This is a genomic window from Propionispora sp. 2/2-37, assembly GCF_001298735.1.
In the GTDB taxonomy this organism is placed as follows: Bacteria; Bacillota; Negativicutes; order Propionisporales; family Propionisporaceae; genus Propionispora.
Genome location: NZ_CYSP01000014.1, coordinates 1 through 57,671, shown reverse-complemented (window position 1 = coordinate 57,671; position 57,671 = coordinate 1). Strand labels below are relative to the sequence as shown.

The following is a 57,671-nucleotide window of genomic DNA, read 5'->3' as shown; positions in this document are numbered from 1 at the left end:
CGCCACCTCTGCCACTACTGAAAATCATCCACAATAATATACTTAATATAATAATGTTTCCGATTATACTCGGCATCAAATTCACATCTACTAATATAGTGATAAAAGTTAACAACGAAAAAAAATACATACTTCTTTTGACATCAATAAAAGAATATCTGCGTATAAGCATGTATAGCGCAAACAAAATAATTAAATCAATCAGTACCAAGATAACCGGGCTGATAAACAACTCTTTGATAATTGCACCACCGATAATGACTGCAAAAAGATACAACCAAATCTGCTGAATCATACAATCCCTCCTAAGCACTTTTTTGACTCAATGAATTTGATTAGCCATCTATTGAATTATAACGTATATAGAAGAAAAAAATAAGCTTTTACTCTAAATTCTGTTTATAAATTCAACTTTTTGAGCATACTTAATAAATAATCAGTATATAAGGAGTGAATGATATGGAATGTTCTTTTACACTATTTGAACCACATCGGGAGCGTTCAAGCAAAACTATCGAACCAATCATTGAATTAAGACCCAATGGACGTATTGTATTCAATAAGCTGGCTACTGAATTATTAGACAACAGTCCTTTTTGTATGATAGGTTATGACTTGCAAGCCAATGCTGTTGGCTTATTACCTTTAAAAGAAAGAAATATTAATTCGTTTCCCATTCGTTACGCTACAAAAGGTGCTTATGTTGGTGCAAAAAAATTTTTTAAACATTTTAATATTCTCCCCCAACAGGCAGTTGAAAGTAGCCCCTTCCATTCCGGAGAGTTTATCGGCGTTAAGTTATAAACAATAGAAAGCAAAAATAAACAGCTAGATCCCTCTAGCTGTTTATTTTTGCTAGACATAACCTCAGCCTGCATGTTTGCCTCTCTTCTTTTCATACTTCACTTTAGCTTTAGCACCGAGAATTGGCTTATAGGGAAAATGATCAACGGAAATTATGGAAGCCAGACGGGTACAAGTTTTTAAGCGAATGGTAGAGGGTACTCCATAAACCGCGTCAAGTGCAGTGAGTACTTCTTCCATGGGAGCATTGCCAGCCCGCTCACCAATACCGGCTATCGTCGTACTGGCAAACCTTATACCGGCTTTATAAGCAGCTAGGGTATTTGCCGTAGCCAATCCAAAATCATTGTGTGCATGAAACTCAATTGGCAATGAGCACTTAGCCACCAAATCCTCCAGTAAAGTAAAGGTAGTAAATGGGTCCAAACAACCAACCGTATCGGCAAAGCGTATACGAATAGCTCCCAGTTTAGCGGCAATACCAGCCACCTGTAAAAAAAACTCCTTATCTGCTCTGGAGGCATCCTCTGCACCAACGGATACGCTACAGCCAAAGCTTTGAGCCAAACGAATGCTTTGTTTTAACTGCAAAATAACCCACTCACGGCTTTTTTTTATTTTGTGCTTAATGTGAAGATCTGAGACAGGCACAGAAATATGAATACAGGAAAACCCGCACTGTACGGAAGCCAAAATATCCTCTGCTTTTGCTCTGTTCCAGGAAAATACTTTTGCCTTGAGACCTGAAGATACTATCGCACGCATAATTTCCTGTTCAGCTTCTCCCATTGCTGGTGTTCCAGCTTCTATCCAACTAACCCCTGCACGATCTAAAGCAGTTGCTATGGTTAGTTTTTCTTTTTTTGAAAAGGCAATACCAGCCGCCTGTTCTCCATCCCGCAGTGTTGTATCAATGATTTCCAGTGTGTCTTGCACCTTTACTCACCTCGCTTATCTTCATATGAGTTTTTTCTCTCTGAAAAATATAAACTTTGTAGTTGTTCATCATTTAGACAGCCTTTCTGCACTACGGCCAATTTTCTAACTTTAGGCAGCATTGCCGCAATTTCCTGGTCACTTGGATAAAGCTCTATTTGATTTAATTTCACTCTGAGAGACATGCTCCCTGAGTGTTTTCCAATCACCAATCGTCGGACCAATCCCACTTCTTCAGGTGAAAATGCTTCGTATAAACTGGGATTCTGAACTACTCCTTGAACATGCAATCCCGATTCATGAGCAAAAACATCCGTTCCAATAACGGCCTTACGGACAGGAACATTCTGTCCCATACAGGCCAGAATATGCGCACAAAGAGCTGCCAAATCCCCGGTAGCAGGTATTGTTTCTTGTAGTATATATTTACTGCCTATCAGCACTTCTTCCAGTGCAGCATGACAGGGAGTGCCAACGCCTGCCACTGAGGCAGCGACCCGCCTTACACCGGCTTTAATAGCGGACAGCGAATTAGCAGTGGCTAGGCCATAACTGTTATGAGCATGAAATTCCAAAACACAAGGTAAAATTTTATATATTTGACTTAAAGCTTCAAAAACAGCAAATGAATCCAGTAAACTTTCTTTATCGCCATAGATAAATGATTTAATATCAAATTTAATGATTAACTTTAAGTAGTAATCTATATCGACCGCAGAAATCTGCGCAGCGTTTTCAATAAATAATGAAACTGATAAGTGCAGCTTGGAAGCAGCTGCTAATACCGGATACAACCTTTTACTGGTTTGTTTACGTGACACATGAGAATAAACTATGATGATTTTATCAAAACCCAAATGATACGCCCGGTACAGATCATATAAATTGGGTTTTATTTTTCCTCGTAAAAAAGAATGAAAGGTTACATTATACGAATGCAGCCCGTTTTCTTCCCACTCTTTTACCCATACATCCGTAGATCCTATTGGCAATTCTGTTAACGCCTGCATCATAAGTCGTAATTTAACCGGTCCTATTCCTTGCTTTAATCCTTCATTTACAGTTTGATCCATATATAAGACTGGCTTACTCATACTTGTCACTCCTGATTAGTTAAAAGATCCTGCCAAATCGAAACTACATTATTGGTCAGGATCTTTTCAAAGCTGCCAAGTTAAGAACAGCATTTCGGTTGGATATTTATTCTCATTTCGCCGTCATTGATTGTATTTATCTCACAAACCATTTTTTTAGCAAGTAATTCGCCTTCCAGCCAGGGGGGGATATGTTTACAGAGTATAGATATTGACGTAAAATTTTCTTTTTTCAACAAAGGGAGCAAGACTTGTTTTGAAGTCACCCCGGCACTGCTTTGCTGAACTTTTTTTAAATCAATAAAATAACATCCATGGCTCACTTCCTCGACAAATGCTTCGGTACTAGGCTTCACTACCTCAACAGTCCGCCTGGCAAGTGCAGCTTCCTTGTCGAAAATATCATCTAAATACAAATCCGGTCTTCCTTCTATTTCCCATACGCTGATATCCGCTTTTTCAAATTCAAAATAAGGTACGCCAGTAACAGATAACCCGGCAAAAATAGTACATTCACCCATAAAGGAAATGAGTTTAGCCATGTTTTGCCGCAATTGATATAAACCCTGCTTGGGGTCAAGTTTGAATTCCAATTCCCGGTCAATTTCCCATACACCATTTCCTCTACGATAGACAATCACTTTTCCCGGCTCTAATAATGACGCTGCAACAGCTTCATCATTAATATAAACAGCGATTTCTTTTGTCACTCAAACCCCTCCCAAGCACAAATTTCAAATTATAGCTCAAGCCGCTTGACTACAGAGTCACCTTCAATATGCTCATCCATAATTTCTTCAACATCATCCGGTGTAACCGAGCCATACCATACGTTATCTGGATAAATGACAACAATCGGACCTTGTTCGCAAATTCCAAAACAGCCCGTGTTCGAGATAAAAACTTCACCGCTTAAATCACGATCACGAATTTCTTCCATAAATGCTTCTACAACACCAAGCGCATCTTTAGTTTGACAAAACCCTTTAGCCTGCCCCGTCATTCGAGAGCTGGTGCATACAAAAATATGTCGTTTCGGTTTATTCATCTTCATCCATCCTTGTTTTATTTATATCGCTTCTTGTAAAGAAAGTTGTTTTACACATTGTGCCAAGCCATTTTCTATCGTATAGCAAGATTCTATGCTGTCAATCCCATGTTCTTTGAGCATTTTCTGCGCGTTATACCCTATACGCATGGTCAACACAGCGTCACAATCGGCAATGGTAGCAATAATTGCCTTCCGCCGACTGACCTCTTCATCACAATCTTCCATACCCAGGCAGTATTTCGCTGATTTTCTCATCTCCAACAACTGAAAAACATGACCGTCACCCTCATAAATCATAAACTCCGCAGCATGCCCAAAATGCAGATCCACCAGTTTTCCATACTTAGACGTAACAGCAATTTTATATTTTTTGCTAGCAATAGTCTTTTTCATCTCTCCTATGCCCGTTTGTTTATTACTGCTGCAACTACGAAACTCCTGAGACCGGTCTTCCTTTAAAAGTCCAATCGCATCAGCTCGGCATTGTTGGCAGTGTCTCATTTGTTGAATATCCAACTGACACAGATTACGCATCTCGTTGATCTCTTTCATACTCGTCTGCGGATACTTTTCAAAAACACTTCCCGGAGCCGGAATGAGTGGCATAATATTGGTAATAAAGGCACCCAATTCTTTAACCCTCTTAACTACCAGAGGAATATGGCTGTCATTAATCTCTTTAATCATAACAATATTGACTTTAACCAATACACCGCGCTTAGCTAAATACTCAATACCAGCCAGTTGATTTTTGATTAACAGTTCTGCTCCCGTTTCACCACGATAACTTTCACCTTTGAAAGTCACCACTTTATAAATCCGGGCTCCAATCTGAGGATCCAAACAATTTACCGTTACAGTTACATGTCTTATTCCTAATGCAACAAGTTCGGCAGCATATTCGGGCAACATCAACCCATTGGTTGATAAACAGAAAGTCGTTTCCGGCGAAGCTTCTTTGATAAGTTCAATACTCCGGCGGACCTCCGGCCAATTTGCCAAAGCATCCCCAGGACCTGCAATTCCTACAACAGTCAAGTTTTCGATTTTTTCCTTCACAAATAGGAACTTTTCTTTGGCCATGTCAGGAGAGAGAATTTCACTGGTCACACCTGGTCGGCTCTCATTAACGCAATCGAATTTGCGGTTACAGTAATTACAGCTGATATTACATGCGGGTGCCACTGGCAAATGCATCCGAGCATACTTTTGATGTGCCCCTGCCGAATAGCATGGATGCTGTTCCGTTTTTTGCAAGAGATCGGCATTGCTCGTTGTGCTGTCAGTTTGACTCGGACATTTGCAACTCATTTTCTCCACCTCGGTTCACACCACAGGCTGGTCCTTTCTCCAGCCCCCGGTAATATTTCTCATACATCGAACGCCGATAAGAACGGCGCTTTTCCGCCAGCAAAGTATTGGTAATTCGGTCCAAAAACATGGCTGTTCCGGTATATCCCACAGATAATAAGCGCTGTCCCCCCACACGGTCAAGAATGGGAAAACCTAGCCGTACAAGTGGTATATGCTCATGCTCTTCCAAATATCGTCCATCCGAGTGTCCAATGGCGATATTGGCTGATGAATCACTAACCACATTACGAATTTTCATAAAATCGGTTTCGTTTAAAAAGTTTACCGCCGGTGCGTCATTTGCTTCCAACTCTGGTTGCAAGAGTTCAAACACTTTAGAATTAAAGCTGCCGGTGGCAATAACCACTGGAAACACGCCATTTTCCAGACAGGTTTTGCTTATAGCATAAACCAATTCCGGATCACCAAAAATTACACTGCGCCCCTGAAAATTATATTTATGGGAATCAACCATAGCATCCAGTAAACGCCCGCGTTCGGCAGCAATACTGTCCGGCATAGCCATATCATTGATTTCACAAAGTGCTTTGATAAATAAGTCGGTATTTTCTACCCCCATGGGAATTGGAAGATTATAGAGCGGAACCCCGAACTCATCTTCCAGATACTTTCCAGGCGATAGTTCATCGGCAGCAGTTATCCCAAACTGGATGGTAGCCACTGCACCGGACATTTCCTGTATATCTTGAATTTTTGTTCCACCATCCGGTAATTTAGCATACTGACGGAGCAGTGGACGATCCAAAGTATCTGAGATGTCCGGAAATAAGGTATACTGAATGTTCATGATATCCAGAATCCGTTTAAGCTCCCTTATATCGGCTGTACTAATATGAGGAATAATTAAATTCAGCTTATTATGTTTTTCAGCCTTCTTCGTTACTTGAATAAGAGTTCTTCGCAAAGCATACAAATAGCCTTCTGTATGTGTACCACCATAACCGGGAGTTGGCACGGTAACAACGGTTAAATCGGTAAGATTTTTTTCCTTACGATATTCGGCTGCAATGCGTTCGATATCTTCACCAATGGTTTCTGCCAAACAAGTTGTCAGCACACCAATGACTTTAGGATTATATACCTTGATGATATTATCCAATGCCTGCTTTAAATTTTTCTCACCGCCATATACCGTACCTTTTTCATTTAATGATGAAGACCCCACATCTATCGGTTCGTTAAAATGCTCGGCGATGTGCCGGCGCATATAGGTACTGCAGCCTTGTGAACCGTGCAGTACCACCATACATTGTTCTATTCCTTTAAAGGGTAAAATTGCCCCCATAGGCATGCACATATTACAGGGGTTTTCATTTACATTTCGCGCTGCTGTCATATCCACCACTCCCTGCTAAGCCTTAATATATTTCCAAACAGGAGAACATACCGTTGAATATACTTCCGCAGCAAAGTTAACTGCACCCACGAACCCGCTTAAGGGATGTTTCCGGTCATGATTATGGTCTATAAATGCTTTTGCCAGTTTATAGGCAAGAGGCCGTTCTTTTACGCCTCCAACCAATAAATCGGCATTTTGTTCTACCATGAATCGTTCCAGTTCAGCCGGATTGGCATCATCCAGAATAACGGTTCCGTCATTAACCAATTCATCAATGGCTTCATATTCTTCTTTCCGGCCTGTCTGTGTACCGACCATAACCACTTCAATACCAACTTCACGAAACTGTTTGATCAGTGAAATGGCTTTAAATCCCCCGCCAACATACACTGCCGCTTTCTTTCCCTGCAGTTTTTCCCGATAACTTTCAATAACCGGTTGAATTTTAGCCGTTTCTCTTTGTATTAGTATTTCTGCTCTTTCCATCATTTCGTGATCCTGAAAAGCCCGGGCTACCGCTCTAAGTGAATTAGCCGTATCTTCAATTCCCAAAAAAGAGACATTGATAAACGGAATTTGGTAGAGCGTTTCTATCTTTGCAGCCAAATAATGCATAGAACCGGCACATTGTATAATATTTAACGAAGCGGAAGTTGCTTTTTTTAGATCTTCATATTTCGAATCGCCAGTGAATACGACATTTAATTTTACACCAATCTCTTGCAAATAACTTTTTATAATCCAAGCCTCTCCGGCTAAATTAAAATCACCAAGATAATTAATCGTTTTTTCTAGCTTAGGTAATTTCTCCCCATCAGGCTCAATCAGTCGCAGCAATGCATCGCCGGCAGCACGGTACCCGGCAGCTTTATTACCGATAAAGCCGCTGGACTCTACCGGTATTACTTCAATGTTATGTCTTTGGGCCGCAGCTTTACATACTGCCTGCAAATCATCGCCAATAACGCCTACGATACAGGTAGAATACACAATAACCAGTTTTGCCTCCGGATATTTTCCGACCAATTCATCAATGGCTGCCGCTAATTTTTTTTCTCCGCCGAAGATAACATCCTGTTCTTTCAGGTCTGTAGAAAAACTATTTCGGTACAACTCTTCTCCACTACTTAAACTTCCCCGTATATCCCAGGTATAACTTGCACAGCCTATCGGACCATGTACCAGATGGATTGCATCAGTAATCGGGTTTAGCACCACTCTGGCCCCACAGTATACGCAAGCACGCTGGCTGACACAGCCGGCAATGCTTTCAGCATCACACTTAAGCTGTTTTTTCTGTTTCCCCTTAGTAATAATAAATTCGTCTCTATCGCGTATAGCTGCTGCCTCACTCATCCAGCCGTCACATCCTTTCGTTACCTGCGTAGTAAATCTAGTAAGGCTGGCAGTCTGGGCAGCAGGAGATTTTTTCCTGCACCCACGACTCGACACAACCTCAATTACATTACCAACTCAAAATCTTCATCTGCCGCATCTCTGTCGGCACGGTCTAACAGAGCATTGCTGATCATCTCAATAATGCGCATGGCGCCGCGATACCCTACCAGCGGCATATAAGAATGAACACTTCTATCAAGTATCGGAAAACCTATCCGCACAAATGGAATATCTTCAGCACGGGCGATAAATTTGCCATACGTATTCCCAATCAACAAATCGACCGGTTCATTTTTAATCCATTGATGCAGCTCAAACAAGTCTCCTGGCGCCTTAACGTTGGCTGTCACTCCGGCTGCTTTCAACATATCCTGAACTTCCTCTTCAAAGCTGGCTAAGCCGGATCCCAATGCTCCTGCCGGTGTACCTGTTAGTACATGTACCGGAATCATACCCAGACTCAATAAAAATTCAGTCATTGAGGTCACAATATCGGGATCGCCAAAAATAGCTACTTTTTTCCCGTGAAAATGGAAATGAGTATCGGTCATAATATCGACCAACTGGCCACGTTCTTCCTCTAGTTCATAGGGAATTTCTGCTGCAAAGGAACTCCGCAAGGCCATTAAAAAATCATCGGTTGCTTTTACGCCAATCGGAGTTTTTAATGAAACAGCCGGGACCTTGCATTTCTTCTCCAATTTTTCCGCTGCATCCAAGGATGCGAAACGGCCAAGTGACATAGTAACTTTGGAATTACCGGAATCTTTTAATTCGTCCAGTGTAACACCACCCTTAGGATACATTTCAAACTTGCCGGTCATCGGTGAATCCACTACTCCTGAGGTATCAGGAAACATAATGAAATCAAGTTTCAGCGATTTAACAATTCTTTTAATTTCACGCATATCTCCCGGATTGACAAAACCAGGAATGACATTCACCTGTTCTTTTTTGGAATCACTGGTACTTTCCGAAAAATACGTAGCCATAGCCTTAGTCATATTAGAAAAACCGGTAATATGCGACCCCTGGTAACTTGGCGTATTCGCATGAAATACGATTTTTCCTTCCGGTATCTCCGATTGTTTGATAATGGTCGGAATATCATCACCAATTGTCTCCGACAGACAAGTTGTATGAATGGCCATAACATCGGGATTATATAAAGCAAATACGTTTTTAATCGCTGTTTTTAAGTTGGCACCGCCGCCAAAAACTGATGCACCTTCCGTAAAGCTGCTTGTTGATGCCATGATCGGATCACGAAAATGTCTGGTTAAATGCATCCGGTGAAAGGAACAGCACCCTTGCGAACCATGACTGTGCGGCAGGCAGCCTTTTATCCCTAAAGCAGCATACATGGCCCCTATCGGCTGGCAAGTTTTAGCAGGATTGATTACGGCGCCACTTGGACGCTCTTTCAGTTCTTTGGGTGTATAATCAAGCATCTTATTTGTCGCCTCCTTCATTCATTTCACCAGTCAATACCGGAGTGTTTTGCCAAGGGGGAGTGATAAAATTCCAGGTCGGAGAAGCAAAGCCCATACTTACATCACGGGCAAAATTGACTGCACCATTAAACCCGGCATACGGACCACTGTAATCATAGGAATGGAGCTGTTTAGCCGGAATTCCCATTTTCTGTACCACATATTTATCCTTAATGCCTGAAGAAAAAATGTCTGGCTTCAAAAGTTTAATAAACTCATCAGTTTCAAAATGATTCAGGTCATCAACAATAATATGGCCTTCTTTCATATCAATGTTCATACCTGGGTAATCATTAATTGGGATCTTTTTCTTCAACTCTTCCAGCTTTTCCGGTGACATTCGCAAGTGAAAACGCTTCAAATCGGGTTCCACATGAAGATCCGGAATATTCTTACTGTCTGCATCCGGCTTAATGCTTGGAATTACTGCACGGCCTTCATAATCGTCGCGATGAGCGAACTCATAACCAGCCAAAATCGTTTCGATCCCCAGTTCACGGAACAATCCCTGGAAATGATGCCCACGCGAACCTCCAACAAAGCAGAAAGCAGTTTTATTTTGACAAATTTTTGCATATTGATCAATTACCGGTTGTACTCTGGCTACTTCGCGGGCAATTACTTCTTCCGTTTTTCTCGTAAGTTCAGGATCATCAAAATATAGTGCCATATCGCGTAAACTCTTAATAGTTGCTTCAATACCAATAAAATTGACCTTCAACCATGGAATGCCATATTTTGTCTCAATTTTTTCTGCAATATAGTTTATCGATCTATGGCATTGTACCAAATTTAATTCTGCCACATGAGCATTACGCATCTTTTCCCAAGAACCATCGCCGGTCATTACAGATATAACATTATAACCAATCTCTTTCAGTATTCGTTCAACTTCCCAGCCGTCACCACCGATATTGTATTCACCTAATAAATTAATAGAGAATTTTGATGGCGGCTCTTCCATATCACCTTGTCCGATAACCGATTCAACAAAACTATTATTGGCAATATGATGTCCTGCCGACTGACTAACCCCTTTATAGCCTTCGCAACTGAAAGCCAGTACTTGAATGCCGTGGCGTTTTTGTGCTTCTCTGGCTACCGCATTAATATCGTCACCGATCAAACCAACCGGGCAAGTCGCCGATATCGTAATGGCGTTTGGTTTCAATATCTCAACCACCTCATCAATCATGGCCGCCAGTTTTTTTTCACCACCAAATACGATATCTTTTTCCTGCATATCGGTTGAAAAAGAATAGTTGACGAAATTTTTAACATGCTCTCCCGTTTTAGCCTTATTGCGGCGGGTTCCCCAGGTGTAATAAGCGCAACCAATCGGCCCGTGGGTAATATGAACCATATCTTTAATCGGACCTAATACCACGCCCTTACACCCGGCATAAGCACAGCCACGATTGGTAATGATCCCCGGGATTGTCCGGGTATTCGCCTCAATCTCCGGATTCTCCACCTCACCATTTTTGATAAGAATATGTTTACGCCGGTTCTTTTGTACCTTGCTTGGCATTTTTGCAAATAATACTTCTAACTCTTTTTCAGTAACAGCCATACACTTCTCCCTCCTTCACTGTCTTAAATTGCCGCATCGCCAGTTTCACTGGTACGTACACGAACTATGTCGTTTAAAGGCAATACAAATATTTTTCCGTCGCCAACATTATAATCAGTTCTATTTGCTGCCATAATCGCATCAATAATTTTTTGCACATCATCATCATGGGCCATGATGTTAAACATGCGTCTTGGAAAAAGTCTGGCCCCGTTTAAAAAGCTGTCAATCAACATTTCGGCGCTCGCTTTATCTTCTTCACTAGTTATCCCTAACAATTCTTTTTTCCGGTCTTCTATAGCCGAAGTATCTTTAACCATTTTCCCACGGCCGACAACTTTTGTTGCCGTAAACCCTGCCGCACCCGCTTCAATCAGCGCTTTTTTTGTTGCACTGGTCTTATTCATCCGTACAATGGCTATGATCTCTTTCATAATCAATACCCTCCTATAACCCTTTAGCGCCAGTAGATACGGTATAAGCTTCTTCAATCGGAGATATGAAAATCTTCCCGTCGCCGAACGTTCCATTTTCACCGGTTTTAGCCGTACGCAAGATAACACTAACAACATCGTCCTTATCTTCATCACGGACAGCAGTCATAATCATCACTTTGGGAATTTCATCATAAACGATACCGCCGACTTTAATCCCTTTTTGTTTACCACGGCCGACTACATCAAACACAGTAGCGGCATGAAATCCGGCAGTTGAGAGTTCATATAATACTTCGTCCTTTTTTTCCGGTCTTACAATAGCTCTAACTAACAACATAGGTTATCTTCTCCTCTACTCTTAAGCTATTTTTTTATTAACCTAGGATACCGTAGGACATCATCAACTCTTCCAGGCGATCTTGCGTCATCGGTTTAGGAACAACAAACATTTTATTTTGATTAATCGCCATGGCTAGTTTTCTATATTCATCGGCCTGATCTTCTTTAGGATCATAATCAATAACTGTCTTTTTATTAATTTCCGCACGTTGCACAACATTATCGCGCGGTACGAAATGAATCAACTGCGACCCCAGTTCTGTAGCGAAGTTTTCCAGCAAGTCCAGTTCGCGGTCAACCTTACGGCTGTTACAGATAATACCTCCCAATCGCACCCCGCCGGTAGCAGCATATTTTTGAATGCCCTTAGAAATGTTATTTGCCGCATACAACGCCATCAATTCACCGGAAGCAACGATATAAATCTCTTGTGCTTTACCTTCACGGATAGGCATCGCAAAACCGCCGCACACAACGTCACCTAAAACATCATAGAACACATAATCCAGATCGGAAGTATACGCTCCAAGTGATTCCAACAGGTTAATCGAGGTAATGATACCGCGGCCGGCACAACCAACGCCTGGTTCCGGTCCACCTGACTCAACACACATTGTACCTTTAAAACCAGGTTTTAAGATATCTTCCAGTTCAATATCATCGCCTTCATCACGCAATGTATCCAAAACTGTTTTTTGGCACAAACCGTTAAGTAACAACCGGGTTGAATCTGCCTTGGGGTCACAGCCCACAACCATAACTTTCTTACCGGCCTCTGCCAAAGCTGCCACTGTATTTTGTGTAGTCGTAGATTTACCAATACCGCCCTTACCATAAATTGCCACCTGTCTCATATATCTTTACCTCCAATATTCAATCGTTTTTTCAATACTTGAAAACAAAACTACCTTGCGATATAATTAAAATTGGGAATGCTAAATAAACCACACACCTGGTAATCTAGTTGTTCCTGGCCTTCATAAGTACCGCTAATACTTATGAAGGTTTTCCTTTTGTTCTGCTCCCTGCTCTCGTATTTGACCTCACCCCCTTCACTTTATCCAGAAAAGCAAAGAGGCTTGTGAAACTTATAGTCCCACAAGCCTCTTTGCTTGCTGTATGCTGTATAATACATCTGTTGATCTTATAAAAATCTTTTTGCAAAAGCACAAAGTAGCTTATAAACGTTAAGTTTATAAGCTACTTTGCTTAATCTCTGCACCCAATTTTAACTTACTTAGACTATATCACATCTGTTATCCCTTGACAATAGCACAATAAAAATTCGCAATATTAAAATATATTGATTTTTTGCCCGTTCTAACCCTTGACAATGGGATAATCGCCCCTTTGATTTTTTTTTAAAATCTGATAAACTTTTATAGTATATTCATATTATATATTATTTTTTGTTGTCATTTTTAAAAGGAGTTCTTGTTATGAAAAAACAATATATTCCCGCTCTAGAGTATATCCGCGGCCTTGCTATGCTCGGAGTTATCGGGATCCATACCGGTGCCTATTCCCTAAGCAATCAGCATGTAAATATTCACCTATTTGCCTTATTAGAAATTCTTACCCGCTTTAGTGTACCTATCTTTTTTTTCGTTTCCGCCTTTGGGCTTTTTCTGCAGCAAAAAGATCTGTCAGCCCCTTTACATTACATTGCGTTTATGAAGCGGCGCATACAAGCTGTTTTTATTCCCTATGTCATCTGGTCGCTATTATACTTACTCCACTCATCTATCATCAGTCATAATTTCGCAGTTTGGTCATTACCTCTATTGGGGAAATATTTGTTTTTTGGCCTGGCTTCTTATCAGCTATATTTTTTAGTACTTTTGTTGTGGTTTTATGCCCTTATGCCTTTATGGCGTATCATGCTGCGCCACATGTTACAACGACCTGTTGCCAGTATCCTCTCTCTCTTACTCCTCCAAATTATATTTAACTATTATTCCAGTTATTTATTGCATCCGGATTTATCAAACGCCTACCTTAATTCTTTTATTGATTACCGGATGAATTATTGGATTGCCCACTATCTATTTATCTTCTTACTTGGCGCTCTATGCGCATTGCACTTTGATTTGTTTAAGCAGGTACTAAAGCATTACAGCGGGTATATTAGTTTATCTTTTCTCATAACTACCTTTGGAATTCTGTTCTACTATTATTACCTGTTGTTTTATAAAGGTTATTCTCCTCAAGAAGCTGTATTTACCGACCATCAGCTTAGTCCCATTGGTATTTTATACACCTTTTCTTCCGCCCTATTTTGGTTTATGGTTTTCAGTAGCGGAAAACTTCCTGCTTGTATTACCTCCACTCTCAAAATCTTAGGAAAGCATTCCTATTTTATTTATCTGGTGCATCCATTTGTCATGTATGTTCTATCTTATCTTCTTTCGCATCGTGGGTTGCTGATGACTGCAGCTAATACAATTGTTTTTTATTTACTGACCTTAGGAATCAGTCTAACAGTTAGTCTAGTTACAGTGAAAGTCAGCACCAAACTTCCTAAATTCGGGCTTTTTTTAACAGGAAGTACACCAAAAACGACCAAATCGGTATCAGCCTGATTGGCCTGGTACTAATATAAAAAGCATAAAACGAGCTTGGAATATGGCCAAGCTCGTTTTATGCTTTCAAAAAAGTAAAAAGGTTTTTTTCTTCTTCAGAAAGTAACATGGGTTCTAATAAAAACTTGTTAAAAGGTTCTTCTTTTCTAGCTTGTTTACGGTATTTATTCATCCAAAATAGCAAAAAGAATTGACAGAATTTCTTGATTGATTTTTTATGCCCTCCAGCCTGCGGATGTTGAACCCAGCATACTCCTAATTGCTTAATAATGTCTCCGGAAGTGACAGTAAAATCCTGGCGCATAGCGTAGGAAATTAACATAGTGCATTCTTGCAGGATAGTGAACAGTATTCTCTGACGAAATCCGTCAGAGTATTGGCCAAATTTCAATTCCAAGACAAACAATTGCCGTCCTCTCTCTAATAAAGGATAAAATACGGGGAAAACTGCTTCAAATTCCCTGCGGGCTATCGCTAATTTAATAACTGCTCCTACATACCGTATTGCCTGTTCCCAAAGGACCGTTTCTTTTTTGTATTCAGCTATGCTACACATAAAATCCAGGATATGAGCCGCAATTTCGCTCCGTGGATTTAAAGAAGCCGATCCCGCATGCTTATGCCAATCCGCCAGCAGGTATTCTACATCTTCATTTGACAATCTGTCTTCCGTAAGCTGCAGCCAAACAACTTCTATCAATAAATTAAACATGTCCGGTCTATCCATTTTTACTATGCGATGCAGCCATACTGTCCATATCTGTAAAGAGGCTTTCGCAACATCACCATGGTATCCGATAGCTTTTCCATTCTTCCAGCAGATGCATATTTCTCTAAACAGATCGACATCTTTGCGGCGCAAAGCCAGTAAACCTACTAATTTTAATGGTTTTAACACTTCAACCGCAAAGGTTGCAGTGGATTGTAACCGTATTTTGTTCTCAAAAAGAAAAAATACAAGTTCCGTTACTTTGGACAGGAGAAAATTTTGTTTTATACGAAAAGCCATGGCAGCAATCAATGTTAACTGTTCCGTGGCAACAGGAAGGCATTGAGCAGGTAAATGCAAAATTAAGGGACGAAAAGCATCCAATATAACAACAGCAGCTTGATATTGACGGAAATGTATAGCTCTGGCAATAAGCCCCATTAGTCGTACAGGTTCGTTATCACGCACTAGAGCCTCGCCAAACGCGGTTTTAAGTAGTTCAGTTGCCTTGTAGATAATAGCATCGTTTCTCTTAGTAATTCCGGCTAGTACAAAACCGTATATTCGGTTTAGCAACTCTTCATCCGGCTTTTGCCTCCGCCGGTTACCCCGTCCGGTAACTTTGACAGTCAGAAATTCTATCTGCCGCTCCAATCCCCTAAAGCGGCGGAATATAAAGAAAAAAAGAATAATCCCCAGCGCACCGCCAAGACATACTGCTGCCCATAAGGACAATATAACCGCCCCCAAATTTTTATAGGTCATAAACAATCAGCTCCGGACTACTTTTGTCTGGAGCTGATTGTTTTGAACGACACAACTATTGCCAATATGGCTAAATTAGCGGGCATTAATTTCCCCCTGGAAGACTAGACCTCGTGCCGCATCCACTGTAACAATAGAGCCATCGCTTAATCGCTCAGTCGCACCGTCAACGCCGACAATTACCGGCATGCCAAAGCTAACACCTACGATAGCCGCATGCGACGTCAGGCCACCTTCCTCCGCCACAATGGCAGCTGCCTTCGACGCATGTGAAGCTGTCTCCTCATCAATGCTACTAACTACCAAAATATCCCCCGGTTGCAGCTTGCTTTGTACATCCCGTATAGAATGGGCCACACAAATCCGGCCAGTCACGGCTTGTTGACCAATTCCCACTCCGCGCATCAAAATATTACCCACAACATGAACTCTGATCATATTCGTAGTGCCCGTCAAACCAGCCGGGACTCCTGCCGTCAGAACAACCAGATCACCATCCTTAACCGCTCCGGCAGCTAAAGCATATTGCACCGAATTTTGAACCATTTCATCACTATTTTCAGAAGTAATACCTAATACCGGGACAACTCCCCATAACAACATAATCCGGCGCATGGTTTTTTCACTGGGAGTAACGGCAACAATGTTAGCTGGTGGACGGTATTTGGATACCATTCTCGCCGTATTTCCATACTGAGTGGAAGTGATAATGGCCGACGCTCCGAGCTCATGTGCTATTTGCACGGTAGCGTGACTGATGGCATCAGTCGTAGTACGCTGAGGAATAATACCTTTGGCCATTAAAATAGACGAATAATTTAAAGCCGACTCCGTACGCATTGCAATTCGGGCCATGGTTTCTACTGCCTCTACTGGATATTTCCCTGATGCGGTTTCACCGCTTAACATGATGCAATCGCTGCCGTCCATAATAGCATTAGCAATATCACTTGACTCAGCCCTGGTAGGACGTGGGTTGCTAATCATGGATTCCAACATCTGCGTGGCGGTAATAACCGGTTTGCCGGCTTTATTACACTTTTCAATCGTACGCTTTTGTACCAGAGGCACTTCTTCAGCCGGTATTTCAACACCCAGATCACCACGGGCCACCATGATTCCGTCAGCGACCTTTAAAATTTCATCAATATTCTTTACGCCCTCGGCATTTTCGATTTTAGCAATAATGCCCATATCGGCATTAGCTTCTTCCAGGACTCTCCGAATGGCCAATATATCGGCTGCCCGCTGTACAAAGGAAGCAGCAATAAAATCCATATCCTGTTCAATACCAAAATGTATATCCGCAATATCCTTGTCGGAAATAAACGGCAGATTAAGGCTCACTCCCGGAGCTGCCACTCTTTTACGGTCACCGATTTCCCCCGTATTTTGCACGGTGGTAATAATTTCAGTGCCCCGTACTTCTTCCACTTTAAGTGAGACCAATCCGTCTGCCAGCAAAATTTGATTTCCCGGAGCCACTTCTTGCGGTAATAAACTATGACTGACAGTCGCACGCTCTGTCGTTCCGGAAACGTTTTGACTGGTCAGAATAAATTTCTGTCCTTCAACCAGCTTTACTTTTCCCTCAGCAAACATTCCCAAACGCATTTCAGGTCCTTTAGTATCCAGTAGCAGCGCAATCGTTCTTCCCATCCTTGCCGCCGTTTCTCTTACAAAATTAATGCGCTCACCTTGATCTGCGTGAGTACCGTGAGAAAAATTGAACCGGGCTATATTCATACCAGCTTCAATCATCTTTTCCAATACACCGGACTGCTCTGTGCTTGGTCCTATGGTGCAAATGATTTTTGTTTTTTTCAGCATGTAAACACTCTCCTACATTTAATATTCTTTAATGAATATTCTTAATTTGTCAATCATTAACGTACTGCACGCTGGCATAGAATTGCCTGAGCTTCTTCTGCCTCCGATTCTAAAACCAATATTTCATACATTCCATCACCCAGCGTGGAAGCAACACCAGTCGGGCGAGTATTAGCAAGGATTCCCTCGTTGCATAGTAATTTTTTCAACATGTCGGCCTGAGCGCGATTAGCCGCGATATAGATGGCTATCCACATAGTGCTCCTCCTAGAATAGCATGATTTAATTTTAATGAACTGACATATGATGTTCTTCTCCATATTAGATAGTATTCCTGCTAAATTCAAGGTTTTTCGGAAATATTATCTACGGTCGGCTGTATTTGCCTCTATTTCAGCAAGAATTGCCGGAATAATCACTTCAATGTCGCCGACAATGCCGTAATCGGCAATGTTGAAAATTGGTGCGTCCGGATCGGTATTAATAGCAACAATTATTTCTGCGGAAGTAATTCCGGCAAGGTGATGAAACGCGCCGGAAATTCCGCAGGCGAAATACAATCTAGGCTTTACAATCCTCCCTGATAATCCAATCTGTTCTTGCGCTTTTCTCCAGCCAATTTCGACAACGCCACGGGAAGCTCCTACGACGCCGCCTAAAGCGGCTGCCAGCCGTTCAAGCAGGTAAAAGTTCGCACGATTGCCCATCCCTCTTCCGCCTGCAACAATAATCGCCGCATCTTCCAGGCTACAGGAATCGTTATTTTCCTGTGGTATCACCTGGTTGATTTTAGTGCGGAAATGACCAAATTGGGGCTGTCCTTTCAGCTGTATAATGCCGCCCTGACGGGAGAAATCCTGTTTAGGCAATGGAAATATATGCGGACGAACCGTTGCCATTTGCGGACGTCGGACAGGACAGACAATATCTGCAACCACATTTCCCTCAAAAGCAGGCCGGCGCCACACCACAATTTGACGAACCGGATCAAAAGTAAAGTCAGTACAATCGGCTATCAGTCCTGTCTTCAAACGGCAGGCTAACCGCGGTGCCAAGTCCCGCCCTATATAAGTGGACCCAAAAAGAACAACCGATGGCTTTTTATTAATTAACAGAAATGCCAGCGCTGTTGAATAAGCATCTGTGGAATAGCATTGATATTCTCTCCCTTCAATAAGATAAACGATATCGGCTCCACTGGCAATCAACCCGGCTGCCAAATGCTTTACATCCTGTCCTAAAACTACGGCGCAAATTTGCTGCCGCATGATCATAGCAAGTTTACGAGCCTGCCCTAGTAATTCACAGCCAACAGGGTTAGCCTTCCCATTTATTTGTTCAATAAATACCCATAACCCGCTGTCCTGCTTCTTTTCTTTCATAAAAGTACTGGCTCCTATACCAAGTTATCCTATAAACCATTATATCGGATACTGCAATGTTTATATAATTCCAGAGTGTTTTAACTTTTTAAGCAGCAATTTGGCTGTCAACGAAGCTTCCTCGTTGAATATAAATTCACAACCCTTTCTTTGTTGCCTGCAGTAAGAAATTCGCTCTACCTGTGTTGGCGATCCCTGTAGCCCGACTTGGCGGCAATCAATCGCTAAATCCCCCGCCTGCCATACAGTAATAGGTTTATTTCTGGCAAATAACACACTTTTAACAGTAGGACAGCGGGGCGTATATACGGATCGACCCACAGTCACTACAACCGGTAAGCCAGCTTCAACATTCGTATAACCGGCATCAGTTTCACATATCGCCTGAAGAGTCCGTTCCTGAAAATTCACATCGGTCACGGCGGTAATTTGCGCATAACCAAGGTGTTCCGCTAATTCCGGCCCTACTTGTGCCGTGTTGCCATCCGTAGCCTGCTGACCGCAGAAAATAAGCTCAATACCGCCTATCCTGTTAATTCCTGCAGCCAGAACATAACTGGTCGCCAGCGTATCAGACCCTCGAAACGCTGGGTCACTTAATAAGACTGCCGTATCAGCGCCAAGTTCCAAACATTCCTTTAATGCCTCTTTAGCCGTAAGCGGTCCCATCGATAGGACGGTTACACTTCCTCCTGTCTGTTCCTTTACCCGCAAGGCCAGTTCCAGAGCGTGCCTGTCATATGGATTAATGATTCCCGGAACGCTTTGCCGAAGAAGCAAATGCGTTAGCGTATCTATCTTTACCCCATTATCTCCGGGTACCTGCTTGATACATACAACAATGTTCATTCTATTAATTCCTCGTCTGTTTAATATCATAAACTGTTACGTGATGCTTACGCCATTATCGCCTAAAATACTCTCAATTGCCTGGATAGCTGCCGTTGACGGAGTAATCCAATACTGCTGTTCGGTTTTGATAACTCTCGCGCTATCCACCAAATGTAAAAAAACGACGGCCGATCCATGAAACTCATTAAAAACAGCCTTCAGTTGAGAAAATATATGAGCATTCTCCTGATCTTTACGGATTGTGATTCTCACTTCCGGGCCAAACTGGTCAAGAACCATGAGATCATCGGCAATAATCTTGTTGCTGTCCTCATTACGATTAATTTTTCCTGTTACCGCCACCGGCATATCCACAGCCAACATGGCTCCGGACTTTTGGAAAAGCCGGGGAAATACAACGACTTCGATCTGTTCCGTAAAATCTTCAAGAGTAAAAAAGCACATCATCTCGCCGCTTTTTGTATTGATCCTTTTGGCAGTTGTAATTAACCCGGCAATTTTTATTTTCTTACCTTCCGGATAATCACTAATTTTACCGATCGGTACCAGAGTCTTCATTTTATCACGATATTTATCCAGCGGATGTCCGGTAACATAAAAGCCGGTCATTTCCTTTTCATAGGCTAGTAATCGATCAATGGGCAGTTCCGCTATATCAGGCAGTATTAGATCATCGACATCCTGTAAAGTCTCTTCCCCAAACAAGCCCATCTGTCCGCTGGCCAGATCCCGTTGGCGGCCGGCGGCAACTTCCACGGCACGGTCCAGGACCTCCAGCAATTGTGCCCTTTTAGCCTTGATGGAATCAAATGCGCCGCACTTGACAAGACTTTCAATTACACGTTTATTCACAACCCGCATATCCACCCGGGTGCAAAAATCAACAATGGAAGTAAAATGCCCCCCCTGCTGTCTTGCTGTCAGAATGTTATTGATAGCATTTTCACCAACATTTTTCACACCGGCCAAACCGAACCGTATTGAGTCTCCCTCAACATTAAAACTGGCCTGACTGGCATTAATATCCGGAGGACAGATTTTTATCCCTCTACGGCGGCATTCTTCAATATAAAAACCGACCTTTTCATTGGTCCCCATTACGCTGGATAAAAGAGCAGCCATGAATTCACAAGGATAATGGGCTTTCAGATAGGCAGTCTGATAAGCCACCAATGCATACGCCGCACTGTGCGATTTATTAAATCCATAATCAGCAAAATGTGCCATCAAATCAAAAATCTCCATGGCTAGCTTTTGCTCAATGCCACGTCGTTCCGCCCCTCGCAGGAAATTGTCACGTTGCGCGGCCAGAACTTCATGTTTCTTTTTCCCCATCGCTCGCCGCAGCAAATCAGCTTGCCCCAGTGTAAAGCCGGCCAGTTCTGAAGCAATACGCATAACCTGCTCCTGGTATAATATAACACCAAAGGTATCCTGCAGAATCGGCTTTAACAGGGGGTGCAGATAGGTCACTTTCTTCTTTTCATGTCTCCCGTCAATAAAATCGGCTACCATACCACTCCCCAGCGGTCCCGGACGATATAAAGCTACCAATGGTATTAAGTCATCAAAACTTTCCGGTTTTAAATCCTTCACCAGATTGGTCATACCCCCAGATTCCATCTGGAAAACACCGACAGTATCACCGTTAGCCAGCATCTCACAGGTAACCTTATCCGCTAAAGGGATATTGTCAATGTCGATGTCAATCTTCCTGTTGTCCCTCAACAGTTGAAGACAATCCCCGATTACGGTCAATGTCCTAAGTCCCAGTAGATCCATCTTAAGAAGCCCGATTTCCTCCACACAATCTTTATCATATTGTGTGGTAAGAAAACCTTCTGCCGAGTTTTGCAGCGGCACGTAATGTGTTAGCGGCTCCTTCGCAATAACCAGACCTGCCGCATGAGTAGAGGCATGACGGGGTAATCCCTCTACGGCCATGGCTAGATCAACCAGTTTGCGTACGGACGGCTCACTCTGGTAAGCATCACGGAGCTCCATGCTCATGGTTAGAGCTTTCTTCAAAGTAACTCCCAATTCATTCGGCACCAGTTTGGCAATTCGGTCAACTTCGCCATAGGACATGTTCAGCGCCCGGCCAACATCACGAATGGCAGCTTTAGCCGCCATGGTACCAAAGGTGATAATCTGTGCCACACGGTCCGCACCATAGCGTGAAGATACATAATCAATAATCTTGCTTCTCTGTACATAACAAAAATCAATATCAATATCCGGCATGGTTACCCGTTCCGGATTTAGGAATCTTTCAAACAGCAAATCATACTGTAAAGGATCTATGTTCGTGATCCTTAGGAGATACGCCACAATACTGCCAGCCGCAGAGCCACGGCCGGGGCCTACCGGTATATGATTTTGCCGGGCATAGTTAATAAAATCCCAGACAATTAAGAAATAGCTGGAATAACCCATTCGTTTGATAACATCCAGTTCATACGCCAGCCGTTTGGTAATTTCTTGTGAAATGGTTGTATAACGTTTAGGCAGTTCCTGTTTACATAATGAATGCAAATATTCATCGGCACTCAATTGATCAGGTACGGGAAATTCAGGGAGATGAAAGGTATTAAAATCAAAATCGACTTGACACCGCTCCGCAATTTTGCAGGTATTCAACAAGGCTTCCGGCCAGTCAGCAAACAAGCCGTTCATCTCTTCCGGACTTTTTAAATAAAATTCCTGATTAGGAAAACGCATGCGTCCGACATCATCAACCGTTTTTCCCATTTGAATACAGAGCAATACGTCATGGCACTCCGCGTCCTCTTTATTAACATAATGCAGATCATTGGTTGCCACTATACCAATATCCAATTGTTTTGACATTTCCAGAAGATGTTTATTTACCTGCTTTTGTTCCGGCAACCCGTGATCCTGTAGTTCCAAAAAGAAGTTGTCCCTGCCGAAAATATCGCGATATTCTTGAGCCAACTCAGTAGCCTTTGAAAGTTCCCCTCTCAAAATAAGTGAGGGTATTTCACCGGCAATACAGGCACTTAAACAAATTAGCCCTCTGTTATATTGTATTAACAATTCTTTATCAATACGAGGCTTATAGTAGAATCCCTCTGTATAAGCCCTGGACACCAATTCCAATAAATTACGATACCCTTCGTTATTCTCGGCAAGCAAAATAAGATGGTAGTAAGATTCCCCCTCAACGGCCGTTTTTTCCCATCGGGACCGCGGTGCAGTGTATACTTCACAGCCAATTATGGGTTTAATGCCGTGCTTACCTGCTTGCTTATAAAAATCAATGACCCCGTACATACTACCGTGGTCGGTAATGGCAATGGACTGCATGCCAAGTTCCCTGGTGCGTTTCATAAGATCACTAATCCGGCTGGCACCATCCAGCAAACTATATTCCGTATGCGTATGCAAATGGACAAAATCCATATAATATCACCTTTTACCGCTTTATCAAGCCAATTTATGATTATATTTACTATGACACATTCAATAAAGCAATTATAAAATCCTGCTAAATATTATCCTTACCTTGCGCTAAAAACAATCCCTATACACTAACAATTCCCTCGTTGATAAGCTCTCTGCAAAATTTGATCTATTTTGCAGGTATTCTCCTGCTTCATATGGAATTTTTATTTAGTTAAATTGCACAAAAGAGGTGTTATAATTGTTTCAGATTGGCATATTACAGCTGACACAAAATCTTGATGATACCGTACGCGGCTTTAAAGCCGGGTTGGAAAAGCTTAATATATCTGCTAAATTTTATTACCAAAATGCGGATGGAAATACAGCCCACCTTAAACAGTTGGCAGAAAAACTGTGTAAAGTAAAACTTGACCTATTTTTTGCCTGTTCTACCCCGGCCGCTGCTGCAGCTATAGAATTACCCGGAAATATCCCTGTGATCTTTACCCCGGTCTTTGATCCGGTAGGTGCCGGATTGGTAGCAACCTGGGAGAAACCGGGAGGAAAAGCAACGGGAGTAGCTGGCATGGTAAAGGCCGATCAAAAAATAAGTTTCGTAAAAAAGCTGCTGCCACGGGCAAAAAAAATCGGAGTATTATATCATAATTCCGATAATAACGCTTTATTGGAGGTATCTAATTTTAGAAAAGCCGCTACTAGTATTTTTCACTTGGAGCTTTTACCAATTGAACGTCCGGAAGCTTTATCCAAATTGCCAGAAATACTGCCACCGGATCTGGACGCTTTATTTCTGCCCATCGGCCGTATAGTTGAAGAAAACTTTGCCAGTATTGTCTATTATACCGATGCCATAAGCTTACCCATTATTGCCTCGCATCCGCCTAATGTATCTGCCGGTGCGCTGGCAGCTCTGGTCGCCGACCATTATCAATTAGGCCTGGCTTGTTCAACCATTGCAAAAGATATTTTAGCGGGAAAACCTGCCGGAATGATTCCGGTTGAAAGTGTCACTCAGCCGGAAATTCTGCTAAACGCCTTTGCAGCTGAAAATATGGGCATAGAAATTCCGGCTTGTCTACTAAAAAAAGCAAAAGAAATTTACGAATAGTTACCTGGAGGTAATATAAATGATACCAAACTATGTTGAATTACTTGCTCCTGCCGGAACCTGGGATGTGCTGGAAGCAGCCGTTGCAGCCGGAGCCGATGCCGTATATCTTGGCGGTAAACGGTTTAATATGCGGTTGCACCGTACCGATGCCAATTTTGATGACGAAATGTTAAAAAAGGCCGTGCAATATGCCCACGACCACAACGTACGCTTATACATTACTGTCAACAATCTAATTAATGATAACGAATTGATCGGAATGCGTTCCTATCTTCAATTTTTAAATGAGATTCAGCCTGATGCACTCATCGTGCAAGATTTGGCGATACTGGAACTGGCCAGGGAACTACGTTTGACTCTTCCGCTCCATGCTTCCGTTATGATGAATACCCATAACGAGCATGCTGTTCGTTTACTGCAGAAATATGGTATTAGCCGGGTTGTTGCTAATCGTGAAATGGCACTAACGCAATTGACCTTGTTAAAGGAGCGGACCGGAATTGAAATTGAATACTTTGTACATGGTGACATGTGTGTAGCCCATAGTGGTCAATGCACTCACTCAGGTATAGTCTTTGGACAAAGTTCCAATCGCGGACGCTGCCTGAAACCTTGTCGCTGGCCGTATCAATTTATCGGCGCAGGTCAGGATGCTCCCATAGCCCATAACGAACCCGGTCCTTACAAACTGGCGCTAAAGGATATGTGTATGTACAGAAACCTTCCGGACTTAATTCAGTCTGGCGTATGTTCCTTCAAAATTGAGGGACGGATGCGTACTGCAGATTTTATAACTAAAATCGTAAGTATTTATCGGCGTGCCATTGATCGCTATATAAATGACCCTACCGGCTATTTTATTGACGAACAAGACTGGCAGGAACTCTATAATAGCCGCGTCCGAGATTTTTCTACTTGTTATGCCTTCGGCAACCCTGGAAGTTCTGCCGTTGGCTATACCGGTAAACGGGAACCCCGCTTTTTTAGTCAGGCGGTTAAGGAAGCCGGAATACCTGAAAATCTGCAGATAGCTAATAGCTATCAACAGAATACCGCTCTACCAAAGCTGAGTGTGCGTGTCGCCGATTTACCTTCCTTGCATGAAGTTTGTCAGGCAGGTGCCGATGTTATTTATATTGGTGGGGAAGCTTTCTATCCGGCAAAACCCTGGACACTGCAAGAAATAAAAGAAGGCCTTTCCATTGCCCGACGGTATAATGCCAAGATTGTGGTAACTACCCCGCGGGTTACCACCGAGCGAGAATGTCAGGAACTGATACAGTTGTTTACCAGTTTAAACGAATTGCGGCCCGACGGCATAATGACCAGCAATCCGGGCTCACTTTCTCTGGCTGGCAGCCTTACCCAATTACCGCTCTATACAGATGCGTCCTTTAATCCATTTAATCATATTACATTACAGTTTCTGAAGAAACAAGGGGTATGTCAGGCAGCTATTTCTACGGAAGCGACTTATACCGAAGTCAGCAAACTAGCCGCCTCCCACTCTCTTGATTGTGAACTGATTGTTCACGGCAGCCTGGAAGCTATGATCACGGATCATGACCTTTCGTTATCATTGCCCGAAGCACAACGAATTAACTTTTGGAAGCAGGAATATTCTCTCTTAGACAGTGCCGGTGAACGTCACCTGATTTGTAAAGATCAATACAACCGCAGTCATATTCTCTTTGGTAAGGATTTATGCCTGCTTCCTTATTTATCCGGCTTGGCCCATCTGGCCAGTTGGCGACTGGAAGGCCAACATTATTCGCCGGAACAAATCGGTTTTATTACCCGTATATACCGTCAAGAACTTATTCGTTTAAAAGAGCAAAAAGAAAATTACATTTTTAATTCTGCCATTTTGAAAGAACTTATATCCCATAGTCCACGTGAACTTGGGATCGGTGCTTTCCGTTACCGTCAATCACGTTAAACATAAACAAACATCAGGGCCATAAAACCGCCGGATCATACTATATTCGGGAGTGATACTATTGAGTAAATATATTGGCGTAAGTGAAGTCTTGAGAAAAAAACGGGATTATCTTATTCCCTGCGTATACCACTTTTATAAGGAACCTATGCAGATAGTCCGCGGTGAGATGCAATACCTATATGACGATCAGGGCAAACAATATTTAGACTGTTTTGCCGGTGTGTCTGTTGTTAATTGTGGCCATTGCAATCCGGACATTACGAAGGCCATCTGCAAACAGGTAACAACACTCCAACACACTTGCACCATTTATCTGACAGAGAATATTGTAAACCTGGCGGAAAGATTAGCCCAAATTACACCAGGACAGCTACAAAAGTCTTTTTTTTGCGCCAGTGGCAGCGAAGCCAACGAAGGAGCTGCACTTCTAGCATCCATCTATACCGGAAAACATGAATTTATTAGTTTACGCCAGGGTCTTCACGGGCGAACTAAACTCGGCATGAGTCTAACAGGACTTGGTATGTGGCGAACAGATTCGTCACCGGTCGGCGGTATAGCCTTCGCACCTAATGCTTATTGTTATCGCTGTCCCTTTCAAAAACAATACCCGGAATGTGATTTGGCCTGTGCCAATGAACTGGAAACAGTGATAAAAACAACAACCTCCGGCCAAGTCGCAGCCATGTTTGTGGAACCCATCCAAGGCAATGGCGGCATTATTACCCCACCTCCCGGCTATTTTAAAAGACTTAAGGAAATTTTAAACCAATACGGCATTTTACTGATCGTTGATGAAGTACAAACAGGCTTTGGGCGTACCGGCAAAATGTTTGCAATTGAGCATTATGAAACCAATCCTGATATTATGACTGTAGCCAAAGCTCTTGCCAATGGTACACCGGTAGGCGCTTTTATTACCACCAGTCCAATTGCCGATACATATACCCGTCCCGGCGCCTCTACTCTTGGAGGAAATCCGGTGACATCCACCGCAGCTTTAGCCACATTAGACTTTATCCTACGCAATGATTTGCCGGCGAAAGCCGCGTACTTAGGCACTTATTTAAAGGACGGATTATTAACTCTCCAGAAAAAACATCCCGTTATTGGCGATGTTCGCGGTTTAGGCTTAATGCTTGGCGCTGAATTGGTACACGCCGACAAATCACCTGCTGCCCAGGAAATGGATACAATCCAGGAACAACTAAAAAACAGGGGCTTTTTAGTCGGGAAAAATGGCCCTGACCGCAATGTCTTAGCTTTGCAACCGCCACTTGTTATTACACAGACAGATATTGATCATCTACTTAACAACCTGGAAGATGTACTATCTCTTCTAACCACGCATAAGCCGCGATAAACGAATGTTCTTGTTTTGACGACCACCGGCCGGATTAAGCAAGGACGGATACAGGTAATACCGTTTTTGCCGTGAATTCCACAAAGTCCTAACATGGGCAGCAATCATAATGGCAACCAGCGTACCCCACAACCCGGAAAATATCTTGCCGGCATCGGACAGCAATAATCCCGGCAGAGCCAATGAGAACATGGCTGACAATACCACTAACACCGCTAGACAGAATAATGTCCCAAACTTATTTTTTCTTGTATTTCGCACTTACTCTCCTCCCCTTTTCCAGACATTATAGTCAGTTATTACCACTTTATGCAAGACAACTCCAGGGTATACCGAAATAATAAATGAAGGGAACGATGAGGTATTCTAAAAAGAATAGCTCGTCGTTCCCTTCACTATGATACTTTTACCTGTCCATTTTATGAAACGCTCTTTTCGATTACCGAAAAAAGCGTTATTTCATAAAGATACTTTATTATCACTTGACTTTATATACGTAGGGACTGAATAAGCATACAATTCCTTACAAACATCAACCTGCAACGGTACATATAACAAAATGGAATCGGCTATCCTCTCGACGGCACCACCGGTCACATAACAAATCCCATTCAGAAAATCACTAATTGACTGCTGTATTTCCGGCGAAACAGACTGCAAATTCACAACAACGGCATAATCTGCCTTCAACTTATCTGCAGCCAATAATGCATCCTGATAACTGTGCGGTGCTGTTACAAGCATCTTCAGTTCTGATGGACTATGGACGGTCAATTGTGCTCTGCTGACCGCTGCGTTTACTGTTTTGTTCGGTTGTTGAAATTCCTCTTCAGGCATCAAAAAGTTTGTCAGTTTTTCAATCAAACTATATGCCATTCTTTCAACCTCCTCAGCATGCTTGTAACATGGAGTGCTATAAATTAGATCTATTGATATATTTTTCGACATAAGGAAAAAAAATCCTGCAGCATATATAAAAAAATAAATTAATTTTGAGAATTTTTCCGGTCCCGGCCACGAATATGTCGATCCAAAATGCTTTTTCTTAAACGGATGCTTTTCGGAGTAACTTCCACCAATTCATCTTTATTAATATACTCCAATGCCTGTTCCAAGCTTAAAATTCTCGGGGATGTCAACCTCAAGGCTTCATCAGATGCGCTAGAACGCATATTGGTTACATGCTTTTTTTTGCACGGATTTACGTCCATATCCATTTCGCGGGAGTTTTCCCCGATTATCATTCCCTGATAAACCGCTTGCCCTGGCACCACAAACATGACGCCACGATCTTGAATACTGTGAATGCCGTAGGTGGTGGTTTCACCATTTTCAAAAGCTATTAAAGCCCCTCTGGTTCTGCCGGGTATATCTCCTTTATAAGGCGCATAGCCGTTGAATACATGGTGCATAATGCCATTTCCCTTAGTACTGGTTAAAAACTCCGAACGAAAACCAATAAGCCCACGAGCCGGAATAACAAATTCCATACGTAAATACCCTGCTAGTTCAAGCATATTAACTAGTTCAGCTTTCCGTGTCCCCAGAGCTTCCATAACGGCTCCCATATATTCTTGCGGTACATCAATAGTCAAAAACTCCATTGGCTCACAGTATTGCCCATTTATCGTTTTAAAAATAACCTCCGGTTTGCCTACCTGGAATTCAAAGCCTTCCCGCCGCATTGTCTCAATCAATATAGACAAATGGAGTTCCCCACGGCCAGACACTTCAAAAGCATCCGGCGTATCTGTCTCTTTTACTCTAAGGCTTACATTGGTTTCCACTTCCCTGAATAAACGTTCCCTTAGATGACGGGAAGTGACAAACTGTCCCTCCTTGCCGGCAAAAGGACTATTATTAACGCAAAATACCATGGACAACGTTGGTTCATCGATATTAATGGACGGTAGTGCCTCCGGTTTTTCCGCATCGGCAATGGTCTCGCCGATATTTACGTTGTCAAGACCGGTTATTGCCACGATATCACCTAAAGCCGCTTCTTTCACTTCCGTCCGCTTCAATCCTTCATACGTATACAAACGGCCAATCTTGCCTTTTGTCATCGTGTCACCATTGAGGATTGATACTGTTTGTCCATTATATACTCTGCCGCGGATCACCCGGCCAATAGCAATTCGCCCCACATATTCATCCGAGTCCAGAGTAGTCACCATAATTTGCAGCGTACCATCTATATCCCCTGAAGGAGCCGGAATAGATTCAATAAGCAGTTTGAAAAGCGGAACTAAATTATCACTGTCATCTTCCATGGAAGTTTTGGCAATTCCATCCCGCGCCGCAGCATAAATAACCGGAAAATCCAGTTGTTCATCGTTAGCATCTAATTCCATGAACAATTCCAGTACCTCATCAACAACTTCCTTTACACGCTCGTCGGGCCGATCGATTTTATTAATTACGACAATAGGCTTCAACTTTTGCTCCAACGCCTTGCGCAAGACATATTTAGTCTGAGGCATAGGCCCTTCAAAGGCATCAACCAGCAGCAAAACACCGTCTACCATATTTAATACCCGTTCTACTTCACCACCAAAATCAGCATGTCCGGGTGTATCGACAATATTGATTTTTATCCCTTCATACATAACGGCTGTATTTTTGGCTAAGATGGTTATACCGCGCTCACGCTCCAAATCATTAGAATCCATAACTCTTTCTACGACTTGTTCATTGGTACGAAAAATACCACTTTGTCTAAGCATGGCATCCACCAATGTCGTTTTACCATGATCGACGTGTGCAATAATTGCAATATTACGTAAGTCTTCCCGTTTCATTTCATTACCCCCTGAATCTTTCCACCTGCAGTATACAAAATTTGATAAAATACGTCAAAATACTAAATAAAGAAAGGATGCCGGATAAGACATGCATCCTTTCTTGTTACAATATACACTTCAATATATTATAATGTACGCATACTGTCAATAGTAAACCGTTTTTTTTACATATTTTTTAAATTTTTATATCATTGCAGCTATAAACCTGCCATCGTTTTTTTGAAATAAGCAGCAACTTTCGCCAGTCTGTTAATCACATCCTGCGCTTTACCTGCATCAGTGAGTGATAACTGCTCTAAGCGTCTGAGATATTCAGTATAGTCTGCCTCAAATTGCGCCAGGCTTTCTTGTAATTGTTTTATTGCCGGATTGATGCTTACAATGGTTGAAGTCTTAATCCGCCATGAACGGCCATCAATTACTACACTATCGCCATACCCGGGAATAAAAGTAGTCATTGCCAATTGATCTTGAACAAGTTTGGCAAAAGGCTCTGCCATATCAATTTCTCCGTGTACCAAAAAGACATTAGCCGGTTTTTCGGTGAAATGTTGCAACCAATCAAGTAACTGCCTTTGATCGGCATGCGCAGAAAACCCATCCATACTGTGGATTTCCGCCCGGACACTAATTTCTTCGCCTAATATTTTTACTCGCTTCGCTCCGTCAATCAAACGTCGCCCTAAACTTTCCTGCGCCTGATATCCCACAAATAAAATACTGGATTCCGGACGCCATAAGTTATGTTTTAAATGATGCAATATCCGCCCCGCATCTGCCATCCCGCTCGCCGAAATAATAATCGTCGGCTGATCCAGCTCATTCAGCGCTTTTGATTCTTCTGCCGTTTTTGAAAATGAAAGTTGCGGCATATGCAACGGATCATCGTGCTCTTTAAAAAAAAGATCGTATGCTTCACTATCATACTCGTGTACATTTTCTACAAATACATCCGTAGCCGATATCGCGAGCGGACTATCAATAATAACCGGAATATCCGGTATTCTTTTTGCTTTAAATAACTTATGAAGATAATAAAGAATCGTCTGGGTACGTCCTACCGCAAAAGCTGGGATAATAACATTACCACCGCGGTTAAAGGTGCTGGTAACCACTTTGGCCAAAGCTTCCTCTTTATCATAGTTTTCATGGAGACGATTGCCATATGTGGATTCCATGATGATATAATCTGCTTCTTCAATATATACAGGGTCCTTAATAATGGGCTGATCCGGCTGGCCTAAATCGCCGGAAAATGCAAATTTGACTGTCTTCTCTCTCTCCGTTACCCAAACCTCAAGTAGAGATGATCCCAAAATATGGCCGGCTTCGCGAAAACGCACTCTGATCTGCGGTAAAACATTTATATCATAATCATAAAAAACTTCGGTAAACTGTTTCAAACAAGCATACGCATCTTCTGTAGTATATAACGGTATGATCGGGTCTTTGCCGGCACGTTTTCCCTTGCGATTGGCAATTTCGGCATCAAATTCCTGAATATGGGCACTATCCGGAAGCATGATGCTGCACAGTTCAGCGGTAACTTTGGTAGCAAAAATTTTCCCTTTAAATCCTTCCTTACAAAGTTTGGGCAGCAAACCACTGTGATCAATATGTGCATGAGTTAATAAGACACATTCAATCTCTGATGGATTAAAAGGAAAAGGACGGGAATTAAGCGACCGAATAGCCTTAGAGCCTTGAAACATCCCACAATCAATAAGAATCTTTTTTTGTTCTATTTCCAGGAGATAAGAGGATCCGGTAACCATTCGGGTAGCTCCTAAAAAAGTTAATTGCATAACATGCTCCTTTTCATAATTGTGATTCTCTTTCCTCTATTACAGTATATATGCTTCCTCCTGCATTTGCCATACAAAATCCCATTTACTGCAAGAATCAAACTACTAAGGAACGTTGCCTTATATAAAAAACCTGGCTGAAGCCAGGCCTTTTTTATATACTAATTATCTATTCTTCACCTAATATACGTACCTCCGGATGTAGCTTAACTCCTGCATATTCATATACTCGTCGTTGTACTTCCTGTATCAGGGTCAAAACATCCTGTGCCGTTGCTCCACCTGCATTAATAATAAACCCGGCATGCTTTTCTGACACCTGGGCACCACCGATTTTTAATCCTTTCAGTCCTGCTTGTTCAATCAGTGTACCTGCAAAATTACCTGCCGGCCGTTTAAAAGTGCTGCCCGCACTTGGCATTTCCACAGGTTGCTTGCTTTCACGTTTTTTTGTATATTCATTCATTTTATCTTCAATTTCCTGCATTTGTCCCGATTGTAATTTCAGTTCCACTTCACAAATAATGCAGTGATTATCCTGAAAAATACTATGCCGATAGCCAAAGTCAAGTTGATCATGTGAAAAATGATTAAAAGTACCATCAAGGCAAACTGCCGATACTGCTGATACTACATGACTCATCTCACCATCATAAGCACCGGCATTCATAAAGACAGCACCACCAATACTACCAGGGATTCCTACAGCAAATTCCATCCCTTTTAAATGATTTCCAGCCGCGAAACGAGAGACATCACCCAAAATCGCCCCAGAGCCAACAATTAGCCGGTCATCCTGCAACCGTATATCACTCATATTCCGGCCAAACTTTAACACCATTCCCCGAATCCCCTTGTCAAGAACTAACATATTAGAACCATTGCCAACAACTGTCACCGGAATAGAATATTGTTGGGCTAAGGTTAATGCTGAAATAATCTCGGCAACAGATCCCGGAAAAAGAAGATAGTCAGCTGGACCGCCAATACGGAAAGTCGTATGTTTCGACATTGGCTCGCTCAAAAATAAACGGTCAGACTTTATCGTCCTGCATAATTTTAAGATAAACTCTTCATTTTGAGTATTATTTACCAATAAAATTCAATCCTTCGGCAGTAGCTTCGCCAATAATTTTATAAACATCAGCCATCATGCGTTGAAAACGCATGTACGCTTGCAGAAAATCACGTGATTTAGTATTTAGAGCCAACAACTCATACATCTTTTGTAAGCGAGTTGTCTGCTCCTTATCTTCCGGTTTCCCCGACATCATCTGAAATTCAATTTCCATTTGTTTGGCTATGAATTCTTTCACCATTTTTTTTGCCTGTTCATCATTCTCAATAGTCTTTTGCGCTTTTAACAGTTCTTGATACTCTATTGAGTTTTTAAGAACATTCGCCAATGTATGAGCCGCGTCATAGGTACTCATTGCATTCCCCCCATTTTCCCTTATATAATATGCTGACTGATCTGCTTTCATTCTGGGCTAGCCCTCTCTAGGTTGTTGTAAGTACTGAAAATACAAATCCTGCATAATCCGTGAATCAATGCCCTGCGTACCCGCTGATTCACAAATAATACGCGGTGAATAACCCCTGCGGGCACAGAGTTCCAGCAACGGTTCGTGCGGTGGCCCAAAAGAATCGTTAAACGTCCAATGACGTTTTTCACCTGCTTTAGTAAATTCAATCTTGCTAAAATGAATATGTAAATTACTCGCTGTTTCAGCACCAACTGCAGCTGAAACTTGCTCAAAAACGCTTGCAAACTCTTCTAACCGGGTATAAGCGCCTCTGCTAACAGCATGAAGATGTCCAAAATCAACAGCGGGAATAACCCATGGCGACATTTTGCAAAATTCTAAAACTTCTGTCAGTGTCCCCAATTGATTTTGTTTACCCATCGTTTCAGGAGCCAAATAGATTCCGGTCAAACCTTCTCTTTCAACCTCATTTAAGACTACAGCAAAAGCTTTTTTTGCTCTGTCAAAGGCTACTTCCCGTTTTTCCCTGCCACAACCACCGATATGAAAAATAACCCGATCCGCCCCCATCCATGAAGCGACGCGTAAAGAACGAAGGAAATGTTGTACCGTATTGCCTGCAGTTTCCTGATTCGCTGTTGCCAGGCTGATATAGTAAGGAGCATGAATACTTAGTTTTATACCATATTGCATAGCTTGCTGGCCAATCATGCGAGCTGTGTCTTCTCTTACATTTGCTCCCCGGCTACATTGATACTCATACGCCGATAACTTTTGGTCCGACAGCCACTTGGGCATATGTATCGAAGCTTTATAACCCGCTTGATAAAAAGCCTCCGGATTACCGGCCGGTCCGAATACTGCGTATCTCATACTCTATCACCTTAAATAAGTAAAATTTTGCTGCCGCAGCCCCTCATATACAACGATAGCAACCGCATTTGATAAATTCAGCGACCGGGCTTCGTTAAGCATAGGAATACGGATGCAGTAATCTGGATTGTTTTCCAGCAAAACAGCTGGCAAACCGGCTGTTTCTTTACCAAATACTAAAAAATCATCGTCATAATAACGAATTTCTGTATAATGTTTACTTGCCTTTGTTGTATTGAAATAAAAGTTATGATTTTTATATTTTTCCGCTACTTCTTCAAAAGATTCATAAAGATGTACAGTAACCAAATGCCAGTAGTCAAGTCCTGCCCTTTTTAAATAACGATCTTCAATGGAAAATCCCAACGGCTTTACCAGATGTAACTCACTTTGAGTTGCAGCACACAAACGAGCAATATTTCCAGTATTTCCTGGAATTTCCGGTTCAACCAACACAATATGCATTTAATATACCACCTGCCGTTCTTGAAACCTATACCGAATATGATTGTATCACTATTTAGTTTACAAGGCAATTTTTTTAAATTAGCTTTTATCATCAAAAAATTTAATAAAAAATGAACCCATAAGAACATACTTACCGTTCTTTCGGGTTCGAATTCAGCAACTCTTTGATACCGTTCGCATCATAAATTATATACCATTGGCCAGTGCTTGTTCATCCAACCGCTTCAATGCATCATATCTGCCCGAATCGCAAATTATGCTTTTTAACCAACTTTTTAATAAGACTATTTAGAACCTTAGTAACCATTTGTACCGAAAATTTTTCTGCGGTAAGGTAAATTACTTTTCCTGTTAAAGGTTGGAGACGCCAATAACGCACATTAACATTGGCAGAAAATTACATTCATTGTCTCGGCTGATTACTCCACTTCCCGCAACGGTCTCCCCACATGGCAGCAGTAGCATGATTAATTTGCAGTTCTACAACCTCACATAGATTAGGGCAACCATTACATTCAAAACTTTTTGGTGTAAAATCATCATCTAATATATCAAAACCGCGAAACTTACTCCCCTTTTCCCGGTTACGTTGTTCACCTGCCAGCAACGCAGCACCAACAGCCCCCATGACATTGTAATATTCAGGAACAATAATCTTGCACTGCAATATTTCTTCAAAAGCCCTCTTCATTCCCTGATTGGCAGCTACTCCCCCCTGAAAAATAACCGGGCTGGCAATCTGTTTGCCCTTACCTACATTATTCAAATAATTTCGTGCCAATGCCTGACATAATCCATGGAGAATATCCTCTATTTGATGACCAGTCTGCTGTTTGTGAATCATATCCGACTCGGCAAATACCGCACAGCGGCCGGCAATGCGCACCGGAACCTGAGACCGGCCAGCATATTCGCCAAAGGTTTCAATCGGTATATCCAAACGGGCGGCCTGCTGATCTAAAAAAGAACCGGTACCGGCAGCACACACACTATTCATAGCAAAATCAACAACAATACTGTCACGAAGGATAATAATTTTAGAATCCTGACCGCCGATTTCAATAATTGTACGCACATCAGGAACAAGATGAGCAGCAGCCACAGCATGCGCGGTAATTTCATTTTTTATCGCATCAGCGCCTAATATAATTCCTGCTAATTGACGCCCGCTGCCGGTAGTACCAACACCGACAACATTCAGCGACGAATTTCTTTCCTTGATTTTCCTCAGTCCGCTTTGTACCGCCTCAATAGGCCTGCCGTTTGTCCGGATATATAACGTATCCAGTACACTGCCTTTTACATTTAGTAATGCAATATTGGTGCTAACCGATCCAACATCAACACCGACCAATACCTCCAAAAGAAAACCCTCCCGTCTTTTGTATACTCATAGCTTTATTGTGCACAAAAAAGGGGAGAGCCATACTTTTGCTTTTTATTTCACAACTGCTCCGGTATTTGCCGATGTGACCATTCTCATATACCTTGCCAAATAACCGCTTTTGACTTTAGGTTCCGGAGCCGTCCAGGATGATCTGCGCTGTTTAAGTTCATCATCCGTTAGCCTTACCTCCAACTTCCGTGCCGGAATATCAATGTTGATAATATCTCCCTCACGGATTAAAGCAATATTTCCACCTTCAGCTGCTTCAGGGGAAATATGGCCAATACAGGCCCCCCGGGTAGCACCGCTGAATCGCCCATCAGTAAGTAAAGCAACCCGCAGACCCATTCCAGCGATAACTGCGGTGGGATTAAGCATTTCACGCATTCCTGGCCCGCCTTTAGGCCCTTCGTAACGAATGACCACCACATCTCCGTCATGAACCTTTTTACCGATAATGGCTTCAATTGCTTCATCTTCTGAATTAAAAACCCGTGCCTTTCCTTCAAAGATCAACATATCTTCAGCTACCGCGCTTTCTTTAACCACTGCGCCATCAAGAGCCAAATTCCCCTTTAAAATCGCAATGCCACCGCGGTTACGATACGGAACGTCAATGGGTTTAATCACATCAGTGCGCCTGATAACAGCATGTTCAATACGGGCTCCAATCGTTCCATCCACCGTCAGCGCTTTCGTCTGAATCACACCGGCTTTGGCCAACTCCATCATCACAGCCGATATGCCGCCTGCTTCATTTAAGTCCTGTAAATGATGAGTCCCTGCCGGACTTAATTTCGTAATGTACGGGGTTTTTAAACTGATCTGGTCAAACAGTTCCAGCGGCAGTTGAATTCCCGCTTCATGAGCAATAGCCGTCAAATGCAGTACGGTATTGGAAGATCCACCAATCCCCATGTCAACAGCAATAGCATTTTTAAAAGCCTCCAGTGTCATAATATCACAGGGTTTTATATCTTTTTCCACTAAATCAAGAATAACTTGTCCCGCTTTTTTAGCCAGCATTTTTCTGGCACCAAGATAGGCAGCAGGAATAGTGCCATTGCCCGGCAAGCCCATCCCCAACACCTCAGTCAAACAGTTCATAGTATTTGCAGTAAACAATCCGGCACAGGAGCCGCAGCCGGGGCACGCCGACTGTTCCATTTCCGTCAATTCTTCGGCACTTATCTTTCCTGCTTCGTATAGTCCAGCCGCTTCGAACATTTGCGTCACACTAATGTCTCCTCCCTGATATCTGCCAGCCATCATGGGACCACCGCTGACAACAACACAGGGAATATTGATACGGGCAGCAGCCATGAGCATCCCCGGAACAATTTTATCACAGTTGGGAATCAGCACTAACCCGTCAAAAGCATGTCCCATCGCAACAGCTTCAATTGAATCGGCAATTAACTCCCGACTAGCCAGGGGATATTTCATGCCTTCATGTCCCATGGCAATCCCATCGCAAATACCAATAGCCGGAAACTCAACCGGTGTTCCTCCTGCAGCGGCAATACCAAGCTTTGCTGCATCCGCAATGGTACGCAAATGGATATGACCAGGAATAATCTCGTTAAATGCATTCACAACACCAATTAATGGTTTTTTTAAATCTTCAGGACTATATCCCATAGCATAAAACAACGATCTATGAGCTGCTCTCGTAGAGCCCTTTTTTACAATATCACTACGCATAGTATCAACCACCCCTATTTTTTACAGCGTTGTATAGTCTTTATTTTGTTGCTATATTCAATATTATTTCTGAATATCCTCCTCTTGATATAAGTATTTTTGAGAAGAAAACTCCGCAAAAAAGCTGCTGTTTTAAAGCAGCAGCTAAACAAACACGACATTATTCTTCTGCCGGTTCTTCCTCACGATATTTTTTATGTTTTTTATACTTGTGGTCATCATCACAAGTATCATCTTCTTCGTCATCTTCCATATCCGGAGCGATCCCCACGACGTCCGAAAAAGTGTGGCTGTGTCCGTCATTATAACTGGTCTCACCATCAATAAAGTGTGTATGCGTATCTTCCGGCATAGCAATTGCCGGACCCGAAACAACATCAAACCAATGCCAGTGACCCTCCGCTCCTTCCGATAAAAAAGAAGTCCTTCCACGTACACGATGCACATGTGAATTTCCTGAGTCTCTGGCCGGACCGGTAACAGCCTGAATAATATGCTGATGTTCGCATGCCACATCAGCCTCCGTATTAAATGTATGCACATGAATCATGTGCCGGTCATCTTGGTCAACCGTGTAATTTCCCCTTTCTTCATCAGCCATGATTTTACCTCCCAGTATAATAGAATCCACCTTATTCTGATTTCCTTATATACTATGCAAGATAAAATACTGAGGTTACAATAATGCTGGGTCATTTAAAATGTCAATTTTTTCTTATCTTTTCTCCTCCTAGTGTATAATTGAGGTATAAGAAAATTTCAGGTTGCTAAGATAGAGCTTTAATCCTTCAAGGAGGCGGTATTATATGGGAAAACGTATTGGTGTCGTTGGAATTATTATTGAGGAACCTTCAGCTATAGCTAATCGTGTGAACCAGATTCTAAGTCAATATGGTCACTTGATTACCGGCCGGATGGGAATTCCCAAGCATGGGGAAAATGTAGGTGTAATTGCACTTATTATTGAAGGAAATACCGATGAGATAGGCGCCCTAACCGGCAGACTGGGTAACCTTCCTGGGGTAACCGTTAAGTCAGCCCTAACTAATAAAATAATTGAAAAAGAAAGCTAACGCAGCTACAAGCTTTATTCTAAGACAAGTATAACAAATAAACTAAAGCGACATGTTAAGCAATGCATCACGCCGTTTTTTGGCCACACTAAAAAAATCATGAATAGCCTGCCGGTTTCCCCTTTCAATATCAAGAATGACTTGAGCCAACAAACTCCGCAAATCTTCCAGGCCATCCGTAATGGCTGCCCCATTGGTCAAACATATATCTGCCCACATATCGGCATTAGATGAAGCAATACGGGTCGTATCCCGGAATCCTCCTCCGGCCAATTTTAAGCTTTCGTCGGCATCGTGAGAAAAATCAAGCAAATTTACCATCGAAGCTGCCGCTACATGTGGCACGTGACTGATAACCGCAGCACACCGGTCATGCTCCTTCACTTTCATTGTCGTGATGTTTGCTCCGGTATATTCAATAATATGTGTAACTGCCTTCAGCGCCTGCAGTGAAGTGGACACTTCCGGAATGAAAATATACCATTTATTACGAAATAGCGTTTTATCCGCTGCTTCAATCCCGCTTTGCTCTCTGCCTGCCATGGGATGACCACCAACATAACTTATACCTGCCGGAAGAATTGCATTAATTTTTTCGGCAAGATATTCTTTCGTACTACCAACATCGGTTATAATGGTTTCTTTTTTTAAAAACGGCAATATTTGCTCAACGATAGGTACAATTTGCAGGACAGGAGTACAAATAAAAACAATATCCGCCTTCCTGACTCCCTGACTGGGTTCTGTACATATCTGATCAGCTGCACCACGTTCCACTGCTATCTTCAATGACTGCGGATTATTATCAACAGCTGTTATGTTAAATTGATCATAAGAAGCTTCTTTTAAGGCCAAACCAAGTGATCCACCGATAAGGCCCATACCGATAATACAAATATGAATCTTGCTCATGACAGCACCTTACCCCCAAGGGCAGCAATAGCAGCTATTTCTTGCATAACCAGAGAAAAGTTTTCCGGAGTGAGCGATTGTTTTCCATCAGATAACGCCTTGCTGGGATCAGGATGCACCTCGATCATTAAACCATCAGCACCGGTAGCAACGGCCGCACGGGACATCGGACGAACCAACCTCCATTTGCCGGTTCCATGACTTGGATCTACAATTACCGGTAAATGGCTGATATTTTTTACCGCAGCAACAGCACTTAAATCCAAGGTATTTCGTGTATAATCTTCAAAAGTACGAATACCACGTTCACACAAAACTACGTTGTAATTACCTTCACTCATAATATACTCCGCCGCATTTAACCATTCATTAATCGTCGCAGCTAATCCTCGCTTTAACAGCACAGGTTTTTTAGTTTTCCCAATTGTTTTAAGCAACTGGAAATTTTGCATATTTCTGGCACCAATTTGGAGCATATCGGCATATTCACTAACAATAGGTACAGATTCTACATCCACTACTTCTGTAACAATCTTTAATCCTGTCTTGGCTCTTGCTTTTGCCAGGAACTCCAGTCCTTTTCTTTCCAACCCCTGAAAGGCATATGGTGATGTCCGCGGCTTGTAGGCTCCGCCTCTTAAAAATTGTGCTCCCGCCGCTTTAACAATCCTGGCAGATTCTAAAAGCTGTTCCAGACTTTCTACCGCACACGGACCTGCCATTATACTGAGATTCTTTCCGCCTATTTTCACTCCATCAACTTCAATAATACTGTCTTCCTGCTTAAAATTACGACTGACTAATTTATAACTTTCACTAACTACTATTGTTTTTTCTACTCCCGGCATCGCTTCCATGGGAAGTTCGGCAATTAACTTTTTATCACCAATAACACCAATAATAGTTCGTGTAGTTCCCCTTGACAAATGAGGGGTTAAACCATATTCTGTTAGTTTATCGATAATTCGGTTTATTTCTTCCTCAATAGCCTGTTGACTCATCACAATAATCATAAAGCATTCCTCCATAATAAATTATTTCAAAAGAACACAAAAAATCCCGTCCCCAATCAGGGACGGGATATAAGCCCGCGGTACCACCCTGCTTGCATTGCAAGCCGCTTTACTCAGGTACGAGATAAAATCTGATACCCTAGCCTATGATAACGGTGGCGCTCCGGCAAAGTCTACTTCTATTTCGACCTGCTGCTCCCAGGTGTATTTCAATCAGTTTACTTACCGGGTTCCACCATCCCCCGGCTCTCTGAAAAATAAATCTGATTTACTTCTCCTGCTCATCACGTTTTAGCATAGTTAATTAATTAAGATTACTATAGCAAAACCATATACTGATGTCAAGCAGAATACATTTAGAAAACACAAGAAAATATATTCCATTTTTTTACATTTTGAAGGAATTTTTAAACTTAGTGGCGAATAGCTATAATCAAATGTATTGTATTTGTGCCCAAGATAAAATTTGAATCTTTTATTGCACATGAATCATGTGTGTATCTGGATAACAGGGAGAGTGTTTTATTAATGGTAATTGAGGTAAGATTATTTGCCGAGCTTAAGAAATATGCACCTTCCAGCACAAGCGGCGTGTTGGCTGTCGACGTATCGGAAAGTATCCTTGTTAAAGAATTATTGGAGGAATTGGAGATATTGGAATCCGAGGTAGGCTCAATTAAAGTCAATGGTCATGCTTGTGATGTCAGGTACGCATTAGATGATGGAGATCGGATTGATCTGTTGCCAACAAAGAATAATTGAGGGAATTATAAAATAGAATTCTAAACCCGCTTTCAACAAACTTTATTGATAGCGGGTTTTCATATATTAAAACTATATGTATGCGCTAACGTTATCTTTTAGTTTTCCGGTATTCCAATGGAGTACAATGTGTATGTTTTTTGAAAACACTATAAAAATAGCTTAAATTGTCAAAGCCAACACTTAATGCGACTTCCAAAATTTTTCTGTCAGTTTCTTTTATCATTCGGGTAGCAATATGAACCCGATAAGCATTGATATATTCAATCGGTGTCTGTCTCATAATCTGTTTAAAGAAACGACAAAAATGCCCTTCACTTAGCCCGACAACTTCGGAAAGATTTTTTATACTGATCTTTTTATTGTAATTCGTGTGAATATAATGAATGATTTTTTTCATTTGCCCTGATTTATAGCTTGCGGAAATGTTTTTTTCTACTTTTTGCATATTTTTATTCTGTATGAATTCACACAAAATCATCAAAAGTTCAGCCTTAACTGCTAATTCATACCCATGAGGTACCTCCGAACAAATAGTAAATATGGTTAATAGCCTATTTATTATCTTTTTCTCCCATTCCTCCTGCCCACTTATAAATTCAGGTAATATTAATTGTCTTTTTACTAGTGGATCAATAAAATTAACCTGAAGAATATCGAAACCATGACTACATAAAAAAAGCGGATCGAAGACAAGTGCATAATAAGTACAAGGTAAATGATTTAATGGATGTCCGGCGTGAATATTACTTCCATTTATAAAAATTGCTTGTCCGGCATGAAGCTCGTAATAAGATGTCTCTATTTGAAATACCGCACAACCTTCCTTTACCAATAAGAATTCCCACTCTTCATGCCAGTGACAATCAAGTATTTTATCCCCCTGTTGACATACCATCTTATAAGTTCCAAGCGGAAACAATGAACTGCCATGAATGCGATTCTCTTTCAATATCGACTTATCCATCCATCCACCTCTCATAAATATCAATATTAGAAAAAGTACACTTTATAACACAAACATACTCTTATTTTGTTTTAAAAACTACAAAATATATTAATCAAAAAATATCATTATATTAATATAAAAAATCAATATAATGCAAGAGTATCCCCATAAATCCTCCTATAATAAGATATAGCAGAAAATTACGACTATTAAGAAAGGAGCAAGGTTATATATATTAGTTTATCATATTTGTTGGTCGTTTCAACAAACATATAAATTAAAGGAATGATTATTATGAAAGTTAGCGATGGCAATTGGCTTGTTCAGGAAACTCTGGACATATTATCCCCACTCTATGTACATGAGATTCAAATCCATGAAAAAGAATTAGTTGCTTTTGTAACCCCGAGAAATGTGGAGTTAAGAGAAGACCAATTAGATGTTTCGCTATTTACCTATCGCTTTTTCTCCCCTATGTCCGGTGTAATTGGCGTCCGGATAGAGCATTTCAAAGGTATTTATCCTACCAAACCTCATTTCAAGCTTCATTTCGACAATCATTGCATCGTACAATGCAGTAATAAAGCCAATCAAGCTACTTTGCAAACGGGTCAATTAAGTCTATCTATCAGTAAATCAGAAAATTGGAAAATCAAATTTCTGCATAACGACAAACAGATTACCTGCAGCAATGTCAAATCATCAGGATATGCTAAAAATCTAACAACTAAACAAACCTATATGTATGAACGTCTGGACTTGCAAGTTGGTGAGACTGTTTATGGCTTAGGCGAACATTTCACTGCTTTTGTAAAAAACGGACAAATTATTGAAACCTGGAACCGCGATGGCGGTACCAGTACCGAACAAGCCTATAAAAATATACCTTTTTACCTGACAAATCATGGATATGGAGTTTTTGTCAATCATCCTGAACTGGTTTCCCTTGAAATAGCCTCAGAAAAAGTCTCTAAAGTACAATTTAATGTACCAGGAGAATCCCTGGAATATTATATCATCGATGGACCCACGCCTAAGGAAGTACTTGAGCGCTATACGCTCTTAACCGGGCGTCCCTCCCTACCGCCGGCCTGGTCCTTTGGTCTATGGCTGACGACATCTTTCACCACAAGTTATGACGAACAAACCGTTAACAGTTTTGTCAATGGTATGAAACAACGTTCCCTGACATTACATGTTTTTCATTTTGACTGTTTTTGGATGAAAGCTTTTCATTGGTGTAATTTCGAATGGGACTCTACGGTTTTTCCCGATCCTCAGGGGATGATACAACGTCTAAAGGCCAAAGGATTAAAGATATGCGTTTGGATCAATCCTTATATCAGTCAACAGTCAGCATTATTTCCTGAAGGGATGGAAAACAGTTACTTTCTTAAAAATAAAGAAGGGAATATATGGCAATGGGATAAATGGCAACCCGGCCAGGCTATTGTCGATTTTACCAACCCAGCAGCCTGCCGCTGGTATAGTGGCTATTTGGAACGGTTAGTCGACATGGGTATTGACTGTTTTAAAACCGATTTTGGCGAACGAATTCCAACCGATGTTACATATTATGATGGCTCCGACCCACAAAAAATGCATAATTATTATACTTATTTATTTAATAAAACAGTATTTGACCTGCTGCAGTCAAAAAAAGGTAGCCGTAATACCGTGTTGTTTGCCCGTTCGGCGACTGTTGGCAGTCAATCTTTTCCCGTTCATTGGGGTGGTGATTGCTACGCTACTTTTGAATCAATGGCGGAAAGCCTGCGTGGTGGCCTGTCTTTAAGCCTGTCAGGCTTTGGTTTTTGGAGTCATGACATCGGTGGTTTTGAAAATACTGCTTCCGCTCATGTGTATAAACGCTGGTGCGCTTTTGGACTCTTATCTAGCCATAGCAGGCTACATGGCAGCAAATCTTACCGGGTACCCTGGCTATATGATGAAGAAGCGGTTGACGTCCTACGTTTTTTTACTAACTGGAAATGCCGCTTAATGCCTTATCTCTATGCAATAGCTGTTGTAGCTGCCAAACGTGGATTACCTGTTATGAGAGCCATGTGGTTAGAATTTCCCCAAGATCCCGGCTGTGAATATTTGGACCGCCAATATATGTTAGGCGATTCCGTTTTAGTCGCTCCTATTTTTAATGACGCCGGGACAGTTAGTTTTTATTTACCTTCAGGTTGTTGGACCCATTTATTTAGCAATGAAGAACTAGCCGGCGGAACTTGGCACAAGGAAACTCACGACTTTTTTAGTCTTCCGGTTTATGTACGCGAAAACACTTTATTGCCCATTGGCGCCAATCAAGAACGCCCCGATTATGAGTATATTGATCAATTGGAATTACATCTTTTCGCCTTGCAGAACGGTCACACGGCAACAACTACAATCTACAACCTAGAAGGTACTGCAGCATTAACTGCAATTGTAACCCGCCAACGTAATACTCTATACGCTAGTTTTACCGGAATAACGAAACCATGTTTCTTGATTTTACGGGGTAAATATCTTCCCGTAACTTCACTTTCAGGAGAATGTATAGGAGAACAGGAAAACTTGGGAGTTCGCATCCGACTTAAACCTGGAACAAAAGAACTGCAAATAATTCTTTAACCTTAACCATTGTTTCTACTAACAAAATGGAGGTTGGAAAAATGAGTGTATTGTCACGGACAGAAAAAATAGGCTATGGCTTGGGCGATGCCGCCAGCCATATTGTCTTTGATAACGTCATGCTATATTTGATGTTTTTTTATACAGATATTTTCGGTATCCCATCGTGGTTTGTCGGAACCATGTTTTTATTTGCCCGCGTTCTTGATGCCATATCCGATCCTATTATGGGACTAATAGCTGACCGAACACGTTCCCGTTGGGGACAATTTAGACCGTATTTGTTGTTTGGTGCCGTTCCTTTCACATTATCCTGTATTCTTACTTATAGTACTCCCAGTCTGAGTCTGGAAGGTAAAATGATCTTTGCTGCAGCAACTTATACCCTATTGACTTTATTATATACCGCCGTAAATATTCCCTATTGTGCCTTAGGTGGCGTTATTACCACGGATCCTGACCAACGTATGTCTTTACAATCGTATCGTTTTGTTCTTGCAACCGCCGGTGGTATGCTAAGCACAGTACTTATGGCACCTTTGGCAGAGTTTATCGGCAAAGGCGACCAGGCCTGGGGTTACCAGGGGGGTATCAGTATACTTGCCGTTATTGCTGCCATCATGTTTATCATTTGTTTTGCCTGTACACGGGAAAGAATACAGGCAACGAAAGCAGACACATCTAGTATAAAAAAAGATATCCAGGCTATCTTGCACAATGATCAATGGAGAATTGTCGGGATGCTGACCCTTTTAAATATTTTAGCCGTATCTGTCCGCGGCGGTGCTATGATGTACTATGTTACCTATATTCTTGGCAATGCCGGTTATTTTGCGTTTTTTCTTGCTATTTATTCGATAGGCAATTTATTAGGAAGTGCTCTAGCCAAGCCTTTATCTGATCATATCTGTAAAGTTACTGTTTTTTACTGGTCTAATTGGTTTCTTGCCTTTATCAGCCTGATTATGTTTTTGTCCCGATGAATGCTTTGTTTACTTTATTTGTTTTTATATTTGTCATTGGTGTTCTGCATCAGATGATTACTCCGATCCAGTGGGTTATGATGTCTGATACGGTTGAATACGGGGAATGGAAATATGGAAAACGTTTAACAGGAATTAGTTTTGCCGGTACTCTTTTTGTTTTAAAACTAGGTCTTGCCTTGGGTGGTGCGCTGATTGGCTGGGTTTTAGCCGGTGTAAACTATCAGGCAGGGGCCACTGTCCAAAACCCAATAGCACTTCAAGGTATTGGATTTCTTTTTACTATTGTTCCAGCTATTGCTTATCTTTGCAGTGCATTGATTAGTAAACGTTACACGTTACGCATTGATTTTCTAAATAAAATTTTGTCTGATTTAAAATTAAATGCATAAATGTTGTAATTTCTACAGAAAATTTATTGTGTTCATATACTTAAAATTGCATTACAACCATAAAAAAACAAGCCCGAAGCCAATTTCGGACTTGTTTTTTATAGTTGTAGTGCTATAATCGCTTAAATTCATGATGCTGTATTTTTCGACTAGCAATGGTACTGCTTTCCTTTAATTATTCAAACCGCAATGCATCAATCGGATCCAGTAGAGCTGCCTTTCTTGCAGGATAAATGCCGAAGAATAATCCTACAGCCACCGAGAAGCCAAAAGAAAGTAAGATTGACCAAAGTGATATAACAGTTGACAAACTGCCAAATATGGAAATGGCATATGCCGCCACAATGCCTAGGACAATCCCGCCGGTACCACCAAGGATCCCGATGACGATAGACTCAATTAGAAATTGCAGCATTATATTGTTATACGTAGCCCCCAGGGCTTTTCTGATTCCTATTTCACGCGTCCGTTCCGTCACCGAAACCATCATAATATTCATAATGCCTATCCCGCCAACCAGTAAGGATATGGCTGCAATACTTCCCAACAATAGAGTAATAGTTTCTGTTGTTTCGGATGCCATTTCCATAATACTGGTTAAATTACGAACCGTGAAGTCATCCTCTTTGTCTCCGGTAATTTTATGGCGTTGCCGCAACAAAGAAGTAATCTGTACCTGGACCTGATCCATATCTTCCATTTGACCTACTTGGACGCTAATAGAATTAATGTAGGTGATGCCTAGTAACCGTTCCTGGGCCGTTGTCAGCGGAATCATCACAACATCATCCTGATCCTGCCCCATAGCAGACTGTCCCTTGCTGTCCAAAACACCGACGACCTGATAGGGTGTGTTATTAATACGTATATTTTGCCCGACCGGATTTGTTTCACCAAACAGGTTTGCCGCCACAGTAGAGCCCAAGACAGCCACCCGGTTGCGGGAATTGATATGCTGTTGAGTAATAAAACTGCCACTGCCAACATTTAGGCTTCGAATCGCCATGTATTCAGGCGTAATTCCCTGTACACTAGTCGTCCAGTTCTGGTTTCCGGCAATAATCTGATAGGATTTACTCACTGAAGGCACTACATAATCAATTCCTTGTACCGTCTTTTTTATATATTCGGCATCTACTAATAGTAATGTGGTACTGCTCCCGGAAGCAGAACGGACGCCCTGAGAGGATGCCGCTCCCGGCGTTATAATCAACATATTGCTGCCCAGGCTGGCAATGGAACTTTGCACTTTTTCTCTAACTCCCATACCAATCGATACCATGGCAATAACTGCACCAACACCGATAATAATCCCTAGCATGGTTAGAACAGAACGGAGCTTATTGGTCAGCAGCGCCCGTAATGCAATGGCAATACTTTCTTTAAACATAATTTAGCTCCTTTGTTCATCACTGATAATCAATCCATCACGAACCATAATAACCCGTTTCGCATATTCGGCAATATCAGGTTCATGGGTAACCAAAATCACCGTTTTGTCTTGCTGGTACAGTTCTCCAAAGATTTTCATGATTTCCACACTGGAGCGGCTATCCAAATTGCCTGTCGGTTCATCAGCCATAATGATGCTAGGATCATTTATCAACGCCCGTGCGATGGCTACCCGCTGACGCTGCCCGCCGGACAATTCATTTGGTAAATGCCGCTTACGGGCAGACAATCCGACAGAGTCCAGCATCGTGGCCGCCCGTTGTAAGCGCTCTTTTTCCGGAACTCCGGCATAAACTAAAGGCAATGCCACATTTTCAAGGGCCGAAACCCTGGATAATAAATTAAAGTTTTGAAAAACAAAACCGATGCGTTTATTCCGTGTTCTTGCTAATTCGTCATCGTTCAAGCCAGCCACTTCCTGACCATCCAGTAAGTATGATCCACTGCTCGGACGGTCAAGGCAACCAAGAATATTCATTATTGTCGATTTTCCTGAGCCCGAAGGTCCCATAATCGCCACAAATTCACCATCTTTAACTGCTAGGGAAACGCCGGCAAGCGCCGCCACCGTTTCTTCTCCCATCCGATAGTGTTTCGTTATGTTATCTAAAACAATCCCCACTAGTATTCAACCCCTTTTCTCGCTACATTGGCGGTGGAGGTCCATTATTCTTTTGTTTAGAAGTGCTTTCACTCTGTGACTTCGTATAAGATATCACTAAAATATCGCCTTCATTTACACCATCAATGATTTCTACCTTATCGCCACTAGTCAGCCCAACTGTAACAGGAACATTTTCTGTTTTACCGTCACTATGCACTACAGTCACATATTGTCCCTCGGCACTGCTTTTCAAAGCCGCCAAAGGAATGAGCATTGCATTGTCTTTTTCATCAACTTTAATATTAACACGTGCTGTCATTTCAGATTTTAATAAATTTTCCGGGTCTTCTACTGACAGTGTTACATAATAGTAAATAACACTGCTTGAGGATGACGAAGAAGAGGACGACGAAGAGGAGGATGATGAAGATGAAGTAGAAGTTGTCGTCGTATCAGTGGAAATTTGACCAATTTTGCTGACTTTACCGGTAAAAGTATGATTTTGATAAGAATCAACAGTAAACGTCGCCTGCTGTCCTACTTTTATTTTGCCAATATCGGTCTCATCCACTTTTACCTTAACAATTTTTCCTGATATATCACCAAGCATCATGATAACTTTCGGATCATTGACACCAGCCGTAACTAACGATCCCACCGACAACGGCTCTCCGAGTACAATCCCATCAATGGGTGAAACCAGCACCGTTTCATTTAAATTCGACTTCGCCTCATCATAGTTAGACACTGCTGTTTGATAGTTGAGTAATGCATCTTCCAGATCAGCATCTGATTTAGCACCGATCGAATGCAGATATTGTAACCGTCGATACTTCGCCCCCGTATTATTAACTTCATATTGGGCTTTTTCCAGCGAGGTTTCTAAGGATTTGTCCTCTAAAATGGCTAAAATTTGTCCAGCTTTAACAATATCATTTTCTTTTACTTTAACTTCCTTGATAAAAGCTGTGACCTTTGAAGAAATATCAACCGCATTAATCGGCTTTACTGTCCCGGTGGCAGTAACTTCGGAAGTAATAGTTCCCCTTGTTACTGCTACGGTCTGCTGATTGCTGTTTGTTTTACTGCTTAAGGTCTGATAATAATAAAAAGCTCCTCCGGCAACTCCCGTAATAAGCACTAAGGCCGCGATCCATTTCTTTTTATTCATGATTTTCCACATTATTTTACCCCCAGTCTAGTCCATCCCCATAGCATTTTCCAGTTTTGCCTTGTACGTCGCGTAATCGTATTGAGCTTGAATATAATTGTTTCTTGCGGTCGTTAATGCCAATTGTGCGTCGATAACATCAAGAAGAACTCCTTCTCCGACCTTATATTTTTCCTGCGCTATAAAATAATCTTCCTTGGCCTTATTTATGGCAATTTGTGTCGTATTCTGCCTTTTTTCCGCCTCTTTCATGGTGAGGTAATATTCTTTTACGGTTACCTCCACTTCATCTTCCTGTGATTCCAGTTCCTTTTGCGCTGTGTCAACACCGATTTCCGCTTTTTTCACCTTTGACTTTGTTATTTGATTGTCAAATAGGTTCCAGGAAGAAGTAATTCCTACAAAGGTATCCGTATCCCCTGGATTCGGAAAAACATTACTGTCCCAACTGGTTCCTGCTGTTAAAGCTATCGACGGTTTGCGATCGGCTGCAGCAACATCTACACTTTTCTCCGCCGACTGGATTGCCAGGCGGTATTTCGTTATATCAGGACGATGATTCTTAGCAAATGTTACACTTTCGTCCATCGCCATCTGAAAAGGAGCATATTGGAATTCATCTGTAAATTCTAATGGTTCAGTACTTTTCCAGCGTATTACATTTTTCAACGTATTAACAGCTACTTCATAAGCATTTTTCGACTTTAACAACGTTTGTTCGGCATCCGTCAGTTCTACCTCAGATCTTAACACGTCCGCTTTAGCTACATTACCGGCACTGTACTGGGCTTTTACGTTATCCAAATGCATTTGATAGTTATCGACCGTTTCCTGTGCGACTTCCTGAGTTTTACGAGCTTCAATCACATCCAGATAAGCAGTCACAGCCTTGAGTCTTACATCCTGCTTGGTCTTTAAAAGATTTAATTCGGCAATCGTCACATCATTTTTGGCAATTTCTACATTTCCTTCATTTTTCCCACCGGTATATAATGGTAATGATAAAGAAATATCACTATTGCTTGTGCTGGCAGAATCATTCACTTTTTTTAAGTACAAGGTATTCGAAGCGTCAACTGACAGCCCCTGGCTGCCTTGCGTGCTTTTCAGCTCATATTTGGCCTGCTTTTGTTCATTCTCAGCCATTTTTATATCCAAATGATTTTCCAGGGCCATATTTATCGCTTCTTCCAGCGAAAGTGGCGCAGCAGAAACCGATGTCCAGCCTAGCATACACACTCCAATCATGGTCGCGGCACCCCGTTTTACGAATTGACTCAGAAAGCTCAAACTAAAAACCTCCTTCTCGTGCTCCAACTTTGTCAAAAATCTTTCTGAAAAGTTTATTACTATCATAACAGATAATTGTTACTAAATTGTTACAAAGATATTACAACGACATTTTTTTTACAATATTCAATTTAAAATTAATTCCTTTTACTATCAAATTTTATCCTGCTATTCTCATGCTATTACGTTTGTGTAACTCAATTGATATATTTTTTCAGAATAATTATCCTGTTTTAAGCCATACTATTATATGTAAGGGTTCGTAGTGGTTGAGCCAAGACTGACGCCGGATTTCTCACCGGAGTTCGACGTTGGTCGGCCAAAGATCAATGCCGGGTCTGCGGGTTCGGTATTGGTCGGCGGGAAGATCATTATAGGTCTTGTAAGGCTGTACGGCAGCCCAACTGTTGTCGTGTGGTCAAAAGGGATGTATAATGGTCGAGCTAAGATTGCTGAAGGTTCCGGAGATTCGTCCCGGGAATTTATCAAAGAGGTTTATTGCAGTCGGGAGATTGCAGTAAGCTTCGCAGGTACTTTCAGTAATCGAGCAAAGGTTATGGTTGGCTGTGTAATGCTTATACGTAGTCGAAAGATTGCGTATAGGTATGTAATGGTCAGCTATAGCCGGAGCGAAGATCATTACGGGCTCTTTTTATGCCACAAAAAAAACATCCCTTCATACTTTAGGGATGTTTTTTCCATAGAATATTTCCGCCATTTCTTTCTTTAGTCGTTGTTTTATTTTTTTCTTTTCACCTGGCAACAATTCCTTTTGATCTGTGCCAAACAAATAATTGTCCAAATCAAACTCTTTTAAAAGCATTTTTGTGTGAAATATATTTTCCTGATATACATTAACATCAATCATTTGATAAAGTTCACGCGTATCTTTCGCAATATAGTTTTGGATAGAATTAATTTTATGATCAATATAGAACTTTTTCCCATTGATATCTCTGGTAAATCCACGAACCCGATAATCAATAATGGCTATATCCGAACTGAAACTGTTAATCAGATAATTCAATGCCTTTAACGGTGAAATCTCCCCACATGTCGAAACATCAATATCCGCCCGAAAAGTGCTGATTCCTTTATCCGGATGGCTTTCCGGATAAGTATGAACGGTTATATGGCTTTTATCCAAGTGAGCTACCACCGCATCTGGCAGAGGACCACAGGATCCTCCGGTAAGGCTTTCTGTCGGAGTTGATGAAAGCTTTCCTTCCGATATTAACATGGTAACGCTGGCTCCCTGTGGATCGTAGTCCTGTTTAGCAATATTTAAAATGTGAGCACCAATGATGTTGGCCACCTCGGTTAAAATACCGGTCAGACGGTCAGCATTATACTCTTCATCAATATACTCAATATACTCCTGACGGTGCTGCGGGCTTTTCGCATAGCAAATATCATACATATTGAAACTTAACGTCTTTGTCAGATTGTTAAACCCATATAATTTTAGCTTCTTTATCGACTTAATTTCCATATTCTTCTCCTTATAAAACAAATTTGTTAACAACAAGATGAAGAACATCTATGCAGTACCTGCACCTGTATTTCATGTAATCTTCAATATACATTATACTTTTCTTACATACTTTTTCAATAAACATTTCAAAATTCGTTCTGGAAAATCATAGAATTTCTACGCTTCAACAGTAAATCAGAACTGGTATACACACAGGAAAATCCGCATCCTTATAACAGTGATACGGATTTACATCAAATCATCTTAATCATAGCAATTTCATCACAATTAGGAAACTTGGCACAGTTGATACACTCTTTCCACACTTTATGCGGCAATTGTTCTTTGGGGATTTCTGTAAATCCCAAGGAGCCAAAAAATTCAGGCTGATAGGTCAAGGTAAACAAGGTTTTAATCCCCAATTGCTCGGCATCGGCAATCAACGCTTTAACAATACTTCTGCCAATTCCTTTTCTCGTATGACCGGGAGCAATGGCCATCGCCCTAATTTCAGCCAATTCATCCCATACCAGATGCAGAGCACCAACTCCTACAATTTCGCCTTCTTCTTCCGCTAAAATCATATCACGTAATGTCTCATACAATACATTACGTGATCTTGACAACATAACTCCCTTTTCAGCATAATCATTTACCAATTTATGAATAGGCTCCACATCTTTAAAATTTGCCTTGCGATAAATCACCCTTCATTCTCCTCCCAACGCCATCTAAAATTATACTCTCTAGAAAGCATCCGCGCAACAAGGTGACTCATCCTGTTAAAATGTTGCCGCACTCGGACATAGCTCTTGTACACAACAAAACGCACAATCAGGCCTGCGGGCTTTACAAATTTTCCGTCCATGCCAAATCAGCCAATGATGCGCTTCACTCCATTTATTTTTGGGAATAGCTTTCATTAACCCCTCTTCAACCTCCAATGGTGTCTTACCCTTAGCTAACGCCATCCTGTTTGCAACACGGAATACATGTGTATCCACTGCAATCGCGGGAATGTGGAACAACTGACTAATTAAAACATTTGCAGTTTTACGGCCAACTCCCGGTAGTACCATTAATTCTTCTTTAGTTTCCGGAACCCGCCCCTGAAATCGCGCACATAATATCTCGCAAGTCGCTAGAATATTGCGGGCCTTACTGTGAAATAACCCGCAATCACGAATTAAAGTTTTCAAAGCCTCCTGTCCCAGTTCCAGCATGGCCTCCGGTGTATTGTAGCGGGGAAAGATTCTGCCGGTAATCATATTGACCCGGACATCTGTACACTGTGCCGATAAAATAACTGCAATCAATAATTCGAATGGAGTAGAGTAATGTAGCGCTGTTGTGGTATTGTGATAGGCTTCTTCCAGTAATGCCAGCATCTGCTGTTTCACCGCTTTTGTAATTCGCATATCATTTTCAGCTGCCTTCTACTTTAGAATTAGTTGGTCAAGCTCCGGATCGGCGCGGGAATCCTTCCTCCACGCGCAATAAACTCATCAGACTTGAACGTACTTACCGGAAAAATTGGACAATAGCCAAATAACCCGCCATATTCCACTTTATCTCCCGCTTTTTTCCCTGGCGCAGGAATAATACGGACAGCCGTGGTTTTATTATTAATCATCCCGATTGCCGCTTCATCAGCTATAATGCCGGAAACCGTTGCAGCCGAAGTATCACCCGGTATGGCAATCATATCTAAACCAACAGAACATACACAGGTCATCGCTTCTAATTTTTCCAGGCTCAAACTTCCCCGTTCGGCAGCAGCAATCATTCCTGCATCTTCACTGACAGGAATAAACGCTCCGCTTAAACCACCTACGTGGGAAGAGGCCATCAGTCCGCCTTTTTTCACTGCATCATTCAAAAGAGCTAGGGCTGCCGTTGTGCCGGGCGCACCACAACTTTCCAAACCCATTTCCTCTAAAATATGAGCAACACTGTCACCTACTGCAGGTGTCGGTGCCAAAGATAAATCAATAATACCAAATGGTATGTCCAAACGCCTGGAAGCTTCTCTAGCCACTAACTGGCCGACTCTGGTGATTTTAAAAGCCGTCTTTTTGACAGTTTCCGCGACTACACTGAAATCCTCACCCTTTACATCTTCCAGCGCCCGCTTTACTACACCGGGTCCGCTGACACCCACGCTGATGACGCTTTCCGCTTCACCAACGCCATGAAAAGCCCCGGCCATAAAAGGATTGTCCTCTGGAACATTAGCGAACACTACCAGTTTTGAGCAGGCAACAGCATCGCGATCTTTGGTAAGTTCGGCTGCGAGTTTTATAACTTCGCCCATTTCGCGGACGGCATCCATATTGATCCCTGCCTTGGTAGATGCCACATTAACCGAGGAACAAACACGTTCTGTACGTGCCAACGCTTCCGGAATAGATTTTATGAGAATACGGTCCCCCCTGGTATATCCTTTTTCCACCAAGGCGGAAAATCCACCGATAAAATTCACCCCAACTATTTTTGCTGCTTCATCCAATGCTTGTGCAACCGGAACAAAGGTATCCGTGTTACAGCTTTCTGCCGCAATGGCAATGGGAGTAACGGAAATACGTTTATTAATAATGGGTATGCCATATTCAGCTTCAATATCCTCTCCGGTACGCACCAAGTTTTCAGCCAAATGGGTAATTTTATCATAAATATTGCGGCAAAAGATTTTTACATCCGGATGAGCACAATCTCTAAGACTAATTCCCATGGTGATAGTCCGAACATCAAGTTTATTTTCTTCGATCATCCGGTTTGTTTCAAAAATATCTTGAATTGTTAACACAATGATAAAGCCTCCTTAATCCCACACTACACACGATGCATAATCCGGAATATATCTTCATGCTGCACTTTTATATCTAAGTTAATTTCTTCCCCTTTTTCTTTTAGCGTACATTGCAAATCTTTTAATTTAATGCTGCTATCCGACATATCTGCAATCATAACCATGTTAAAAAAACCATTTACGATGTTTTGATTAATGTTTAAGATGTTCACTTTGTTTCTTGCTAGAATATCGCTTACCATGGCAATAATCCCAACCCGGTCCTCCCCGACAATAGTAACCACAACTTTCATTATAACCACACTCCAAATTTATCTTTAATTTTTGACATATAATCACGATAGATTAAAATGTTGAATTATATATATTATACGCAATATTTTCAAAAAGCCAAGACCTAATGAAAATATTTATTTTTTCAGATATATAGAAAACAGTGAGCCATGCCGTAACGCACTGCATGTCTCACTGCTTATTCATAAAATCGTGAAAATAATTTTAGGCACACTTGTCTAAGTTCGCAATAAATAATCATATGCCATTAAAGCAGCCTTGGCACCATCTCCCGCTGCAATAACAATTTGCTTGTCGGGACCGTCATTTACATCACCAGCAGCAAAAAGTCCGGGAATGCCGGTCTTAGTATGACAATCCACCTGCACCTCGCCGATTCTATTGAGCTGAACCATGTCAGCAAGAAATTCCGAATTAGGCATTAAACCAATTTCTACAAAAACGCCTTGTACTGACAATTCCTTGGTTTCTTTACTGTCACTGCTGGCAATAACCAGTTTTTCAACAAACTGCTCACCAATAATTTCTTGCGCAACATAACCTATAACTTCCGTAACCGTATTGAGCTTTTTCATCTTATCAAGCAATATTTCATCAGCTCTATAAGCTTTTCGCACCACGATATATACCTTTTCAGCTACATTTCCCAATTCAACGGCCGCCTGTACGGCAGAATTTCCGCTTCCGATGACGGCAACTGTTTTGCCGGCAAATAGTGGACCGTCACAAGTGGCACAATAGCTAACCCCACGGCCAGTAAACTCTTTTTCCCCTGGTACATTTAACAGACGTGGCCTCTTCCCTGAAGCGATAATAACCGCTTTTGCACGATATTCACCGCCTTCATTGCCAATTGCCGTGAACGTGCTATCGTCATTGCGTACCAGCTTGTTTATTTCTTCATATTTTATAGGAGTTGAGAAACGCTGCACCTGTTCTTCAAATTTAGCCATAAGCTCAGGCCCGGTCACAAACTGATACCCCATATAGTTTTCGATTTCCATCGTCCACATTGGTTGACCACCAAACTCCTTGGTAATGAGTAGCGTATTCATTTTTTTGCGCGCTGCATATACTGCAGCGGTCATACCTGCCGGTCCACCACCTATAATAAGCAAATCATACATGTAAAAATTCGCCTCCTTTTACAGGACTAAGGTCATTTATCAATACTATTATGTTCTTTACCATTATACTATGTTTTTATCAATTGATTCACTAAATTTTATTTAAGTTTACCCTGATCTCTATCTGGTTCAATGGACTCAGCCGCAGTTGACAGTCACCGGATAATTTGATAAGATTCTAGCCATCAACGGTTATTATCTATGAGATGGGAAGGATAGAAATGATAACTCCGGAAATAATTGCAAGAATTAACGAATTGGCCCGCAAGCAACATCAGGGTCTTTTAACCGAAATGGAAAAGAAAGAACAGTTGGTTTTACGACGCCAATATATTGACCATATAAAAGGACAGGTAAAAGCACAGCTTGACACCATTAAAATACATGATGCCGATTGCAATTGTGGCTGTCAT

Annotated in this window: 52 protein-coding genes, 1 pseudogene and 1 other annotated feature (1 of these 54 running past the window's edge); of the genes and pseudogenes, 10 read left to right on the top strand and 43 right to left on the bottom strand. The window is 41.7% G+C overall.

The features are described from left to right. On the bottom strand, positions 1-295 hold the 5' portion of the coding sequence (locus P22_RS14975; protein ID WP_054261050.1) for a hypothetical protein. 41 nt of this gene lie to the left of the window's left edge; the window shows 295 of its 336 coding nt (coding positions 1-295); the start codon lies at positions 293-295; its stop codon lies beyond the left edge, outside the window. Positions 296-459: 164 nt separating this feature from the next. Between P22_RS14975 and P22_RS14970 the strand changes: the two genes are divergently transcribed. Next, positions 460-804 (top strand): hypothetical protein, encoded by a 345-nt coding sequence (locus P22_RS14970; RefSeq protein ID WP_054261049.1) that lies wholly within the window; start codon positions 460-462, stop codon positions 802-804. 63 nt (positions 805-867) lie between these two features. Here P22_RS14970 and P22_RS14965 read toward each other — a convergent pair whose 3' ends face one another. From P22_RS14965 to nifH, 12 genes are all read right to left on the bottom strand, one after another. Beyond that, a complete protein-coding gene (locus P22_RS14965) occupies positions 868-1,740 on the bottom strand; it encodes a beta/alpha barrel domain-containing protein (RefSeq protein ID WP_054261048.1) in 873 nt (290 codons plus the stop codon). A 2-nt stretch (positions 1,741-1,742) separates the two neighbouring features. Beyond that, positions 1,743-2,813: a homocitrate synthase/isopropylmalate synthase family protein gene (locus tag P22_RS14960; protein ID WP_172675855.1), complete on the bottom strand. Its 1,071-nt coding sequence runs from the start codon at positions 2,811-2,813 to the stop codon at positions 1,743-1,745. 101 nt (positions 2,814-2,914) lie between these two features. Then, a complete protein-coding gene (locus P22_RS14955; RefSeq protein ID WP_054261046.1) occupies positions 2,915-3,544 on the bottom strand; it encodes a Fe-only nitrogenase accessory AnfO family protein in 630 nt (209 codons plus the stop codon). A gap of 29 nt (positions 3,545-3,573) precedes the next feature. Beyond that, a complete protein-coding gene (locus P22_RS14950) occupies positions 3,574-3,882 on the bottom strand; it encodes a 2Fe-2S ferredoxin (protein ID WP_054261045.1) in 309 nt (102 codons plus the stop codon). 21 nt (positions 3,883-3,903) lie between these two features. Further along, positions 3,904-5,196 (bottom strand): nitrogenase cofactor biosynthesis protein NifB, encoded by a 1,293-nt coding sequence (nifB, locus tag P22_RS14945; protein WP_054261044.1) that lies wholly within the window; start codon positions 5,194-5,196, stop codon positions 3,904-3,906. Continuing rightward, positions 5,168-6,595 carry a nitrogenase component 1 gene (locus P22_RS14940; protein WP_054261043.1) on the bottom strand — a complete coding sequence of 476 codons (1,428 nt, stop codon included), beginning with the start codon at positions 6,593-6,595 and terminating at the stop codon, positions 5,168-5,170. The genes nifB and P22_RS14940 overlap by 29 nt, the downstream gene beginning before the upstream one ends. Before the next feature lie 15 nt (positions 6,596-6,610). Further along, positions 6,611-7,954, bottom strand: coding sequence for a nitrogenase iron-molybdenum cofactor biosynthesis protein NifE (gene nifE / locus P22_RS14935; RefSeq protein ID WP_054261042.1), 1,344 nt, complete (start codon positions 7,952-7,954; stop codon positions 6,611-6,613). Positions 7,955-8,058: 104 nt separating this feature from the next. Further along, a complete protein-coding gene (nifK, locus tag P22_RS14930) occupies positions 8,059-9,447 on the bottom strand; it encodes a nitrogenase molybdenum-iron protein subunit beta (RefSeq protein ID WP_054261041.1) in 1,389 nt (462 codons plus the stop codon). Position 9,448: 1 nt separating this feature from the next. Next, positions 9,449-11,062: a nitrogenase molybdenum-iron protein alpha chain gene (nifD, locus tag P22_RS14925; RefSeq protein WP_054261040.1), complete on the bottom strand. Its 1,614-nt coding sequence runs from the start codon at positions 11,060-11,062 to the stop codon at positions 9,449-9,451. A gap of 23 nt (positions 11,063-11,085) precedes the next feature. Next, positions 11,086-11,496, bottom strand: a complete 411-nt coding sequence (locus tag P22_RS14920) for a P-II family nitrogen regulator (protein WP_054261039.1) — start codon at positions 11,494-11,496, stop codon at positions 11,086-11,088. Positions 11,497-11,509: 13 nt separating this feature from the next. Beyond that, complete coding sequence (locus P22_RS14915; protein WP_054261038.1) at positions 11,510-11,836, bottom strand: P-II family nitrogen regulator; 327 nt, start codon at positions 11,834-11,836, stop codon at positions 11,510-11,512. 37 nt (positions 11,837-11,873) lie between these two features. Beyond that, positions 11,874-12,692, bottom strand: coding sequence for a nitrogenase iron protein (gene nifH / locus P22_RS14910; protein ID WP_054261037.1), 819 nt, complete (start codon positions 12,690-12,692; stop codon positions 11,874-11,876). 585 nt (positions 12,693-13,277) lie between these two features. Between nifH and P22_RS14905 the strand changes: the two genes are divergently transcribed. Further along, positions 13,278-14,420, top strand: a complete 1,143-nt coding sequence (locus P22_RS14905) for an acyltransferase (RefSeq protein WP_054261036.1) — start codon at positions 13,278-13,280, stop codon at positions 14,418-14,420. A gap of 58 nt (positions 14,421-14,478) precedes the next feature. On the opposite strand, the gene P22_RS14900 is transcribed toward P22_RS14905, so the two are convergent. From P22_RS14900 to P22_RS14875, 6 genes are all read right to left on the bottom strand, one after another. After that, positions 14,479-15,894, bottom strand: a complete 1,416-nt coding sequence (locus P22_RS14900) for a hypothetical protein (RefSeq protein WP_054261035.1) — start codon at positions 15,892-15,894, stop codon at positions 14,479-14,481. A gap of 75 nt (positions 15,895-15,969) precedes the next feature. After that, positions 15,970-17,724 carry a pyruvate kinase gene (gene pyk / locus P22_RS14895; protein ID WP_054261034.1) on the bottom strand — a complete coding sequence of 585 codons (1,755 nt, stop codon included), beginning with the start codon at positions 17,722-17,724 and terminating at the stop codon, positions 15,970-15,972. 56 nt (positions 17,725-17,780) lie between these two features. Further along, complete coding sequence (locus P22_RS14890) at positions 17,781-17,981, bottom strand: putative signal transducing protein (protein ID WP_054261033.1); 201 nt, start codon at positions 17,979-17,981, stop codon at positions 17,781-17,783. Positions 17,982-18,086: 105 nt separating this feature from the next. Beyond that, a complete protein-coding gene (locus P22_RS14885; RefSeq protein WP_054261032.1) occupies positions 18,087-19,106 on the bottom strand; it encodes an electron transfer flavoprotein subunit alpha/FixB family protein in 1,020 nt (339 codons plus the stop codon). Positions 19,107-19,166: 60 nt separating this feature from the next. After that, on the bottom strand, positions 19,167-19,955 hold the full coding sequence (locus P22_RS14880) for an electron transfer flavoprotein subunit beta/FixA family protein (RefSeq protein WP_054261031.1): 789 nt from the start codon (positions 19,953-19,955) through the stop codon (positions 19,167-19,169). A gap of 36 nt (positions 19,956-19,991) precedes the next feature. Next, complete coding sequence (locus P22_RS14875; protein WP_054261030.1) at positions 19,992-23,381, bottom strand: DNA polymerase III subunit alpha; 3,390 nt, start codon at positions 23,379-23,381, stop codon at positions 19,992-19,994. A gap of 241 nt (positions 23,382-23,622) precedes the next feature. On the opposite strand from P22_RS14875, the gene P22_RS14870 reads away from it, so the two are divergent. From P22_RS14870 to P22_RS14860, 3 genes are all read left to right on the top strand, one after another. Then, the gene (locus P22_RS14870) at positions 23,623-24,492 is read left to right on the top strand and encodes an ABC transporter substrate-binding protein (protein WP_054261029.1); all 870 of its coding nucleotides are present in this window, start codon (positions 23,623-23,625) and stop codon (positions 24,490-24,492) included. Positions 24,493-24,511: 19 nt separating this feature from the next. Beyond that, on the top strand, positions 24,512-26,434 hold the full coding sequence (locus P22_RS14865) for a peptidase U32 family protein (RefSeq protein ID WP_054261028.1): 1,923 nt from the start codon (positions 24,512-24,514) through the stop codon (positions 26,432-26,434). A 61-nt stretch (positions 26,435-26,495) separates the two neighbouring features. Next, positions 26,496-27,800: an aspartate aminotransferase family protein gene (locus P22_RS14860; RefSeq protein ID WP_054261027.1), complete on the top strand. Its 1,305-nt coding sequence runs from the start codon at positions 26,496-26,498 to the stop codon at positions 27,798-27,800. Here the strand turns inward: P22_RS14860 and P22_RS14855 are convergent. From P22_RS14855 to P22_RS14805, 11 genes are all read right to left on the bottom strand, one after another. Then, the gene (locus tag P22_RS14855) at positions 27,777-28,061 is read right to left on the bottom strand and encodes a hypothetical protein (protein ID WP_054261026.1); all 285 of its coding nucleotides are present in this window, start codon (positions 28,059-28,061) and stop codon (positions 27,777-27,779) included. The genes P22_RS14860 and P22_RS14855 overlap by 24 nt on opposite strands. 198 nt (positions 28,062-28,259) lie before the next feature. After that, on the bottom strand, positions 28,260-28,676 hold the full coding sequence (locus tag P22_RS14850; RefSeq protein WP_054261025.1) for a cell division protein SepF: 417 nt from the start codon (positions 28,674-28,676) through the stop codon (positions 28,260-28,262). 110 nt (positions 28,677-28,786) lie between these two features. Next, entirely contained in the window at positions 28,787-30,601 is a 1,815-nt protein-coding gene (gene typA / locus P22_RS14845) for a translational GTPase TypA (protein ID WP_054261024.1), read from the bottom strand. A gap of 200 nt (positions 30,602-30,801) precedes the next feature. Further along, positions 30,802-32,409 (bottom strand): MBL fold metallo-hydrolase RNA specificity domain-containing protein, encoded by a 1,608-nt coding sequence (locus P22_RS14840; RefSeq protein WP_054261023.1) that lies wholly within the window; start codon positions 32,407-32,409, stop codon positions 30,802-30,804. 169 nt (positions 32,410-32,578) lie between these two features. After that, the gene (murB, locus tag P22_RS14835; protein WP_054261022.1) at positions 32,579-33,505 is read right to left on the bottom strand and encodes a UDP-N-acetylmuramate dehydrogenase; all 927 of its coding nucleotides are present in this window, start codon (positions 33,503-33,505) and stop codon (positions 32,579-32,581) included. Next, positions 33,495-33,842 carry a YlbF/YmcA family competence regulator gene (locus P22_RS14830; RefSeq protein WP_054261121.1) on the bottom strand — a complete coding sequence of 116 codons (348 nt, stop codon included), beginning with the start codon at positions 33,840-33,842 and terminating at the stop codon, positions 33,495-33,497. Before P22_RS14830 ends, murB begins: the two co-directional genes overlap by 11 nt. Positions 33,843-33,899: 57 nt before the next feature. Beyond that, positions 33,900-34,769, bottom strand: a complete 870-nt coding sequence (locus tag P22_RS14825; protein WP_054261021.1) for a TIM barrel protein — start codon at positions 34,767-34,769, stop codon at positions 33,900-33,902. 6 nt (positions 34,770-34,775) lie between these two features. Continuing rightward, positions 34,776-35,234 (bottom strand): tRNA (uridine(34)/cytosine(34)/5-carboxymethylaminomethyluridine(34)-2'-O)-methyltransferase TrmL, encoded by a 459-nt coding sequence (gene trmL, locus P22_RS14820; RefSeq protein WP_054261020.1) that lies wholly within the window; start codon positions 35,232-35,234, stop codon positions 34,776-34,778. Positions 35,235-35,640: 406 nt separating this feature from the next. Then, positions 35,641-36,600, bottom strand: coding sequence for an acyl-CoA dehydratase activase (locus tag P22_RS14815; protein WP_054261019.1), 960 nt, complete (start codon positions 36,598-36,600; stop codon positions 35,641-35,643). 75 nt (positions 36,601-36,675) lie between these two features. Continuing rightward, positions 36,676-38,328: a dihydroxy-acid dehydratase gene (ilvD, locus tag P22_RS14810; protein ID WP_054261018.1), complete on the bottom strand. Its 1,653-nt coding sequence runs from the start codon at positions 38,326-38,328 to the stop codon at positions 36,676-36,678. Between the two features lie 160 nt (positions 38,329-38,488). Then, complete coding sequence (locus P22_RS14805; RefSeq protein WP_054261017.1) at positions 38,489-38,929, bottom strand: YmaF family protein; 441 nt, start codon at positions 38,927-38,929, stop codon at positions 38,489-38,491. Positions 38,930-39,134: 205 nt separating this feature from the next. On the opposite strand from P22_RS14805, the gene P22_RS14800 reads away from it, so the two are divergent. After that, positions 39,135-39,401, top strand: coding sequence for a TM1266 family iron-only hydrogenase system putative regulator (locus P22_RS14800; protein WP_054261016.1), 267 nt, complete (start codon positions 39,135-39,137; stop codon positions 39,399-39,401). A gap of 42 nt (positions 39,402-39,443) precedes the next feature. On the opposite strand, the gene P22_RS14795 is transcribed toward P22_RS14800, so the two are convergent. Both P22_RS14795 and aroF read right to left on the bottom strand, forming a co-directional pair. Next, the gene (locus P22_RS14795; RefSeq protein WP_054261015.1) at positions 39,444-40,313 is read right to left on the bottom strand and encodes a prephenate dehydrogenase; all 870 of its coding nucleotides are present in this window, start codon (positions 40,311-40,313) and stop codon (positions 39,444-39,446) included. Continuing rightward, positions 40,310-41,326, bottom strand: coding sequence for a 3-deoxy-7-phosphoheptulonate synthase (gene aroF, locus P22_RS14790; protein ID WP_054261014.1), 1,017 nt, complete (start codon positions 41,324-41,326; stop codon positions 40,310-40,312). Before aroF ends, P22_RS14795 begins: the two co-directional genes overlap by 4 nt. 55 nt (positions 41,327-41,381) lie before the next feature. Next, positions 41,382-41,620: a binding site (T-box leader), on the bottom strand. Positions 41,621-41,854: 234 nt separating this feature from the next. On the opposite strand from aroF, the gene P22_RS14785 reads away from it, so the two are divergent. After that, positions 41,855-42,088 carry a MoaD/ThiS family protein gene (locus tag P22_RS14785; RefSeq protein WP_054261013.1) on the top strand — a complete coding sequence of 78 codons (234 nt, stop codon included), beginning with the start codon at positions 41,855-41,857 and terminating at the stop codon, positions 42,086-42,088. Positions 42,089-42,179: 91 nt separating this feature from the next. Here the strand turns inward: P22_RS14785 and P22_RS14780 are convergent, their stop codons facing one another. Further along, on the bottom strand, positions 42,180-43,055 hold the full coding sequence (locus tag P22_RS14780) for an AraC family transcriptional regulator (RefSeq protein WP_054261012.1): 876 nt from the start codon (positions 43,053-43,055) through the stop codon (positions 42,180-42,182). A 276-nt stretch (positions 43,056-43,331) separates the two neighbouring features. Here P22_RS14780 and yicI point away from each other — a divergent pair, with 276 nt between their 5' ends. Together yicI and P22_RS14770 are read left to right on the top strand one after the other, a co-directional pair. Then, positions 43,332-45,662, top strand: a complete 2,331-nt coding sequence (yicI, locus tag P22_RS14775) for an alpha-xylosidase (protein WP_054261011.1) — start codon at positions 43,332-43,334, stop codon at positions 45,660-45,662. Positions 45,663-45,688: 26 nt separating this feature from the next. Continuing rightward, a pseudogene (locus tag P22_RS14770) lies at positions 45,689-47,037 on the top strand (glycoside-pentoside-hexuronide (GPH):cation symporter). Between the two features lie 175 nt (positions 47,038-47,212). Here the strand turns inward: P22_RS14770 and P22_RS14765 are convergent. From P22_RS14765 to P22_RS14720, 10 genes are all read right to left on the bottom strand, one after another. Then, complete coding sequence (locus P22_RS14765) at positions 47,213-48,427, bottom strand: ABC transporter permease (RefSeq protein WP_054261010.1); 1,215 nt, start codon at positions 48,425-48,427, stop codon at positions 47,213-47,215. Positions 48,428-48,430: 3 nt separating this feature from the next. After that, the gene (locus P22_RS14760; protein WP_054261009.1) at positions 48,431-49,111 is read right to left on the bottom strand and encodes an ABC transporter ATP-binding protein; all 681 of its coding nucleotides are present in this window, start codon (positions 49,109-49,111) and stop codon (positions 48,431-48,433) included. 22 nt (positions 49,112-49,133) lie between these two features. Continuing rightward, positions 49,134-50,276 (bottom strand): efflux RND transporter periplasmic adaptor subunit, encoded by a 1,143-nt coding sequence (locus P22_RS14755; RefSeq protein WP_235814672.1) that lies wholly within the window; start codon positions 50,274-50,276, stop codon positions 49,134-49,136. Between the two features lie 15 nt (positions 50,277-50,291). After that, positions 50,292-51,554 (bottom strand): TolC family protein, encoded by a 1,263-nt coding sequence (locus P22_RS14750; RefSeq protein ID WP_054261008.1) that lies wholly within the window; start codon positions 51,552-51,554, stop codon positions 50,292-50,294. Between the two features lie 676 nt (positions 51,555-52,230). Next, the gene (gene speD, locus P22_RS14745) at positions 52,231-53,046 is read right to left on the bottom strand and encodes an adenosylmethionine decarboxylase (RefSeq protein ID WP_054261007.1); all 816 of its coding nucleotides are present in this window, start codon (positions 53,044-53,046) and stop codon (positions 52,231-52,233) included. 236 nt (positions 53,047-53,282) lie between these two features. Continuing rightward, positions 53,283-53,735 carry an N-acetyltransferase gene (locus tag P22_RS14740; RefSeq protein ID WP_054261006.1) on the bottom strand — a complete coding sequence of 151 codons (453 nt, stop codon included), beginning with the start codon at positions 53,733-53,735 and terminating at the stop codon, positions 53,283-53,285. A gap of 75 nt (positions 53,736-53,810) precedes the next feature. Next, positions 53,811-54,446 carry an endonuclease III gene (gene nth, locus P22_RS14735; protein WP_054261005.1) on the bottom strand — a complete coding sequence of 212 codons (636 nt, stop codon included), beginning with the start codon at positions 54,444-54,446 and terminating at the stop codon, positions 53,811-53,813. Between the two features lie 29 nt (positions 54,447-54,475). Then, positions 54,476-55,834: a PFL family protein gene (locus P22_RS14730; protein WP_054261004.1), complete on the bottom strand. Its 1,359-nt coding sequence runs from the start codon at positions 55,832-55,834 to the stop codon at positions 54,476-54,478. A 26-nt stretch (positions 55,835-55,860) separates the two neighbouring features. After that, positions 55,861-56,130, bottom strand: coding sequence for an ACT domain-containing protein (locus P22_RS14725; protein ID WP_054261003.1), 270 nt, complete (start codon positions 56,128-56,130; stop codon positions 55,861-55,863). A gap of 219 nt (positions 56,131-56,349) precedes the next feature. After that, positions 56,350-57,258, bottom strand: coding sequence for an NAD(P)/FAD-dependent oxidoreductase (locus P22_RS14720; RefSeq protein WP_054261002.1), 909 nt, complete (start codon positions 57,256-57,258; stop codon positions 56,350-56,352). A 221-nt stretch (positions 57,259-57,479) separates the two neighbouring features. Between P22_RS14720 and P22_RS14715 the strand changes: the two genes are divergently transcribed. After that, on the top strand, positions 57,480-57,671 hold a 192-nt coding region (locus P22_RS14715; RefSeq protein WP_054261001.1), incomplete at its 3' end, for a DUF896 domain-containing protein.

Excerpts from the sequence above, each read along its gene's own strand:
- P22_RS14970 (WP_054261049.1), top strand. The coding sequence starts at position 460 with ATGGAATGTTCTTTTACACTATTTGAACCACATCGGGAGCGTTCAAGC.
- P22_RS14960 (WP_172675855.1), bottom strand. The coding sequence starts at position 2,813 with ATGGATCAAACTGTAAATGAAGGATTAAAGCAAGGAATAGGACCGGTT.
- P22_RS14950 (WP_054261045.1), bottom strand. The coding sequence starts at position 3,882 with ATGAATAAACCGAAACGACATATTTTTGTATGCACCAGCTCTCGAATG.
- nifB (WP_054261044.1), bottom strand. The coding sequence starts at position 5,196 with ATGAGTTGCAAATGTCCGAGTCAAACTGACAGCACAACGAGCAATGCC.
- P22_RS14940 (WP_054261043.1), bottom strand. The coding sequence starts at position 6,595 with ATGACAGCAGCGCGAAATGTAAATGAAAACCCCTGTAATATGTGCATG.
- nifE (WP_054261042.1), bottom strand. The coding sequence starts at position 7,954 with ATGAGTGAGGCAGCAGCTATACGCGATAGAGACGAATTTATTATTACT.
- nifK (WP_054261041.1), bottom strand. The coding sequence starts at position 9,447 with ATGCTTGATTATACACCCAAAGAACTGAAAGAGCGTCCAAGTGGCGCC.
- nifD (WP_054261040.1), bottom strand. The coding sequence starts at position 11,062 with ATGGCTGTTACTGAAAAAGAGTTAGAAGTATTATTTGCAAAAATGCCA.
- P22_RS14920 (WP_054261039.1), bottom strand. The coding sequence starts at position 11,496 with ATGAAAGAGATCATAGCCATTGTACGGATGAATAAGACCAGTGCAACA.
- P22_RS14915 (WP_054261038.1), bottom strand. The coding sequence starts at position 11,836 with ATGTTGTTAGTTAGAGCTATTGTAAGACCGGAAAAAAAGGACGAAGTA.
- nifH (WP_054261037.1), bottom strand. The coding sequence starts at position 12,692 with ATGAGACAGGTGGCAATTTATGGTAAGGGCGGTATTGGTAAATCTACG.
- P22_RS14905 (WP_054261036.1), top strand. The coding sequence starts at position 13,278 with ATGAAAAAACAATATATTCCCGCTCTAGAGTATATCCGCGGCCTTGCT.
- P22_RS14900 (WP_054261035.1), bottom strand. The coding sequence starts at position 15,894 with ATGACCTATAAAAATTTGGGGGCGGTTATATTGTCCTTATGGGCAGCA.
- pyk (WP_054261034.1), bottom strand. The coding sequence starts at position 17,724 with ATGCTGAAAAAAACAAAAATCATTTGCACCATAGGACCAAGCACAGAG.
- P22_RS14890 (WP_054261033.1), bottom strand. The coding sequence starts at position 17,981 with ATGTGGATAGCCATCTATATCGCGGCTAATCGCGCTCAGGCCGACATG.
- P22_RS14885 (WP_054261032.1), bottom strand. The coding sequence starts at position 19,106 with ATGAAAGAAAAGAAGCAGGACAGCGGGTTATGGGTATTTATTGAACAA.
- P22_RS14880 (WP_054261031.1), bottom strand. The coding sequence starts at position 19,955 with ATGAACATTGTTGTATGTATCAAGCAGGTACCCGGAGATAATGGGGTA.
- P22_RS14875 (WP_054261030.1), bottom strand. The coding sequence starts at position 23,381 with ATGGATTTTGTCCATTTGCATACGCATACGGAATATAGTTTGCTGGAT.
- P22_RS14865 (WP_054261028.1), top strand. The coding sequence starts at position 24,512 with ATGATACCAAACTATGTTGAATTACTTGCTCCTGCCGGAACCTGGGAT.
- P22_RS14850 (WP_054261025.1), bottom strand. The coding sequence starts at position 28,676 with ATGGCATATAGTTTGATTGAAAAACTGACAAACTTTTTGATGCCTGAA.
- typA (WP_054261024.1), bottom strand. The coding sequence starts at position 30,601 with ATGAAACGGGAAGACTTACGTAATATTGCAATTATTGCACACGTCGAT.
- P22_RS14840 (WP_054261023.1), bottom strand. The coding sequence starts at position 32,409 with ATGCAATTAACTTTTTTAGGAGCTACCCGAATGGTTACCGGATCCTCT.
- P22_RS14830 (WP_054261121.1), bottom strand. The coding sequence starts at position 33,842 with ATGAGTACCTATGACGCGGCTCATACATTGGCGAATGTTCTTAAAAAC.
- P22_RS14825 (WP_054261021.1), bottom strand. The coding sequence starts at position 34,769 with ATGAGATACGCAGTATTCGGACCGGCCGGTAATCCGGAGGCTTTTTAT.
- trmL (WP_054261020.1), bottom strand. The coding sequence starts at position 35,234 with ATGCATATTGTGTTGGTTGAACCGGAAATTCCAGGAAATACTGGAAAT.
- ilvD (WP_054261018.1), bottom strand. The coding sequence starts at position 38,328 with ATGCGTAGTGATATTGTAAAAAAGGGCTCTACGAGAGCAGCTCATAGA.
- P22_RS14805 (WP_054261017.1), bottom strand. The coding sequence starts at position 38,929 with ATGGCTGATGAAGAAAGGGGAAATTACACGGTTGACCAAGATGACCGG.
- P22_RS14800 (WP_054261016.1), top strand. The coding sequence starts at position 39,135 with ATGGGAAAACGTATTGGTGTCGTTGGAATTATTATTGAGGAACCTTCA.
- P22_RS14795 (WP_054261015.1), bottom strand. The coding sequence starts at position 40,313 with ATGAGCAAGATTCATATTTGTATTATCGGTATGGGCCTTATCGGTGGA.
- aroF (WP_054261014.1), bottom strand. The coding sequence starts at position 41,326 with ATGATTATTGTGATGAGTCAACAGGCTATTGAGGAAGAAATAAACCGA.
- P22_RS14785 (WP_054261013.1), top strand. The coding sequence starts at position 41,855 with ATGGTAATTGAGGTAAGATTATTTGCCGAGCTTAAGAAATATGCACCT.
- P22_RS14780 (WP_054261012.1), bottom strand. The coding sequence starts at position 43,055 with ATGGATAAGTCGATATTGAAAGAGAATCGCATTCATGGCAGTTCATTG.
- yicI (WP_054261011.1), top strand. The coding sequence starts at position 43,332 with ATGAAAGTTAGCGATGGCAATTGGCTTGTTCAGGAAACTCTGGACATA.
- P22_RS14765 (WP_054261010.1), bottom strand. The coding sequence starts at position 48,427 with ATGTTTAAAGAAAGTATTGCCATTGCATTACGGGCGCTGCTGACCAAT.
- P22_RS14755 (WP_235814672.1), bottom strand. The coding sequence starts at position 50,276 with ATGTGGAAAATCATGAATAAAAAGAAATGGATCGCGGCCTTAGTGCTT.
- speD (WP_054261007.1), bottom strand. The coding sequence starts at position 53,046 with ATGGAAATTAAGTCGATAAAGAAGCTAAAATTATATGGGTTTAACAAT.
- nth (WP_054261005.1), bottom strand. The coding sequence starts at position 54,446 with ATGCGAATTACAAAAGCGGTGAAACAGCAGATGCTGGCATTACTGGAA.
- P22_RS14725 (WP_054261003.1), bottom strand. The coding sequence starts at position 56,130 with ATGAAAGTTGTGGTTACTATTGTCGGGGAGGACCGGGTTGGGATTATT.
- P22_RS14720 (WP_054261002.1), bottom strand. The coding sequence starts at position 57,258 with ATGTATGATTTGCTTATTATAGGTGGTGGACCGGCAGGTATGACCGCT.